A 55771-nucleotide genomic window follows, 5' to 3' on the forward strand; every position below is an offset into this window, starting at 1 on the left:
CGGTCCTTGAGCGCCCATCCCGGTCCTTGAGCGCCCATCCCGGTCCTTGAGCGCCCATCCCGGTCCTTGAGCGCCCATCCCGGTCCTTGAGCGCCCACCCCGGTCCCTGAGCGCCCACCCCGGTCCCTGAGCTTGTCGAAGGGTCGACTGTCTCAGGGGCCAATCCACCCGGTCACTGAGCCGAATCCCGGTCCCTGAGCCTGTCGAAGGGTCGAAGAACGACGGCCCGGAGCTACGCCCCCTTGACCTGCTCGTACGCCGCGAGCGCAGCCTGTCTCGTCTCGCCGAGGTCGACGATCGGCTCGGGGTAGTCGGGCGTCCCGAACTCGGGCACCCACCGCTTGATGTACGCGTCGTCGGCGTCGAAGCGTTCGCGCTGCCGTTCAGGGTTGAAGATCCGGAAGTAGGGCGAGGCGTCGAAGCCGCTGCCGGCAACCCACTGCCAGTTGAACGGGTTGGACGCCGGGTCGGCGTCGACGAGCGTGTCCCAGAACCAGTCCTCGCCGAGCTTCCAATGGATGAGCAGGTTCTTGGTGAGGAACGACGCCGTCACCATCCGGATCCGGTTATGCATGGTGCCCGTCGCCCAGAGCTCCCGCATGCCGGCGTCGACGAGCGGGATCCCGGTCCTCCCGGCGGTCCAGGCGTCGAAGGCGTCCTGGTCGACGTCCGGCCACGGGAACCGGTCGAAGGCCTGACGCCAGTTGCGCGTCGCGAGGTCGGGGAAGGCGAAGAGGCAGTGGTAGGCGAACTCGCGCCAGCCGAGCTCCTTGAGGAAGGTGGTGCCGTCGTCGCCGAGGTGCCGGCGGCCGTCGCGGGCGGCGTGCCAGATCTGCGGCGAGCTGATCTCGCCGAAGCGGAGGTGCGGGGAGAGTCCGGAGGTCGACGGCTGGGCCGGGAAGTCTCGGTCCTCCGCGTAGCCCGTGACGCCGTTGTCGAGGAACTCGGCGAGCCGCGCGTCGGCGCCGGCCTCGCCGGGCGTCCACTGCTCCCGGAGTCCGGCCGCCCAGTCCGGCTTCGTCGGGAGCAGGTTCCAGGAGCCGAGCTCGTCGCCCGAGGGCGGTTCGGCCAGGGCGGTCAGTTCGGTCGGCGCGGGGAGGGGGTGTCTCGGCGGGTTCGCCGCGTGCCGCTGGAGCGACGCCTTCCAGAACGGGGTGAACACCGAATACGGCTGTCCCTGTCCGGTGACGATCTCCCACGGCTCAGCGAGGAGGTTCGCGGCGAAGCTGCGCGTGTCGAGCCCGGCGTCCTTCAGCTCCGACTTGATCCCGGCGTCGATCTCGCGCTCGGCCGCGCCGTAGCGACGGTTCCACAGGACGGCGCCGGCACCCGTCGAGTGGGCGAGCTCGGGCACGATGGTCGCCGCACTCCCGGACCGCAGGAGCAGCGTGCCGCCGAGACCGCGGATGTCGTCGTCGAGCGCCTCGAGGCTGTGGTGCAACCACCAGCGGGACGCGCCGCCGAGCGGTCGCAGTTCTTCACTGTCGTCGAGGACGAACAGGCAGAGGACCGGGGCGCCGAGCTCGACCGCTGCGTGCAGCGCGGGGTTGTCCGCCAGGCGGAGGTCGTCACGGAACCATACGATCGTCGGGGCAGCAGCCATCCCGTCAGCCTACGCGGACGATCGAACCGGACCGGAGGGTTGACCGCACCCACCCGTTCCGGTCATCGAACTGTTCCGGTCTCTGTGCCATCCTCCGGTCACTGTGCCATCCTCCGGTCACTGAGCTTGTCGAAGTGCCCCGGTGTGACGCCGCCCTTCGACAGGCTCAGGGACCGTGGGCGGGTTCTCCCGGTCTGGACGGGTGCCCTCGTGCTCCGCTGTTTCCTCCTCCGGTCCCTGAGCCCCTCTTCCGGGCACTGAGCTTGTCGAAGTGCCCACGGGGAGGCGCCGCCCTTCGACAGGCTCAGGGACCGTGGGCGGGTTCTCCCGGTCTGGACGGGTGCCCTCGTGGTCCGGTGTCTCCTTCTCCGGGCACTGAGCTTGTCGAAGTGCCCCGGTGTGACGCAGCCCTTCGACAGGCTCAGGGACCGTGGGAGGGTTCTCCCCGTCTGGACGGGTGCCCTCGTGGTCCGGTGTTTCCTCCTCCGGTCCCTGAGCCCCTCTTCCGGGCACTGAGCTTGTCGAAGTGCCCACGGGGAGGCGCCGCCCTTCGACAGGCTCAGGGACCGTGGGCGGGTTCTCCCCGTCTGGACGGGTGCCCTCGTGGTCCGCTGTTTCCTCCTCCGGTCCCTGAGCCTGTCGAAGGGTCGCTCAGCTCAGCGCGGCCTCGCGGTCGAGCAACGACCGCTTGACGTCGAGTCCCCAAGCGAACCCGCCGAGCGTCCCGTCGGTCCGGAGGACGCGGTGACACGGGACGAACAGGGCGGGGGCGTTCGTCGCGCAGGCGCTCGCCGCAGCGCGGACCGCCGACGGCCGACCGCTCGCCGCGGCGAACTCCGTGTACGTCACCGGGTGTCCGGCAGCGATCGTCCGCAGCACCGTCCAGGCGTGCGTACGGAACGGGCCGCCGAACTGGGCGACGGGTACGAGGTCGATCGCCGCCAGGTCGCCGTCGTAGTACGCGCGGACGGCGTCCATCGCCGCGATCGTCCCCGCCACGGTCTCGCCGGGGCGGTCGGCGGGCCGGATCCGTTCGAGCATGACGCCGATGTCGTCGGACCACCCTGAGGAGAGCACCGCCCCGTCCTCCCGCGCGAGGATCGTGAAGGGGCCGTCCGGGGTGTCGACGGTCTGGCTGGTCGCGGTGAGCTGCGCGCCGGACGCCCGGCCGTCACCGCGGCGGGCGCTCGTGCTGGAGATGATGGTGGTCATGCTGCTGGACCTTTCTCGAGGGCTGACGGTGCGGCGGACGGCGCCGGAGTGGAGGTCGCCTTCCACAGGTGGAGGCAGAGGTAGGAGCGCCACGGGGCGAAAGCTTCCGCTTCCGCGGTGAGGCTGCGGGCGTCGGACGGCAAGCCGAGCCGGCCGGCACCGGTGCGGACGGCGACGTCGCCGGGCAGGAAGGCGTCGGGGTTGCCGAGCACCCGCATGCTGACGTAGTCGGCCGTCCACGGGCCGATCCCCTTCATGGCGAGCAGGCGGGTCCGGAGCTCGTCACGGTCGTCGCCGAAGCCGATCGTGAGTTCACCGGACACGAGTGCCCGCGCGACGCCGAGCAGGCTGTCGATCCGCGCCCGGGGCCCGACGAGGGCGGCCTCCCCGCCGTTCGCGATCTGCGTCGCCGTCGGGAAGAGCCGGTGCAGCCCGTGTCGTTCGGGGACCGTCGTGCTCACCTCGTCCGCGAGACGGCGGAGCTGGGTGCGCGCCGCGGCCACGGTGATCTGCTGGCCGACCATCGCCCGGACCAGCATCTCCTCCGGGTCGACCGCCCCGGGGAGTCGGATGCCGGGTGTGGCGGCGACCGAGGCAGCGAGACGCGGGTGCGTTGCGAGGACGGCGTCGGCGGAAGTCGGGTCGGCGTCGAGGTCGAAGAGCCGACGGACCCGCGAGACGAGCACCGGCAGGTCGGCGAGGTCCGTCACCTCGGCGGTGAGTCGGAGGTCGTCGCCGACCTGCCGGACCTCGAACCACGCCGTGCCGCCGGGGAGGGCGAGGAGCCGGGCGTAGTGGTCGGGGCCCGCGAGCTCGACGCCGTCCACCGCCCGTGGCGCGAGCCAGGCGAAGACGCCCGCTGCGTCGAACGGGCGGCGGAACGGCAGGGACAGGGTGATCGAGCCGGGGGCGTGTTCGCCGACCGTCCGGTGTTTCGCGCGCAGCTCGCCGGGGGTGAGCTCGAACACCTCCCGCATCGTGTCGTTGAACTGCCGGATGCTCGAGAACCCGGCGGCGAAGGCGATGTCACCGAAGGGGAGATCGGTGCCGGTCAGCAGCTGTCGAGCACCCTGGGCGCGGTGGGCCCGCGCGAGCGCGAGTGGACCCGCGCCCAGTTCGGAGCTGAGGATCCGCGTCAGATGCCGGCTCGAGTACCCGAGGCGCGAGGCGAGTCCCGGGACGCCCTCGCGTTCGACGACGCCATCTGCGATGAGGCGCATGCTGCGCGCGGCGACGTCGTTGCCGAGGTTCCAGGCGGGCGTCCCCGGGACCGCTTCAGGCAGGCACCGCTTGCATGCGCGGAAACCGGCCTCGTGCGCCGCAGCGCTCGTCGCGTAGAAGGTGACGTTCTCCGGCTTCGGGGTCCGAGCCGGGCAGGACGGGCGGCAGTAGATCCCCGTGGAGCTCACGGCCGTGATGAACTGCCCGTCGAAGCGCTGGTCGCGGGCTTGGATCGCGCGGTAGCGTTCGGCGAAGTCCATGCTCCGGGTGTCGTCCATGATCCGAGTCTGACATGCGCCACGGGGTCGGACGAGCGGAAATCGGACACGACAGTGGGGGCCGTGCGCGCCGGATCAGTCGGCGCGGCTCACGCTCCGCGGAGCTTGTCGCTGAGCGCCGCGAGGGTCGCCATCTCCTGTGGGCTGAGCGACGTGGTCACGCGTTCGGCGATCGTCGCACCGTGGGCGATGGCGACGGCGCGGTAGACGTCGTAGCCCGCGTCGGTCATGCGGACGAGGGTGCCGCGGCCGTCGTCCGGGTCGGGGCATTTGCCGACCAGCCCGCGCGCGACGAGCCGATCGACGAGGCGACTGATGCTCGGCTGCGAGAGCAGCACGCTCGAGTTGAGGTCGCGCAGACGGATGCGACGATCGGGCTCCCGCGACATCGTGTGCAGGACGTCGTACTCGTTGAGCGAGATGCCGTGGCTCGGGAAGTCGTGCGAGATGTGGCGCATCACGTCGACCTGCGCGCGGAACAGTGACTCCCACGCGGCGATCGCGAGTCGCCTCTCGTCCATACCTGCTCCCGCTGCCGTCCGACGATCCACCACCTGAATCTATCCTGGACGGCCGTCGAGCGGTGCGTCGAGGTGGGGTGGTTGCGCTCCGCATCGTCTCCGGACATGACGAGAGCCGGTCGCAGAGGCTACGACCGGCTCTCTTTCCCTTGCACCAAGAGTGTCCTGCAATCACATTCCGTCAGCTGCCACAGCAAAACAACTCACGTTCCAAAACCATATAACGGATCGGTAACGAGCGGTAGTTATCAGAACGTTATTTTTGCTGGGAGTTGTCCGAGTGCGCTACTCCGGCGGAGCGCGAGTGCACGGGTGTCGATGCCCCACTTCCCCACGTGTGTTTATTATGTTACGCTCTGAAATACCACCCGATCACACGTTATCGAGACGAGACCCCCATGTCCACACCGCACCGGCCCCGACGCCGGATCGTCACCGCCCACGCGGGCGCCATCGTCGCGCTCGCCGCGCTGCTGACCGGCACGGTCGCTTCGCCCGCGACAGCGTCCGGCATCCCTGCAACGGCACCGACGGACCCCGCGGCCGTCGAAGAGCCCACCGACAACGGCCCGGTCGACACCGACGAGCCATCCTCGGGCAGCGACCCCGACGACACCCCGCCGACGATCCCGCCGACCCCGCCGACCGAACCCGCCGCCACCCCCGACGCCGTGATCCCGAACGCCGACCTCGCGCTGCAGATCGTGCTCGCGGGCGTCGCCACCGGCACCGCCCCGTTCGACGCGGACGACGCCCCCGGCCACGACAGCAGCGCGACGAACGACGTCGTCCGCACGCACGACACGGTCACCTACCGCGTCGAGATCCAGCTCGACGGAGCCGCAGCCGGCGACCTCGTGACCGTTCGACAGACCCTCCCCGACGGCCTGCGCTGGCCGGTCGTCAGCGGGCTCCCCGCTTACTGCGGCGCCGGGTCGACCGTCAGCGACGACCGAAGCGCCCTCGAGTGCGTCATCCGCGGCGTCCTGCCGAACTCCGTCACCACCTACGACCTCGTCGCGACGGTAGAGAGCATGCCGAACGGTTCCGTGCTCACCTCCCCGGCGGGAGCACTCAGCGCGGCCGCGAACGACGTGGCCTCAGGCGCCCTCGCCGAGGACGCGACCGAGGTCCCCGCGACGACCGCGAGCAGCGGCCCGCGGGTGAACCTCGGGGTGCGCCCGCAACTGATCTCGACGACCGCCCAGCAGGACGGCCTCTCCGGGTTCCGCGTCCACTACGACGCGTATCTCGACCTGGCCGGCTACAACGCTGCAGGTGGGCTCGGCGCCCGCGGTCAGGCGAACGTGACCGAGGACGTCACGTTCGTGATCGACCTCGACGACGTGAGCCCGAACGCCCGTCTGTCGAACGAGACCGCCTGCACCGCAGGAGCCGCGGAGAGCCGGGTGTTCCCGAAGGTCCGCGGCGGTGGCGAGAACGCCGTCACGGACTCCGGTCGTTGGACCTGCCGGATCGACCCGGACGACGCACGACGCATCGTCGTGACCGTGTCGGGCGCCGACCTCAGCGCCGACCACATCCCGACGAAGACCGCCAACGGAGCCGCCATCCCGCTCCGTGGCTACCTCGCGCTCGGTCGCTTCGGTGTCTTCGTCCCGCGCGACGACGTGCCCGCCAACGGCTCGCTCAACACCCGCATCACGCTCCGCGACCTCGTCGCGACGGGCATCGACGCTGCCGGCGGGCCGATCGTGAACGCCGCTGAGCCGCTCGACGACAACAGCGCCACTGCGAACCTCGTCCGTCGGCCCGACGGCAGCCACGGCACCCGTTATATCGACGAGACCGCGAAGCTCATCCCGGTCCCTGGCCAGTTCCTCCCGGGCTCGGGTGACGGCGTCGTCGTCCCCGGCCAGCAGTACCGTGCGCTGACGATGTTCAACAACCGCGGCGGCACGGAGTTCACCGGCCAGGTGTTCTGCCAGGCCTTCGACACGAAGACACAGCATGCGGCCGTCGGTAGCGACGGGGTGCCCGCGCGCTCGCACGGCACCACGGACATCGTCATCGAGTACGGCACCCGGCCGACCGTCGACGTGGGGGCGGACGACGCGACCCGGTGGAAGCAGATGAACGACACGACCTGCAACGACGGCGACGACGTCTGGACGACCGACCCCTCGTCGATCGATGCTGAAGACATCACCAAGATCCGCTACCGGAGTGCGAACGGGGTCATCGCCATCGGCGCGTCCGTCATGGCCTCGCTCACCCTCGAGCTGAACGAGGGCGTTGCGGCCGGCACGCTCCTCGCCGAGAGCTACTCGCTCTACAGCCCGGAGCAGTATCCCGTTGATCGCGACACGAGCGCATGGTACGCGAAGGACGGCTGGTACCACAGCAAGTACGACCCTGCCGAACCGACGAACGAGGGCTACCCCCGTGGCGACCGCCTCATCGCGGCCAACGCCGTGATCGGCATCGGCAAGCGGGCGATCGAGCCGGCCGTGGACCCTGGTTCGCCGGCCCAACTGCTCGCGGGTGACCGCGTGCGGTTCGAGGTGACACCGCAGATCACGAGCGTGCCCGGCCAGGGGAACGCCGCTCGTGACGTCGTCGTCGTCGACCGACTGCCCGCCGGGCTCGTCTACGACCCGACGGAGGTGTCGCACGTGCCCGACTCGGTCGAGCTCGCCGAAGACGGCACCACCCTCCTCACCTGGAAGCTCGGACAGGTCGAGCGCGGTGCGGAGCCCGTCATCCGGTACTGGGCGACCTCGGATGCGACGCTCGTCGGCGACCTGGTCAACCAGGTGGTCGTCGCGAGCCCGGACGACCCGGGTTCGCTTGAGGAGGTCCCTGACGACGCCACGATGCAGGATGCGCACTACGGGCGCCAGACCGTGTCGCTTCGTGCGCCCGGTGGGCTCCGCGTGCAGAAGAGCGTCGAACAGCACGTCGTCGAGTCCGGCGACCGGATCGACTACCGCCTCGCCTACGCGAACATGAACGCCACCGGCGCTCAGGAGGACGTCGCACTGGTGGACGTCCTCCCGTTCGTCGGCGACACCCGCGGGTCGACCGCGGCCGGCGTCCTGGCCGACGAGATCGAGGCCGCCGACGGCGATCGGGTGCTCTACACCTCCGCCGATCCGGCCGCGGTGCAGGCCGCGTCCGCCATCGACGGGACGGACACCTCCCGGGGGCTCCCGGGCGGCTTCGAGTGGTGCACCGCCGACGACTTCGGCGCGGAAGCGTGTCCCGAATCGCTCGCCGACGTCACCGCGTTCCGCGTGGAGGTCGCCGAGCTCGACGCCCTCGAACGCCACGAGATCGCCGTCGAGCTCACGACGGACGGTGCAGTGTCCGGTGCGGAGTACCGGAACGACGCCACGGTGCGCTCGGCGTCGCAGACCCTCGGAGCCCGGTCGCCGCTCGTGGCGACGACCGTCGTCTCCTCGTCGATCGGCGAGCGCCTCTGGTGGGACCGTGACGGTGACGGACTCGACGACGACGGTACCGACGGACAGCCCGGCGACGGCGTGGCCGGTGTGCCGCTCCGGCTGGACGGCGTCGACAAGCACGGCGCCACCGTCTCCGCGGAGACCGAGACGGACGCCGACGGCCGATACCGCTTCAGCGGGCTCGTGTCGGGTGCGTACACCATCAGTGTCGACCTTCCTGAGGGCGCGGAGATCACCGGCTTCCGCGTCGGCGACGACGGCCTCGTCAACTCGGCGCTCGATCCACAGTCGTCCACCATGGAGGACATCGTCGTGGTCGACCCGTCGCCGACCGGCGCGGACGCGGTCGACCTCACCTGGAACGGCGGCATCGTCGAGGTGGAGCTGCCGGTGACCCCGCCGGTGACCGATCCCCAGGAGCCGACGGACCCGTCCGTTCCCTCGGAGCCGACGCCGACGCCGTCCGAGGCGCCGCAGGCGACACCGGAGCGTACGACCGGAGCGCAGGGTCCGCTGGCCACGACCGGCGTGCTCTGGCTCGACCAGGCGATGATCGCCGCGATGCTCCTGCTCGTGATCGGCGGGGCGGCACTCCTCGTCGTGCGTGCGCGTCGCGCCCGCAGTGACGCCGAGGAGTCGAACGGCTGAGTCGAGCAGCCACCGCACATCGAGCGCGCACGATCCCGAATCGGGACCGTGCGCGCTCGTGTCAGTCCTGGGAGCCGCTCGGGACGACGTCGATCACGCGGACGGTGATGGACGGAGCACCCTCGCCGGCGGACGAGGGGAGCCGCTCCGCGATGGCGCGGTGGACCGCCTGCGCGACGGCAGGGGAGGCCGCCTCCGCTGCCACGGAGATGTTGGCGTGGACGGTCAGGACGTCTCGGACGCGCTTGACGCTCACCCGTGCCTGCTGGTCGGGCGAGCCGAGCAGTGCGCCGACGCCCTCCTTCGCAGCCCGGAGCAGTGTGGGCTCGACGGCGGTCAACCCGTCGACGCCCGGTATCGCCAGGATCACGTCGTCCAGCGAGCTCGCGAGCGCTCCGAGGTCGTCGTCCGTCTCCGTCAGGTCATGCATCGTCCCCCACCTCTCCGATCTCGTCGGCCTCGAAGTGCAGGTCGTCGACGACGATGTCGAGTCCTGCCACGACGAGGTCCGTGTGTTGCCGGAGGCTGGCGGCGACCTCCTCGCGGAACAACGCAACCGTGTCGGCGACCGACTTGCCCCAACCGATGCTCACGGTGACGTGGAGCATGATCGGTTCGCCGACCACGGTGACGTCGCCCTCGAGCACGCAGCGACCCACGAGCACGCCGGGCGTGCGGTCGCCGGCACCGCGGACCAACCCGCGGACCGTGCCCTCCGTGATGACGAGCGCCGCGTCGTCGTCGGACGCGGCGAACGGGATGTCGCGTCCGGCCTTCGCCTCACGGCCGATGTTCTCCATGATCCCGCGGATCCAGTCCTGGTCGAGTGCGGTGACCGCCGCTTCGTCCGCCTCCCGCAATGGCGCGGCGAGCGAGCGGACCCGTCGCAGGGACCGGAGGATCCGCTGGCATTCGGGCGACTCGTCGATCGACGGGTCGGCCGGCAGCATGTCGCGTTCGAGGTAGTCCGTGAGGGCGTCGATGCCGTGCGCGCAACCGCCCGGTTCGCCCGGTCCGGAGCCCGGAATTTCGGTGTTCATCGCCACCCCTCCATGTCCTTGACCAGTGTCGCTCGAGCCCGTGCGAGACTCCCTCGGACGCTGGCGACGCTCTGCCCCAGCTGTTCGGCGATCTCCTCGTACGAGTATCCGCCGATCTCGCGGAGCACCCAAGCCTGGTGCTGTCCGTGCGGCAGTCTGTCGAGTGCTGCTGACAGTGCTCCCAGCTGCGACGACGCTTCGGCTCGCCGTTCGGGTCCGTCGCGCTCCGGGGCCTCGATGATGGCGTCGTCCGTCGACTCGGTGTCCTTGCGCTGCCGCATCAGGTCGATCGCCCGGCGGCTGACGATGCGCATCAACCAGCTCTTCACCATCGCGCCGTCCTCGAGCGTGTCGATCCGCTTCCAGGCGGAGATGAGCGCCTCCTGGACGACGTCGTCGCCGTCCGCCGAGGAGCGCGTGAGTCGCACGGCATACGCCTTCATCATCCGGCCGTAGCGCGTGATGAGCACCTGGAACGCGCGGGTGTCGCCGTCGACGCACCGTTCGACGAGGGTCCGGTCGGTCGCCTGCTCGAGGAGGCCGCCCGACCTGCGCACTGGATCGACACCCACCGCCTGCCACCTCTCTGTGCCGGCCGAGACAACTTCCGGCGGTTTCGTCACACCCGACCGTGACATCTGCGAGCCGGGCTCCGTCTCACTACTGTAGGCACAGAGCGGCGATCCATGTGAACGCCCCCAGCACCACGATCGCAACACCACCGAGGAGACCGCACGATGAAGACCCCCAAACTCCGGTTGCCCGGGTTCTCCTCCACCCCGGAGGAGCGCGAGGCCAGGCGCGCCAAGCACCAGGAGGCCAAGCAGGAGCGCGCCGCGAAGGCCGCAGCCTCCTCACCGCCGTCGGCCGCCGTGGTCGCGGCCCTCCAGCCTTCGGCTCCGAGCGTGCGTATCAACGCGTTCCGCATCGGCCTCGTCGGCGGTATCGGCGTGCTCGTCGCGCTCGTGATCGGCAGCATCGTCACGCAGCTGAGCACCACGCTCATCTACGTCGGCGTCGCACTGTTCATCGCGCTCGGCCTGGACCCGCTCGTCTCCTGGCTCGAGCAGAAGCTGCCGCGTGGCCTCGCCATCGCCGTCGTCTTCCTCGCCGTGATCGGCGCGTTCGTCGGCATCATCTTCGCCATCGTGCCCCTGCTCGTGACGCAGATCTCGAACTTCGTGAGCGACTACCCCCGGATCTCGCAGCAGTTCCTGAACAGCGACTTCGTCGCGTGGGTGCAGAACACGATCGGGAACACGCTCGACATCGACTCGGCGCTCAACGACGCGTTCTCCTTCCTCAAGGACCCCAACAACCTGCTGAACATCGGAGGCGGCATCGTCGCGGTCGGTGCGGGCGTCGCATCGGGCATCACCGGCTCGATCATCGTCCTCATCCTGACCCTGTACTTCCTCGCATCGCTGCGCTCGATGAAGGCCGTCACGTACCGCTTCCTCCCCGCCTACCGCCGTGAGGGCTTCGCGCAGGTGCTCGAGGAGATCACCCAGGCCGTCGGACGCTACGTCGTCGGGCAGGTCGGGCTCGCGCTCGTCAACGGTGTGCTGAGCTTCATCTTCCTCAGCATCATCGGAGCGCCCTTCCCGCCGCTGCTCGCCCTGCTGGCGTTCATCGGCTCGATGATCCCGCTCGTCGGCACGCTGAGCGCCTCGATCGTGAACAGCGCGCTCTGCCTCTTCGTCTCCCCGGTCACCGCGCTCATCGCGATCATCTACTACCTGATCTACATGCAGATCGAGGCGTACGTCCTGAGCCCGCGCATCATGAACAAGGCGGTCGCCGTCCCCGGCGCCCTCGTCGTCATCGCGGCCTTCGGTGGCGGTGCCCTCGGCGGCATCCTCGGCGCCCTCGTCGCGATCCCGGTCGCCGCGTCGATCATCATCATCGTGCAGAAGGTCGTCTTCCCGAGCCAGGACTCCAAGGTGGTGCCGGAGAACAAACTCGGTGACGCCGAGACGGCGGCCGTCGGCACGAGCGCGGCGGCGAAGTGATGGCGGCGACGTCGTTCCCGGTCCTCGCGGCCGGCGCCCTGCTGCTGTCGGGTACCGCGGGCGTCGTCGCGCAGTCCGCTCGGGCCGCGGTCGACCTCGACATCCCCACGATCAGCGTCACGCCGTACCAGGCGATCGGCATCCCGATCGCCCTCGTCGGCGCCTTCTTCCTGGCGGTGGGGACCCAGCTCCAGTCCCGGGGCGTCGGGAAGGTCGAGGCGGCCTCGTCGGCGTTCGGGTTGAAGCAGCTCCCGCAGCTGCTCGGTCGCCCGTCCTGGCTCATCGGCACCCTGCTGCTCGGCCTGGCCATCGTCTTCCAGCTCGTCGCGCTGGCCTTCGCACCGCTCATCGTCGTGCAGCCGCTCGGTGCGATCGCCCTCGTGATCACGGCGCTGTTGAACGCCAGGGTCACCCGGCTAAAGATCACCAAGGAGCAGACCCGCGCGATGGTGCTCTGCGTCGCCGGCATCGGCCTCTTCGTGATCGTCGCCGCGCTCTACGCGGTGGAGGAGCCGATCCGCCAGCCGCAGCTCATCATCATCCTCATCATGCTCGCGGTCGTGACGCTGGCGCTCGCCGGCGCGTACGCGCTGTGGCGCCGGAAGCTGCACACGGTGTTCTACGTGGTCGCGGCCGGCGTCCTGTACGGTTTCGTCGTGACCCTCGCGAAGGTCGTCATCAACCGGGTCATCACGCAGAACTTCGAGGGCCTCACCGTCGTCGGCATCATCGCGCTGCTCGTCGCGGCGGGACTCGGAGGGTTCTTCGTCCAGAAGGCCCACCAGAGCGGACAGCCCGACCTGGTGGTCGCGGGCCTCACCGTCGTCGACCCGCTCGTCGCCGTCGGCATCGGCATCGTCGTGCTCGGTGAGGCGGCCAGCGCTCCCTGGTTCGCGCTCGTGCTCTTCGTCGTCGCCGGCGCGATCGCCGTCTTCGGCGTGTGGAAGCTCGCGATGCGCCCGGTCCCGGCACCGGGCGAGAAGCCGAAGAAGCCGCGCGTCATCTGACGCAGGACGTCCGACGGGCCCGGCGAGTGGAACACTCGCTCACCGGGCCCGTCGTCTCGTCGGTGGGGCCGCCGAACCGGCTTAGAACAGGTCGGGCGACGGGGTGCTGGCGTAGCGGATGGAGACGTCCGCGTGGCGGTCGAAGCGGTAGCCGACACCGCGCACGGTGCGGACGATGTCCTCGTAGCGGCCGAGCTTGGCGCGCAGCCGACGCACGTGGACGTCGATGGTCCGCTCGTTCGGGACCTCTTCGTCGTCGCCGGCACGCCACAGCGATGAGATGAGCTCCGCGCGCTCGATCGTGCGTCCTTCGCGGAGGACGAGGTACTGGAGGAGCTCGAACTCCTTGTACGTGAGCGGCGCAGCTTCGTTGTCGAGGACGAGGCGCTTCCGGGAGATGTCGACGACGACACCGGCGTGCGCGCGGTCCTGCTCCTCCTCGTCGACCTCGTCGCGGTGGGCCGCGAGTGCCGAGGGGTCCTGGAGGGCGAGCCGGACGACGTCGAGGTCGCGTCCGCCGGCACCGCGGGGGGCGAGGGCGACGGCCGCGTGCGTCTCGGCCTCTGGAGCGAACTGGGCCGTCAGGGCCTTGATGGCCTCGACGATCTCACCGAGGCTCGTGCCGGCGGCCGCCGCCTTCGCCTCGTCGAGACCGACGTAGAGGACGAAGCCTCGGGCTTCAGGGCCGGCTGGAACGGCGCGGACGTGCGGGGTCGCGGCCCGAGGCGCGTCCTCGACGGCGGTGAGCTGGCGGGTGGGGCGGGTGGTCTGAACGGCTGCAAGAGACATGAGTGCGAGGTCCTCGGGAGTGATGATGCTACGACGGATCGTGCGCGGTGCGCTCGGGGTGATCCCGCCTGCCGGTGGGCAGTTGCGGTCCCGCGATCCGGGAAGTGGCGCGTCGGCCGGGTACGGACGGGGTACGTCCGGGAGTCGGCTCACCTGGTGGGGGAGCGGCGGACTCGGAGGTGCTGGGGGCAGTGGAGCGGATCCGTGTGGATCGCTACCGGTGCTGGAGGAGTCGGATCAGCGACACATTCGACAGCACATGACAGCGCGGCCGGGCATCATCATGCCGGCGTTCCCAGGGGCCTCGAAGGAGGTCGGGGTGGGCGCGTTGGTCGTCATAGTCCGCAATACAACAGGAATCCCCCGGATCCTGTCAAGTGCGAGCGGAAGATGACGTTCTGTTACTCGGGGATTGTCAGCTGGCGGCACAACTGAGATGAGGCGGATCGTCGTCCATCGCGGGGATGGACGACGATCCGCCTCATGTCGGCGGGAGCCGGGGTCAGACGACGCCGTAGAGGCGGTCGCCGGCGTCGCCGAGCCCGGGGACGATGTACCCGTTCTCGTCGAGCTTCTCGTCGAGGGCGCCCAGGACGATGGTGACGTCCTTGCCGGCCGTCTCGGCCTCGAGGCGTTCGAGACCCTCGGGGGCGGCGAGCAGGCAGATGGCGGTGACGTGCATCGCGCCACGCTTGAAGAGGAAGTCGATGGCCGCCGCGAGCGAGCCACCGGTCGCGAGCATCGGGTCGAGCACGAAGCACTGGCGGTCGGACAGGTCGTCGGGGAGACGCTCCGCGTACGTGGTGGGTTCGAGGGTCTCCTCGTTGCGCACCATGCCGAGGAAGCCGACCTCGGCGGTGGGGAGCAGCTTCACCATGCCCTCGAGCATGCCGAGGCCGGCCCGCAGGATCGGGACCACGAGCGGACGCGGCTCGCTGATCTTGACGCCGACCGTCTCGGTCACCGGCGTCTGGATGGTGATCTCCTCGACCGTGACACCGCGCGTCGCCTCGTAGGCGAGCAGCGTGACGAGCTCCTCGGTGAGGGCACGGAACACCGGTGACGGTGTCGTCTTGTCGCGGAGCACCGTGAGCTTGTGGGTGATGAGGGGGTGGTCGGCTACGTGCACTCGCATACGATCAATCTAGTCGCTCGCGCGGCGACCAGGATTTCGGGGAGATGACGGATGCACGCACCGGCCGAGTTCGCCGCGTGGATGGACCTCGCCATCGCCGAGGCCGAGGCGGCCCTGGCCAGCGACGACGTCCCGGTGGGCGCGGTGCTCGTCGCCCCGGACGGCACGGTCGTCTCCGTCGGGCGCAACGAGCGCGAGCTGCACACCGATCCGACCGCCCACGCCGAGGTGGTCGCCATCCGCACCGCCGCGGCCGCGCTGGCCGACTGGCACCTCACGGAGCTGACGCTCGTCGTCACGCTCGAACCCTGCGTGATGTGCGCCGGCGCGATCCTCGCCGCCCGGATCCCGCGGGTCGTCTTCGGGGCCTGGGACGAGAAGGCCGGTGCGGTCGGTTCCGTCTACGACGTCCTGCGCGACCGGCGACTGCAGCACCGTGTCGAGGTCTACGCGGGCGTGGAGGCCGAGCGCTGCTCGACGCTCCTCACCGACTTCTTCCGGGGCACGGGCGGCGTCGGAGCCCCCTGAGGGCGCACACGGCCCCGGATGCCCCGCGCTTCGACAGGATCGGTGACCGGATGCGGCTGCTCCCAGCACTTCCGGAGCCCGTTGTCGGCGGGTGATGGCAGGATCGCAGGATGCAACCCGGCGTGATCCTCGACATCATCCTCGTCGTCGTCCTGATCGGCTTCCTGATCCGCGGGTGGCGTGCGGGGCTCCTCGGGAGCCTCGGCGGGCTCGTCGGGCTGGCGGCCGGTGGGGTCGGCGCCTTCTTCGCGATCCCGCTCGTCGCCTCGTGGGTGCCGGACGCGGCGTGGCGTGGCTGGGCGGCGGTCGCGGCGGCGGTGGTCGTCCTCGCCGTCGGCTACACGATCGGCGCGTTCATCGGCGGGGCCATCGGCTCCGTCGTGCGCAAGACCCCGTTGCGCGGTCTGGAACGGCTGCTCGGCGCCGCCCTCAACCTCGTCGTCACCGCGCTCGTCCTCGTGACCGCGGCACTCGGTGTCGGATCCCTCGGCATCCCGCTGCTCGCCCAGGCGGTCGGGTCGTCCGCGGTGATCGGCACGATCGACCGCGTCACGCCCGTGCAGGTGAAGAGCACGCTCGCGCAGCTTCGCTCCACGGTGGTCGACGGTGGGGCCCAACGCGTCATCGAGGCCTTCGGTGGAACCGCGGAGGTCCCCGCCGCCCCGCAGCTCGACACCTCGACGCCGGCGCTACAGACGGCCTCCGCGTCCGTGGTGCGCATCAGCGGCACGGCCGAGTCCTGCTCGCGGAGCCTCACCGGAAGCGGCTTCGTCTTCGCGGACGACCTGGTCATGACGAACGCGCACGTCCTCGCCGGCGTGACGAACCCGGTCGTCGAGGTCCCGGGGGCCATGCCCAGGGAAGGACGGATCGTCTACTTCGACCCGGTCGACGACCTCGCCGTCATTCGCGTCGACGACCTCGGCGCCCGATCGCTGCCGCTCGCACCGAACCCGGCTCCCGGATCGAACGCCGTCGTCGCCGGGTATCCGTTCGGCGGCCCGTACACGGCCGGTGGCGCGCAGGTCATCGTGGTGGGGCCGAGCCTCGTCGCCGACATCAGCGGGAACAACCCGACGAGCCGTCAGGTCGTGACGCTGTCCGGGACGGTGCAGCCGGGCAACTCCGGTGGCCCGCTCCTCACCGAGTCCGGTGAGGTGGCCGGCGTGATCTTCGCCCGCGACGCGAACTCCGCGCCGGTCGGCTACGCGCTCGCGATGGACGAGGTCCTGCCCGTCGTCGCGCTCGCCGGATCACTGCAGTCCGCGGTCCCGTCGGGCGCCTGCCTCGCCGATTGACCCGGCCGCGTACCTGCCGCCGAGCATGCAGGTGCCTAGACTCGCAGGGTGAGTGAAACGATCAGCCTGCCCAGCATCGCCATCCTCGGAGCCGGTTCGATGGGAGGGGCCGTCCTCCGCGGTCTCGTCCAGCCGGGTGTCGAGGTCGACGGTGGCATCACGGTGACGAACCGGACCATCGCCAAGGCGGAGGCTCTCGCCGAGCTGCCCGGCGTCACCTCGATCGCCCTCGAGCAGGACGCCGACGGCAACCGTCGGGCGGCAGCCGCGGCGAAGATCGTCCTCATCGGCGTGAAGCCCTACCTGGTCGCCGACCTCCTCGCCGAGATCGCCGACGCGCTGCAGCCGGGCACGATCGTCGTGAGCCTCGCCGCCGGCATCCGCGGTGCGGCCTTCGAGGCCGCCCTGCCGGAGTCGGTATCGGTCCTCCGCTCCATGCCGAACACCCCGTCCTACGTCGGGCTCGGCGTCACCGGGCTCGCGCCGGGTACCCGGTCGAGCGAGGACGACCTCGCCGTCGTCACCGCGCTCTTCGAGACCGTCGGTCAGGTGGTCGTCATCCCCGAGTCGAAGATCGACGCCCTCAGCGCCATCTCCGGTTCCGGTCCGGCGTACGTCTACTACCTCATCGAGGAACTGACCCGTACGGCGATCGGCCTCGGGTTCACCCCCGAGCAGGCGTCCGTCATGGTCAACGGAACCTTCCGTGGCGCGACGGAACTCCTCGCGACGACGGGCGAGAGCGCCGAGCAGCTGCGCATCAACGTCACGAGCCCCAAGGGGACGACGGAGCGGGCGCTCGCCGTGCTCGCCGAGGCGGGCTTCAGCGAGACCTTCGACCGTGCTGCGGCAGCCGCCATCGCCCGCGCCGAGGAGCTGTCGGCGTCCTGACCCGCCGGCGACCGGATCAGTCGAAGGACCGCACGAAGCAGTCGAGGCCGGGTCTGTCGTCCCAGGAAGCGACCGCCACGAAGCCGGACCGCCGGTAGAGCGCGATCGCGGCGGAGCGCCAGTGCCACACGGAGAGACGCACGGCGTCGTCGCCCCGCAGCCGCGAGACGGTCGTGGCGGCCTCGAGCAGGGTTCCGGCCACGCCCCTGCGACGAGCGTCGGGGGCGACCCAGAGTCGCTTGAGCTCCGGCGACGGGCCGTCCGTCAGGACGACGCAGCCGAGCACCCGGTCGTCCTCGACGGCCAGGAGGATCTCCTCGGAGGCGAAGGCGGTGCTCGGGTCCGCGATCTCGACCCGGTAGCGGTCGGGAAGGGTGATCATCGGAGCGGGATCCTCCGGACGCGGTCCTCGGCCGAGGAGCTTCTCGTGCTCGGTCCGGCGGTGGTACTCCTCGAGGAGCTCGGCGAACCGCTCCCGGTGATGAGCCGGAGCATCCGCCCACCGCTCCACGACCATCATGCGTGGCTTGTCCCGTCGAGCCCGAGGACGAGCAGCAGCCGGTCCAGCGCGGCGAGCTGGGCCGCGGCGTCGTAGTGGTCGTCGTCGGCCGTGCTCAGGGTGCTGACGCCCTCGATGAATCCGACGACGACGGTGGCCGTCGCGGCGACCTCGGCCTCGGTGAGCTCGGGGCGGATCTCGGCCACGAGGCGGCGGGTGCGGGCGACGAACACGCCATGACCCGAACGGTGCCGTTCGGCCAGGACCTCGTCATCGAGCGCCGCCGCGAGGTAGCCGAGCCAGACCCGGGCCTCCTGGCGCGTCTCGTCCGTGAGGGACAGGGCCTGCCGGAGGACGGCGCGCAGAGCGTCACGCGGGGTCTCGGCTGTGGCTTCGAGCGCCTCGGTCCGCGCAGCCGTCCGCTCGTGGAGCAGATCGCGAGCGTGCAGCAGCAGCGCGCGCTTGTCGGGGAAGCGATGGAGGACGAGGCCCGTCGTGCACCCGGCCCGCTCCGCGACCGCGCGGAGGGTCAACCCGTGCGGACCGTGCTCGCCCAGGACCTCCCAGACCGCGTGCGAGATCCGCGCCTGGGCCGTTGGGTCCTTGGTTCTTACCATGTCGTGATCACCTCGGAACCGATGTTACCGTAATGCTTGTTACGGAATGACTGGAGGACACGCATGACGATCAGGATCAGCCGGGTGGCCTGGGACGATGAGGCGGGAACCGTGCTGCGGGCCGCCCAACGCCGCGAACTCGACGCGCGCTACGGGAGCGACGATCACGAACCCGGCACACCGCCGACCGCAGCCGACATCACGCTCTTCCTGCTGGCCAGCGACGTCGACGACACCCCGCTGGGCTGCGGCGGCCTGCGGATGCTCGGCGAGGACCAGGCGGAGATCAAACGCATGTTCGTCGTGCAGCAGGCCCGGGGGACCGGCGTCGCCACCGCGCTCCTGCGGGCACTGGAGGACGAAGCGCGGTCGCTGGGTCTCGGTGAGCTCCTCCTCGAGACCGGCACGGAGCAGCCGGACGCGATGCGCTTCTACGAGCGCGAGGGGTACCAACCGATCGAGGCGTTCGGGCCGTACGTCGACGAGCCGCAGTCGCGCTGCTACGCGCGTAGCCTCACCTGAGGAGGCTTCAGCCCTCGAGTGAGGCGAAGCGTTCGATGTCGGCCGACGTGCCGGAGACGATGATGAGGTCGTGGTTCGACACGACGGTGTCGGCGGTCGCGTACGTGAAGGGCTTCCCCGGTGACTTCACCCCGACGACCGTGATCCGGTACTTCGTCCGGACGCCCGACTCCGTCAGGTTCAGCCCGCGGATGGGCTTCGGCGGGTACATCTTGACGAGCGCGAAGTCGTCGTCGAACTGGATGAAGTCGAGCATGCGGCCCGACACGAGGTGCGCGACGCGTTCGCCGGCCTCGCGCTCGGGGTAGATGACGTGGCTCGCCCCCACCCGGGCGAGGATCTTGCCGTGAGACTGCGAGACGGCCTTGGCCCAGATCTGCGGGATCTTGAGGTCGACGAGGTTGGCGGTGATGAGCACGCTCGCCTCGATGGAGGATCCGACCGCGACGACCGCGACCGAGAAGTCCTGCGCACCGATCTGCCGGAGCGCCTCGATGTTCTTCGCGTCGGCCTGCACGGTGTGGGTGACCCGGTCGGACCACTTCTGCACGAGGTCGGAGTTGTCGTCGATCGCCAGCACCTCGCGGTCGAGTCGGTCGAGTTCGCCGGCGCAGGCCGCACCGAACCGACCGAGTCCGATGACGAGGACCGGGGCGTCGTGCTTGATGCGGTCAACCAACGATGGGCCTCTCTTCGGGTCGTTTGAACAGCTGGCCGCTCTGACTCGCGGCCACGGCTGCAGCGAGTGTCACTGTACCAACGCGGCCCAGGAACATGGTGACGGCGAGGACGTACACCCCGGCGTCGGGCAGGTCCGCGACGAGGCCGGTGCTCAGCCCCACGGTCGCGAAGGCGGAGATGACGTCGAACAGCACGTGGTCGAGCGGAGCCTTCGTCATCTGCAGGATGACGATCGTCGACAGGGCGACGATCGTCGCACCCCAGAGGACGACGCTCACCGCGACGCGGAGCACGTCCTGCGGGATCCGGCGGCGGAAGACCTCCACGCCCTCGCGTCCGCGGGCCTCGGCGAACGCCGCCAGGAACAGGACGGCGAGCGTCGTGACCTTGATCCCGCCGGCGGTCGAGGCGGAACCACCGCCGATGAACATGAGCATGTCGGCGACGAGCAGGGTCGAGCCGTTGAGGTCGCCGATGTCCACGGTGGAGAAGCCGCCCGACCGCGTCATGGCCGACAGGAAGAACCCCTGGAAGATCGTGTCCCAGAGGTTCCACTTGTTCCAGGTCTCGGGGTTGTTGAACTCGAGCAGGATGAAGGCGAGCGCCCCGGCGAAGAACAGGATGATCGTCGTGACGAGCGTGAGCTTGACGTGCAGCGACCAACGGCTCGGCCGACGGAAGTTGCGGCTCAGTGCGTAGATGACCGGGAAGCCGATGCTGCCGAGGAAGACCCCGAGCATGAGGATGCTGAGGAACCAGTAGTCGTTCTCGAAGGCCGCGAGCCCCTCGGCGTTCGGCGTGAAGCCGGTGTTGGTGAAGGCCATGGCCGCGTAGTAGACGCTGTTCCAGGCGGCGTCCCAGGGGTTGATGCCGTCGAGCAGCATGCGAGGGAAGAGCAGGACCGCCAGGGCCGCCTCGATCACGAGGGCGCTGACGGCGACGGTGACGAGCAGGTTGCCGATCTCCCCGAGGCGGACCGCCTGACCCTCGGCGACGGGGCCGTGGTGCGACCGCAGGGGGTTCGTGTCGCTCGCCGCCATGAGCTTCTGGCGGAGCCCGAGTCGTCGGGCGATCACGAACCCGAGGATCGAGGCCAGGGTCAGGACGCCGAGCGCGCCGATCTGGACGCCGATGAACACGAGTACGTGACCGAAGAGCGACCAGTGCGTGGCCATGTCGACGGTCGAGAGCCCGGTGACGCAGATGACGGAGACGGCGGTGAAGAGGGCGTCGGCGATCGGGGTCACCTGGCGGTCGGCGCTCGCGATGGGGAGCGAGAACAGCATCGTGAAGACGAAGATCAGGAAGCTGAACACGAGGATGGCGAACCGCGAGGTCGACTTCGCGGCGAAGTCGCTGACGGCCTCCCTGACCCTCGCGAGTCCGTGTCGGACGGTGATCGAGGGACGACGCCCCATGGCATTGCCGCTCATCTGACCCCTCAACACCTCAGGACTGCGCCGGAGGCAATGGTACTCCGTGCGCTCCATCACTATCGTTGGAGCATGGCCGACATTTTCGACGTGATCGCTGACACCACCAGGCGGGACATCCTCGCGCTGCTGCTCGAACGGCACGGTGGCACCGGGACGAGCGTCTCCGAGATCGTCGCGCAGCTCGGCCTCAGTCAGCCGACGGTGTCCAAGCACCTCAAGGTCCTGCGCGAAGCAGAGCTCGTGGAGGTGCGCGAGGAGGGCCAGCACCGCTACTACAGCCTGGACTCGGCGCCGCTCGAGGACGTGGAGGACTGGCTCATCCCGTTCCTCAGCGTCGACTACCAGGACGAGGGTGTCGATTTCGCGGCGCTGTCACTCCCGGACCAGGCCAAGGCGGTCGCCGGATCGGTCGGCAAGGTCGCTGCGGACGTGACCCACGCGGTGCAGTCGGTCACGAAGAAGCTCCGCCCGTAGCCCGGCCCCCATACCGTTCACACAGGGGATGTACAGGGCGGGCGTCAGCCCTCTAGAGTTGCCATGCGGCGTTCCGGTCCTCGGAGCGCCGTTCAAGCGGGTTTTCAGAGGCGCAGGAGGGGTTCGATGGCGCAGGACACTGCCGACGTCCGCTTCCTCACCGTGGCCGAAGTCGCCGAGATGATGCGGGTGTCCAAGATGACCGTGTATCGCCTGGTGCATTCGGGGGAGCTCCCGGCCATCCGGTTCGGGAAGTCGTTCCGAGTGCCGGAGACCGCCGTCGACGCCGTCCGGCAGCGCCCGGTCGCCGACGTCGGCTGAGGCGTTTCCCGCTCCTAGCAGCCTGCAGGCGTACGGCGTGTGAACGACGCGCGCTGCAATCGGCTAGACTGGCAACAAGACTTGTTCTCTTCGGTCGCGATCCCTGCGGCCAAGCCCCCCAATTCTGTGAGGTAAATCCGTGGGTTCTGTTATCAAGAAGCGCCGCAAGCGTATGGCGAAGAAGAAGCACCGCAAGCTGCTTCGCAAGACCCGTCACCAGCGCCGCAACAAGAAGTAGCCGGCTGCTCCGTTCGGAGCGCCTGACGACTCTTCGTCCACCGGAAGCGCCTGCCCATTGGGGTACGGCGCTTTCTGGCGTTGTCGAGGTGATCCGTCTCGTTGGTCGGTCAGAGTGGTCTCCGCGGGTCAAGCGGCGTCGAGGTTCCTCCACAGGCGAGGCCGGACGGGACTGATCCACAGCGCGTCGCGGCACGCGGTCCGTCGCCCCGAGATCGTCGGCGGTCCTTCGTAGGTTCGTCGCATGACCCGCGATCTCCCGCCAACCGTCCACCGCAACCGACGCGAGCTCGCGTACCGGGTGCCGTTCGTCGTCGAACGAGACGACGCACCTCGCTATCGACTCCGGAACGTCGGTGACGAAGCCGTCCACTGGGTCGTGCTGCGCCTGACCGGGCCCGGACTCCTCGCTCCACTGGAACCGTGTCGCCTGACGCCGGGGAGCGCCCTGGAGTTCGAGGTGTTGGGCACCGAGCTGGCCCGCGCGACCAGTGTGCAGGTGTCCTGGTTCCGTCCCGGTGGTCACCAGTACCTCTGGCGGGTCACCTTCTGATGGGCGCCGGCGGGTGGAGGGGAGTGGTCTCCGGCGGGCGGGTCAGCGTTCCTGGTCGCGGCGAGCGGCCAGCAGATCGCGTGCCGTCAGCTTGTGCGCCCGCCCCGGGTACATGTCGGCGTTGAGGCCCGTGATGAACGGGGCCGGGTCGAGGTCGAGCGCGGTACTCAGCCGGACGAGCGTCTCCACGCTCGGGTGCACCTGCCCTCGCTCGATCTTGCCGATGTTCGTCCAGTGCATCCCGGCCAGCACGCCCAGGTCCTCGAGGGTCAGCTGTCGCTCGTTGCGGGCGGCACGCAGCCGCTCGCCGAGGATCGTCGCGGCTTCCGAATGTGTAGGCATCACACAATGACAACGGACCTCGACCGGCGCATGCCAGAGTGTCTGAGCCCGGTGAAATTGACACGCATGGTTCTCAGCCCTGGGTTCAACGGCATCATCATTCAGGCATCGTGCCAGATGTCTCGGTGAAACGCCACACGTGTCGGTTCCTTGGATGTGCTCCGACCTCGGGCACCCCGTACAGTTGAGGAGGTGTCCACTCTGCACGTCACGCTCATCGGCAAGCCCGGCTGTCACCTCTGCGACGACGCCCGCGCCGTGATCGACGAGGTGGTCGCAGGCCTCCCGTCCGACGGCCCGACGATCGAACGCGAGGAGCTCTCGATCCTCGACGATCCCGCGCTCCACGACCGCCACTGGGAGGAGATCCCCGTCGTCCTCATCGACGGCAGGGTCCACAACTACTGGCGCATCGACCCCGACCGCCTGCGGTCCGCGTTGCTCGCCGACTGATCCGCACGTCCATCCATCCACATCGACCCTTGGGGGCCCAGTGACCATCCGCCACATCGTCAGTTGGAAGCTGGCGGCAACGGACGACGCAGAGCGCGACGCGGCGTTCGCCACCATGCAGTCCGAACTCGAGGCACTCGCCGGGTTCATGCCGGACGATATCGAGCACCTCCAGGTCGGACGCAACATCGCCTACCCCGAGAGCAACTGGGACGTCGTGCTGGTCGGCGACTACCCGAGCCTCGAAGCCCTGGAGCGGTACCAGGTCCACCCGGAGCACGTCCGCGTGGTGCAGATCGTCCGTCAGCTCGTCGTCGAGCGCTCCGCGGTCGATTTCCAGCTCGACTGAGCCCGGCGCCCCCAGGACTCAGGGCGTGACGCCCACGGCGACGGTGCCGTCGAGCTCGTCGTCGCGGACGATCGACGCCGTGAGGCCCGCCGCCCGCATGAGCGCGGCGGTCTCGGGGGCCTGACGTTCGCTCGTCTCGATCAGGAGGGAACCGGTCGGCGCGAGCCAGTCCGGGGCCTGCGCGATGATCCGACGCTGCACGTCGAGCCCGTCGGCACCGCCGTCGAGCGCGATCACGGCCTCGTGCTCCCGAGCCTCCGGGGGCATCGTCGCCATCGACGCCGTCGGGACGTAGGGGGCGTTCGCGAGCAGGAGGTCGACGCGACCCGCGAGCGACCGGGGCAGCCCGTCGAACAGGTCTCCGGGCAGGGCATGCCCACCGAGTGGCTCGAGATTGCGCCGTGCGCACTCCACCGCGGCGAGGTCGATGTCCGACGCCCAGACGTCGATGGGGCCGGGTGCCTCGGTGAGGAGGGCACTACCGACAGCCGCGGCACCGCAGCAGAGCTCGACGACCACCGAACCGTTCCGGAGGCGCGGGAGGGCGGCGTCGACCAGGAGCTCGGTCCGTCGCCGCGGCACGAAGACCCCGTCCTCGACGACGACCCGGCGTCCTCGGAACGCGACCCAGCCGAGGACGTGTTCGAGCGGCCGGCCGGCGACCCGTGCCGCGACCATCCGTTCGAGTCGATCCGGATCATCCGACTCGGCGAGGAGCAGCGCCGCCTCGTCCTCGGCGAAGACGCACCCCGCCGCACGAAGGCGCAGGACCACGGATCCGGCGGTCGCGTTCATCTGGCTCACCCCTCGCTCACGTGCGAGGACGCCGCACGGTCGGTGCGAGTCACGCTACCGTCGCGTCCTGGCACGCACCAGAGCGGTGGTCAGAGCTGTTCTGCGGCAGCGAGCACGCCGGGCAGCCAGGCGAGCGCGACGTCCTTCTTGCGCTCGAACCCGCCGTCGTCGTGCAGACCGAACTCACCGAACCGGGTCGCGCCGTGCTCGGTGAGGATGGCGTCGAGCAGCGAGCTGCCCTGGTTGTACGTGTCCTCGTAGCTGCTGTCGCCCAGCCCGAAGATGGCGTACCGGAGCCCGTCGAGCTCGACGTCGGACTCCTCGAGCGCCTCGTAGAAGATCTGGCCGGTCTCACCGAGGAGGCCGTCGCCGTACGTCGACGTGATGAAGATGTGGATCTCGTCGGTCGACAGCTCCGCGGGGTCGACGTCGCCGAGGTCGGCGACGCGCCACTGGTGCTGCGAGCCGATGGCCTTGCCGATGTCGCCGGCGAGGCGTTCGGCGTTGCCGGATTCAGTCCCGTACAGGATGACGATCTGCATGGCGTCCTTCTTGCGGGGTTACGGGGCGAGGCGGGTCGGGCCGCGGAACAGGTAGGTGACCTCGCGGATGGAGGTCTCGTGCAGCATGAGCATGAGCACGCGGGCGAGGCCCATGCCGAAGCCGCCGTGCGCCGGGACGCCGTAGCGGAAGAAGTCGAGGTAGAACTCGAGTTCCTCGGGCTCCAGGCCCTTCTCCTTGGCCTGCTCGACGAGGACGTCGACGCGGTGTTCGCGCTGTGCGCCCGTGGAGATCTCGACGCCGTTGTAGATGAGGTCGTAGCTGTTGGTGAGCGAGCCGTCCTCGGCGTTGCGCATGTGGTAGAACGGCCGGATGCTCGACGCGTAGTCGGTCAGGAAGACGAAGTCGTGACCGAAGGTCTCCTTGACGTAGGCCGCGATCTGACGCTCGCCCTCGGGGTCCATGTCGTCGTCGGCGCGCGGGATCTCGTAGCCGCGCTCGGCGACGATGCGCTTGGCCTCGGCCAGCGGGATGCGCGGGAACGGACGGGAGGGGACCTCGAGCTCGATGCCGAAGAGCTCGGAGATCTGCTCCCCGTGCTTGTCCTTGACCGCCGTGAAGCCGGCGACGAGGAGCTCCTCGTGCAGCTGCATGACGTCCTCGTGGGACTCGATCCAGCTGATCTCGGCGTCGACGCTCGTGAACTCGGTCGCGTGCCGGCTGGTGAACGACGGGTCGGCGCGGAATGCGGGTCCGACCTCGAACACCTTGCCGAAGCCGGCGGACTGCGCCATCTGCTTGAAGAACTGCGGGGACTGCGCGAGGTACGCCTTGCCCTCGAAGTAGTCGACCTCGAAGAGCTCGGCGCGCGACTCGCTCGCGCTCGCCATGAGCTTCGGGGTGTGGATCTCGATGAAGTCGTTGTCGATCCAGTACTGACGCAGGGCGTGCTCGAACGTGGTCTGGATGCGGAAGATCAGGGCCTGCTTCGGCTGCCGCAGGTCGAGGAAGCGCCAGTCGAGCCGCTTGTCGAGCGAGGAGTCCGCAGCGATCGGCGTCTCGGGGTTGGCCGCGGTGACGACCTCGAGCGTCGCGACCTTGACCTCGATGCCGCCGAGCTTGACGCGCTCGTCGTGCTTGAGCTCGCCGGTGACGGTGATGAATGAGCCGTGCGCGAGGGCGGAGATGGCCTCGGTGGTGGCGAGGCGCTCGGCGGAGCCCTCGACCTCCGGGTCGACCTCGCGGACAGCCGGGTTCACCAGCTGGACGGCGCCGCTCTCGTCGCGGAGGACGACGAACTGCACCTTCTTCTGGTCGCGGACGGTCTCGACCCATCCGGAGACGGTGACGGGACCGTCGGACAGGGCGGCCAGGTTCTTCACAACGACGCGTTCACTCACCCCGACAGCTTAGCCGTCGCTCGTGGCTCGGACCTGGACGGAGGTCACGGTGAATCCGCAGCTTGGGGAAACGTACACTTGGAGGGTGGTAGCCGACCAGATCCATCTCGTGCGTCACGGCGAGGTGCACAATCCTTCTCGTGTGCTCTACGGTCGACTCCCCGCATTCCGACTGTCGGAGCTCGGCGAGCGCATGGCGCAGGCGGCCGCAGACGACCTCGTGAGCCGTGATCGCACGGTGGGCGCGCTCTACGCGTCCCCGCTGCAGCGCACCCAGGAGTCCGCAGCGCCGGTCGCCGCCGCGTTCGGGCTCGACGTCGTCTCCGAGCCGCGCGTGATCGAACCGTTCAACGAGTTCGAGGGCAAGCGCATGAGCCGCGCCCTGAAGAACCCGCTCAACTGGTCCAAGCTCCGCAACCCGTCCCGTCCGAGCTGGGGCGAGCCGTACGCGTCGATCGTCAACCGCATGACCGCGGCCGTCGAGGACGCCTGGCGGGCGACGCCGTCGGGCGACGTCGTCATCGTCAGTCACCAGCTGCCGATCTGGATGCTGCACAGCTCCGTCGTCGGGGCGCCGTATCGTCACGACCCGCGGAAGCGACGGTGCGCCCTGTCGAGCATCACCACCTTCGAGCGGACCGAGCAGGGCTTCGTCGAGGTCGGCTACGTCGATCCGGCCGCCCGTCTGTCGTCCGGCGCGACCGATGTCGGGGCCGTCTGATGGCCCGCCGATCGAGGACGTCCGCCGTCGCCGCCGTGCTGGCCGTCGGGGCACTCCTGCTCACGGCGTGCGGGAGCGACCCGCTCGCCGAGCAGTACCGCGAGGGCAGCAGCAAGGGGTACGTCGCGGGCGACGGCAGCGTGACCGAGGTCGCGCTCGACGGCCGCGGTGAGTCGATCAGCTTCTCGGGCGTCGGCGAGGACGGCGAGCAGATCTCCTCCGCCGACCACGCGGGCCAGGTCCTCGTCGTGAACTTCTGGTACGCCGCCTGCGCCCCCTGCCGCGCGGAGGCGAAGGACCTGCAGGCGCTCAACGAGGCCTACACCGACAAGGGCGCCACCTTCATCGGCGTCAACGTCCGCGACACCGCCGACACCGCGAAGGCGTTCAACGGAACCTTCGGCATCACCTACCCCTCCATCCTCGACGTCGACAGCGGGGAGGCGAAGCTCGCCTTCACGGGCAGTGTCCCGCCGAACGCGGTGCCGACCACCATCGTCCTCGACGCCGAAGGTCGGGTCGCCGCACGCATCCTCGGGCAGCTGCAGGACCGCACCATCCTCGACACCCTCATCCGCGACACGATCGCCGAGAGCGCCCCAGAGTGAGCCCCGGCGAGCTCGTCTACGGCGGCCAGCTCCTCGTGGCGATCCCGATCGCCATCGCGGCCGGTCTGCTGTCCTTCCTCTCGCCGTGCGTCCTGCCACTCGTCCCCGGCTACCTCGGATACGTCGGCGGCATGACGACGGTCGAGGAGGGGCGCTCCGGTGCGGGTCGCCGGCGCGTGCTGCTCGGCGTCAGCCTCTTCATCCTCGGCTTCACCGTCGTGTTCGTGGCGATCGCGGCGTTCGTCGGAACGATCGGCGCCTGGTTCGTCGAGTGGGAGGGCGTCATCACCCGCGTCCTCGGCGCCGTCGTCATCCTCATGGGGCTCATCTTCATCGGACAGTTCTCGCGGCTGCAGCGCACGGTGCGTACCAGCTGGGCGCCCGCCACCGGCCTCGCCGGCGCGCCACTGCTCGGCTTCGTCTTCGCCATCGGCTGGACGCCCTGCCTCGGCCCGACCCTCACCGCGATCAGCGCGCTCTCCCTCTCGGGCGGCTCCGCCTGGCGCGGGGCCCTCCTCGGGCTGTTCTACTGCCTCGGTCTCGGCATCCCCTTCCTGCTCGTCGCGCTCGGACTCGGTTGGGTCACGGGGTCGTTGGCGTTCCTCAAACGGCACATCCGCACGATCAACATCATCGGCGGCGTGCTTCTCATCGTGATCGGTGTGTTGATGGTGTCTGGTCTCTGGTCCGCTTGGATGTACTCGTTGCAGGGGGTGATGAGCGGCCTTGTCACGCCCCTCTGATCACATCGATTCCGCCGCACCGGCTCCGGCCGACGGCATCAACCAGCCGAAGCTCGGGTTCGTGGGTTGGCTCCGCTTCTTCTGGCGTCAGCTCACGAGCATGCGCACGGCGCTCTTCCTGCTGCTGCTCCTCGCCATCGCCGCGGTGCCCGGTTCGCTCGTCCCGCAACGGTCGAGCGACCCGAACGGAGTCACCCAGTACTTCACCGACAACCCGGACCTCGCGCCCATCCTCGACAAAGTGCAGGCGTTCGACGTCTACAGCTCGGCCTGGTTCTCCGCGATCTACCTGCTGCTGTTCATCTCGCTCATCGGCTGCGTGATCCCGCGGACGAAGCACCACTGGCTCGCCCTGCGCTCCCGCCCGCCGCGGACGCCCGCGCGCCTGTCGCGGCTCTCCGCGTTCGAGCGTCGCAGCGACGACAGCGGCGCGACCGCCACCGAGCTCATCGACGACGCGACGAAGCAGTTGAAGCGCCAGGGCTACCGAGTCGAACGCTACGACGCCGAGGGGTCCGCATCGGTGTCCGCCGAGCGCGGCTTCCTACGCGAGACCGGCAACCTCGTCTTCCACTCGGCACTCGTCGGCATCCTCGTGACGGTCGGTTTCGGCGGCGGTTTCGGCTTCTCCGGTCAGCGCGTGCTCGTCGAGGGTCAGACCTTCGTCAACACCCTGCTCGACTACGACTCGTTCAACCCCGGCCGCTTCTTCAACGAGTCGGAGCTGGCCCCCTACAAGTTGACGCTCGACGAGTTCGGCGTCACCTACGAGACCGAGAACCTCGACGCGTACGGGCAGGCGATCGACTACCGCGCGAAGGTCACGACGACCTCGCCCGACGGGAAGCCGCAGGACGCGACGATCAAGGTCAACGATCCGCTCCGGTTCGAGGGCACCGACGTCTACCTGCTCGGCAACGGTTACGCGCCGACGATCACCGTCCGCGATCCCGAGGGCAAGGTCGTGTTCAGCGACTCCATCCCGTTCCTGCCGCAGGACGCCCAGCTCACGTCGCTCGGCATCGTCAAGGTCCCGGACGGCCTGGCGGAGCAGCTCGGCATGATCGGGTTCTTTTACCCGACGCAGGCCGCGTCCAAGCCGCCGTTCTTCTCGTCCTACCCCGACCTCGCCTACCCGGTGCTGACGCTCAACGTCTACTCCGGCGACCTCGGGATCAACGCCGGTGCTCCGAAGTCGGTCTACGCGCTCGACGTCGACGACATGAAGCAGCTCACGGGCGGCGACACCGGCGTCGAGTCGATCGAACTCACGCCCGGCCAGATCACCGACCTGCCGAACGGACTCGGCACGGTGTCCTTCGACAACGTCGCCGCCAACCCGTCGACCGAGAACTACGCCGGCTCCGTCAAGCGGTTCGCCTCGTTCGACGTCCACCACGACCCGACCCAGCTGTGGGTGCTCGCGTTCGCCATCCTCGCCCTGTCCGGTCTCATCACCTCACTCTTCGTCGCCAGACGTCGCGTCTGGGTGAAGGCCGTGACCGGGAGCGACGGCACCGTCTCCCTCGAATACGCCGGGCTCGCCCGCGGCGAGGACCCCGGCCTCGAAGCGGCCGTCGCGGCGATCGCCGAAGCGCACAGTCCAACGCCTGTCCCGTCCGAACCCGAAGGTAGAATCACCCCGTGACCCTCGTCGAAATCTCGAACCTCTGCCTCTGGTCGGCCGTCGCCGTCTACGCGCTGGCGTTCATCGCCTTCACGTTCGACCTCGCGCGCCGCAGCGCCGAGGTCACCGCGGCGATCGACGCGGCCGAGCGGGCCGAGCTGGAACGGTCGGCAGCCGCCGAGGAACGCGTCGGTGCACTCGCCTCCGCCGCGGCGCGGACCGCCGCACCGATCGTCACGAGCGACGGTGTCCCGCGCAAGACCCGCCGCCCCTCGGACGAGCCCGAGCAGCAGGCGTCGCGCAAGTCGCCGAGCCTCCGGGTCGGAGTCTCGCTCACCGTCATCGCCTTCCTCCTCCACCTCGTCGCGGACGTGACGCGCGGTATCGCCGCCGGTCGTGTCCCGTGGGCGAACATGTACGAGTTCGCGATGACGGGCACGCTGCTCATCGTCGCGGTGTTCCTCGTGGTCATCGCGCGCGTGGACCTCCGGTTCCTCGGCAGCTTCGTGATCGGCCTCGTGACCGTGCTCCTCGGCCTCGCGACCGCGAACTTCTACGTCGAGGTCGTCCCGCTGCCGCCGGCGCTGCAGTCGGCGTGGCTCGTCATCCACGTGTTCGTCGCGAGCCTCGGCACGGCGTTCTTCGCCATCGGCTTCGCGTTGAGCGTCGTGCAGCTCCTGCAGGGGCGTCGCGAGCGACGGCTCGGGCTCGTGCAGCCCACCCAGAGCTCCGGGCGTCTCCGCTTCCTGCTCACCCTCCCGAACGCGGAGCGCCTCGAGAACCTCGCCTACCGCGTCAACATCATCGGCTTCATCTTCTGGACGTTCACGCTCATGGCCGGTGCCATCTGGGCTGAGCGCGCCTGGGGTCGGTACTGGGGCTGGGACACCAAAGAGGTGTGGACCTTCATCATCTGGGTGATCTTCGCCGGGTACATCCATGCCAGGGCGACGCGCGGCTGGCGCGGATCACGCGCGGCCACGCTCGCCATCATCGGCTTCAGCGCCGTGATGTTCAACTTCGTCGTGGTGAACGTCTTCTTCAAGGGTCTGCACGCCTACAGCGGCCTGTAAGCCCCTGCGCCGGCCCTCAGCCGAGCAACGCGTGCGTGCGGCGGAGCCGGTCGAGCCACCAGGCGGTCCGCTCCGGTGACGCCGTGAAGTGCTCGAGGAGATCGACGTCCACCTCGACGCGCCGAACGGCGATGCCGCCGTCCACGGGATCGAGCGGTGCGGTCGTCACGTCGCCGCCGAGGAGCGCGGTGGTGGCGAGCCCGCAGTCATAGTCGAGTTCCGGCAGGGCCGCCGCGAGGTGGGCACCCATGGAGATGCCGACGGAGGTGTCCAGCGCGCTCGAGACGACGATCGGCAGGCCGGCCTCGCCCGCGATGCGGAGCGCGGCGTGCACGCCGCCGAGCGGCTGCGCCTTCACGACGAGCAGGTCGGCGGCGCCGGCGCGAGCCACGGCGAGGGGGTCCTCGGCTTTGCGGACGCTCTCGTCCGCCGCGATGGCGACGTCCAGGGAGGAGACCCGTTCACGGATCTCGGCGAGTTCCGCGACGGTCGCGCAGGGTTGCTCGACGTACTCGAGGTCGAAGGGTTCGAGAGCGCGGATGGCGTGTTCGGCCTCGTCGACGTTCCAGTTGGTGTTGGCGTCCACGCGGAGTCGACCCTCGGGTCCGATGGCCCGCCGGACGGCGGCGACGCGCGCGACGTCGTCGGCGAGCACCTGCCCGCGCTCGGCCACCTTCACCTTCGCGGTCCGGCAGCCCGGGAAGCGGGAGAGGATCGACGGCACGTCCGCCGCGTCCACGGCCGGGACCGTCGCGTTCACGAGGATGCGATCCCGGTGGAGGGGTGGGAGGTCCGACCAGCCGAAGTCGATGGCGGCCCGCAGCCACGCGGCCGACTCCTGGTCGTCGTACTCGACGAAGGGGGAGAACTCCGTCCACCCGGCGGGCCCGCGGAAGAGGACGGCCTCGCGGGTGTCGATGCCCCGGAACCGGACGCGGAGGGGGATGGAGACCACGCGGGCGGTGGCGAGGACGTCGTCGAGGTTCGCTTGCATGACCCCATCCTGCACCCGGACGTCGGAAGCCGTCGCGAGACGCCCGTGACACAATCGATCCCGTGCCGCTGTTCTCCCGACGCAAGCCGACGCCAGGCGATCGGCGAAGCGTGCCCGCGGACGAACCCGCCGCCTTCTCGGTGCCCGAGCCGATCTTCGAGCCGAGCCCCGAGGCCGAGGTGCTCCCGGTGGTCGAGGAAGCGCCCGGCGGATCCTCCGACGAGCCGCGCGATCCGAACGCCCCGCCGATCCCCGGAGCGCCGCCGGCAGCCGTGTCCTCGAGCGCGCCAGCGCCTGCCGCCCCGGAGCGCACGCCCGAGGAACTGGAGGCGGAGACCGCAAGGTTCCGTCGTCCGGGGTCCCGAGGACGACGGACGCCACGGCAGCCCGCATCACGGAAGCCGTCGTCGCGCCGTCAACGGAAGGCGGCGGCACGCGCGGCCGCCTCGCAACCCGAGTCCGCGGCGATCTCGGCCGACGGCGGCGAGCGGAGTCCGGCGGCCCACCCGCCTGCCGGCGGTGCGTCCCCGACCGGGCGGGACGAGCTCGGCGCGCGGAGTCGGGGTGTCGTCGCCTCCTTCTCGCCGCTCGCCCTGCTCGGCGCGGTGGTGGCCGTCACCCTCTTCACCGTCCTGCTGGCCGTGAGCTACCGGCCCGGCGAGGGTGCCTGGGCCATCCTCGTGGCGTTCGTCCTCGTCGTCGTCGTGCAGATCGTGCTGCTCATCGGGAGTGTCATCGTCATCCGCCGGAAGGTGCGGCGCCGCTGGGGTGTGCTGGCGCTGGTGCTCATCCTCGTCGTCAACCCCGTCACGGCGATGGCGGTCGGCGGTCTCTCCACGGATCGGGCCGGGAATGGTGCCTCCGCCGGTGGCAGCGGCGACGAGGAGCACGACCCGATCTGGGACACCTACCCGGGATCCGCCTACGTCGACGCGAAGGAGACCCTCGACGGGCCGAGCTACGAGGACTTCGTCGGGACGTCCGACGAGATGCTCGCGGAGATCCGGACGGCCCTGACCGCCGAGTTCGGCTTCGACTGGGTGGAGCGACAGCCCGCCGAGACGGAGGTCGATCAGAACGGGTACGGCGGGGACTCCGTGCTCTTCGAGTACACGGCACCGGTGTGGCAGACGACGACGACCGTGCGCACCTTCGAGGAGAAGTCGCGGGTCGTCGAGCTGATCCGGCAGGTGCTGCTCCGGTACGGCATCGCGAACCTCGACATGCAGAACGCACCGTCCTCCTGGCGTGAGCCGGGCGAGCTCACCGAGCGGTACGGCGGTGAGACCCTCGACACTCAGGCACTGTGGGACCTGCACACCTACAACGCCATCACGGGGGCCGGCGACTTCCGGACGAGCATCGTCGACCTCACGCTCGACTCGGCCGGCACGGTCGCGAAGGACCGCGAGTTCGACGTCGACTACTACGACATGGCGGCGGAGGGCATCGAGCTGCACCTCGACTCGTATGCGCTCCTGAAGGAGGCGGACCGCGCCGACTACCTGGAGGCGCTCAAGCCCTATGCGGACCTCGACAAGCCGAAGTAGTGCCTAGGCTGGACGCATGAGCGATCGAGTGTCCGAACTGTTCGACCCGGAGATCTGGGACGTCGTACCGGGGTTCGAGGACCTCACCGATCTGACGTACCACGTCGCGCGCGAGGGCGGCTTCGTGCGCATCGCGTTCGACCGCCCCGAGGTGCGCAACGCCTTCCGCCCGCACACCGTCGACGAGCTGTACCGCGCGCTCGACCACGCTCGCCAGAGCCCGACGGTCGGAGTGGTGCTGCTCACCGGCAACGGTCCGAGCGCGAAGGACGGCGGCTGGGCGTTCTGCTCGGGCGGCGACCAGCGCATCCGTGGTCGCGACGGCTACCGGTACGCGAGCGACGACGCCGCGGACGACGAGACGGCGAGCGGCATCGACGCCGCGCGCAACGGTCGCCTGCACATCCTCGAGGTCCAGCGCCTCATCCGCTTCATGCCGAAGGTCGTCATCAACCTCGTTCCCGGATGGTCCGCGGGCGGTGGGCACTCCCTCGGCGTCGTGTGCGACCTGTCGATCGCGAGTCGAGAACACGCGCGGTTCAAGCAGACCGACGCCGACGTCGGTTCCTTCGACGCGGGGTACGGGAGCGCGTACTTCGCCAAGCAGGTGGGTCAGAAGTTCGCCCGCGAGGTGTTCTTCCTTGCCCAGGAGTACGACGCGGAGCGCGCGCTGCAGGCGGGCGCGATCAACGCGGTCGTCCCGCACGCCGAGCTCGAGCAGACGGGCGTCGCCTGGGCCCGCACCATCCTCGGCAAGTCACCGACCGCCATCCGCATGCTGAAGTTCGCCTTCAACGCCGTCGACGACGGTCTCGTCGGCCAGCAGGTCTTCGCGGGCGAGGCCACCCGCCTCGCTTACGGCACCGACGAGGCGGTGGAGGGGCGCGACGCCTTCCTGGAGAAGCGCAAGCCGGACTGGGCTCCGTTCCCCTGGCAGTTCTGAGCTGCCTGACCGCGAGGAGTCGGCGGAGCGCCGACGCACCCGGCGTACGCTGAATCCATGACCCGTCAGCTGCTCCCCGTCGACGCGTCCGCCTCGGCGATGCTCGCAGCCCTGGAGACGGCGCTCGACGGCTCCGGACCCGCGGTCCTCCCGATGCAACCCGGATCGTCCGCGGCACCGGCCGTGGTCGACGACCGGGTGGCCCTCGTGATCGAGACGTCCGGTTCGACGGGCGTGCCGAAGCGGGTCGCCCTCTCGGCTGAGGCCCTCCTGGCCAGCGCGGCGGGTTCCGCGGTGGCTCTGGGTGGCCCTGAGGCCCATCGCCGTTCGTCCCAGTGGATCCTGGCACTCCCGACGCACTACATCGCCGGCGTCAACGTGCTACTCCGGTCGATCGTCGCCGGGACCAGGCCGCTCGAGGCACCGACCGGGTCGTTCGACGCCCGGGCGTTCTGCGGACTCGTCGAGCGGCTCGACGCCGATGCCGGATTCGCCGCCCTCGTACCGGCACAACTGCGCATGCTCGTCGACGCCGCCGAGACGAGCACCTCCGTGCGTGACGCGCTCGCCGGACTCGCCGGGCTGCTCGTCGGGGGACAGGCCACCCCCGCTCCGCTGCTCGAACGGTCCGCGGCGCTCGGCATCCGCGTCGTGCGGAGTTACGGCTCGAGCGAGACCTCCGGCGGCTGTCTGTACGACGGCGTGCCGTTCGCCGGTGTCGAACCCCGGCTGGTGAACGGGGAGCTCCTCATCGCCGGACCGGTCCTTGCCGAGGGCTACCTCGGCGAACCGGACCGCACGGCGACCGCCTTCCCGGACGACGGCGGCCGCCGGTGGTACCGCACCGGCGACACCGCCGAGCTCGTCGACGGCGTCGTCCGGGTGACCGGTCGGGCCGACAACGTGATCATCAGCGGCGGGGTGAACATCTCCCTCGACCGGGTGCAAGCGGTCGTCCGGTCGGTGCCGGGGCTGGCCGAGGCCGTCGTCGTCGCCGTCCCCGACGAGCGGTTCGGCCAGGCGTCCGTGATCGTGACGGGGGTCGGGACCCCCTTGGACCAGCGCCCGGACGACGCGCTGCTGCAGACCGCCCGAGACGCCGTCGCGGAGGCGCTCGGCCGCCCGGCGCGCCCCGCCCGACTGGTCCGTCTGGCCGAGCTGCCGCTGCTCGCGAGCGGCAAACCCGACCTCGTCGCACTCCGCTCACGATTGGGTTGAGCCCGTCCTCCGCGTGCCCGCGAGGGCCGGTTTGCAGGCGGTTGTCGCATAGGGCATGCTCTCCCATGCGTGTCGACGAGCGACCGCAGCCGGGGGACGACGACAGGTGACAACGGGGACCGACACGGGCGCTGCGCCCACGAGGCCGACCACGGCGTTCCGCGCCGACATCCAGGGGATGCGGGCGCTCGCCGTGACCGCGGTGATCCTCGCCCATGCGACCGGCTGGCCGGCCGGCGGCTTCGTGGGCGTGGACGTGTTCTTCGTGATCTCCGGCTTCCTCATCACCGGGTTGCTCCTGCGCGAGCACGAGCGTTCCGGACGCATCTCCCTGCCGGCCTTCTTCGGGCGGCGGATCAAGCGGATCCTGCCCGCGTCGCTCGTCGTCCTGGCCGCGACCGTCGCGCTGGCGTCGTGGCTGTTCAACGCCCCGCGGGCGCTCGCGACCTGGTGGGACGCGGTGTCGGCCGCACTGCTCGTCTCGAACTGGCGTTTCGAGGCGTCGGGCACCGACTACTTCCACGCGACGGACGCCGCGTCACCGCTGCAGCACTTCTGGTCCCTCTCGATCGAGGAGCAGTTCTACCTCGTGTGGCCGGTGCTGCTCGTCGTCCTGCTCGCCGTCGCGGCCCGCGGAGCCAGACCCGTGCTGCGCTCGCGCCTCGTCGTCGGTGGCGTCCTCGTCGTCCTCATCGCGGCCTCGTTCGCCGTCGCCGTGTGGCAGTCGGGGGCGGCCCCGCAGGCCGCCTACTTCGCGACCGGCGCGCGCGTGTGGGAGCTGGGGGCCGGCGCACTCCTGGCCGTGTCCGCGCCGCTCCTCGGCCGACTGCCGATGGCGCTCCGGGTGGTCGCCGGGTGGGCGGGGCTCGTCGGCATCGTCGCGTCCGCGCTGCTCATCACCGGGTCGATCGGGTTCCCCGGCCCCTGGGCGGTCGCCCCCGTCGCCGCCGCGATGCTGCTCATCGCCGCCGGGACCGGAGCCGGCCCGGCGTACTCGCGCTGGATCTTCCCGCTCGCGAACCCGCTGGGCCGTGGCGTCGGAGCGATCTCCTATTCGCTCTACCTCTGGCACCTCCCGATCCTCGTGTTCGTACCGATGCTCGTCCCCGACACCGCCCTCAGCACGGTCCCGGGGATGCTCGGGCTCATCCTCGGGGTCTCGGTGCTCTCCTTCCTGCTCATCGAGCAGCCGTTGCACCGCACGCCACTCATGGGTTCCTTCCACGGCGACCGCGACGCCAGGGACGCCGCCTGGGCCGCCTGGCGCGAGCGGTTCGCCTCCCAGTTCCTCTACTCGGCGGTCGGACTCGTGATCGTCGCCGGGCTCGCGGTGATCGCCATCGGCCCAGCGCTCCGCATGCCGGTGACCACCGGGGGGCCGGCGGCCGTCGCGGCACCGGCCGGAGACCCGCTCCAGGGCATCGCCGCCGAGCTGCAACTCGCGAGCCAGGCCTCGGCGTGGCCCGACAACCTCTCGCCGAGCCTCGACGACGCGATCCGCGCGACCTCGAGCACCAACCCCGCCCGGGCCTGTTTCGACCTGGGTTCGACGCCCCACGACGGTTCGTGCACCTGGGGCGATGCGTCCGCGCCGAAGCACGTCTACCTCGTCGGCGACTCGACCGCGCTCGCCTACGCGCCGGCGTTCCGCGCGATCGCGGATCAGAGCGGTGGGGCGGTGCGGATCACCACCATCGGCCTCTACGGGTGCCGCTTCACGCAGGACCTCATCCAGAACAGCGGCGCCGGGGTCATGGACGACTGCCCGACGCGCAAGCACGACATCGCCGAACGCATCGCAGCGGACCAGCCCGACCTCGTGATCGTCTCGAACGCGTTCGCCGCGGGTCGCACCACGGACGGCCGTTCGCTCGACACGACGTCGATGGTCGCGTCGGCGCTCGCCGAGACGGCGGGGTACCAGGTCCCGGGCCGCGTCGTGTTCCTCGCACCACCGCCGCTCGGCGCCGATCTCGGTTCCTGCTACTCGCGGGTGTCCAGTCCGCAGGACTGCGCCGTCGGCGTCGACGCCGCCTGGAACGACTTCGCCGCGGCGACCGAGTCGGCGGCGGGAGCGGCCGGAGAGCGCTTCGTGTCGTCGCTCCCGTTCAGCTGTGCGGATGGCGTCTGCCCGGCGTTCGCCGGGACGACGCCGACGAAGTACGACAGCGTGCACCTCACCCCGGCGTTCGCCGAGCACATCGCTCCGGCGGTCCTCCAGACGCTCCAGGCCGCCGGCGCACTGTGACGCCGTCCGCCCCGAGGCTCCGCGGGTAGACTCGCCGTCGTGGCACATGGAGCACGGCCGGCAGCGCCGAAACAGCAGAAGACGTCCGCACCGCGCAGCACGGCGGGTCGTGGCGCGAACGGTGGACGATCCGGCAACCCCGCGCGCGGTGGCGGTCGCAAGGTCCCGCTCGCGAAGCCGGCGACCTTCGGCGACTGGGTCGGTGCGGCCCGAATCCGTACGCTGCCGATGGCCGTCGCCCCCGTACTCATCGGCACCGGTGCCGCGACGATCATCGCGGGCCCCGGGGTCTACCACCCGGTCCGTGCGCTGCTCTGCCTCGTCGTCGCGCTCGCGCTGCAGATCGGCGTCAACTACGCCAACGACTACTCCGACGGGATCCGCGGAACGGACGACCTACGGGTCGGCCCGAGCCGACTGACCGGTTCCGGCGCGGCGAAGCCCAAGACGGTCCTGACCGTCGCGCTCGTGTTCTTCGGTATCGCGGCGGTGGCCGGCATCGTCCTCACGATCCTCACCCAGTTCTGGTGGCTGCTCCTCGTCGGGGCGGTCGCGATCGTCGCCGCCTGGTTCTACACGGGCGGGAAACGTCCCTACGGGTACTTCGCGCTCGGCGAGGTCTTCGTTTTCGTGTTCTTCGGCCTCGTCGCCACGCTCGGCACGACCTTCGTCCAGGTCGGGACCGTGAACCAGGAAGCATGGTTCGGTGCGATCGGCGCGGGCCTCATCGCCTGCGCGGCGCTCGTCGTCAACAACCTCCGCGACCTCGAACAGGACAAGGCGGTCGGGAAGCGCACCCTGTCGACGTTCATCGGCCGGATCGCGTCGAAGGTGCTCTACTGCGTCCTGCTGCTCGTGCCGTTCGGCATCGCCGCGTTCCTCGCGCTGTTCTACCCGATCGCCTGGTTCACCATGTTCGCGCTGCTCGCCGCCATCCCGGCGTGCGTGATCGTGCTGTTCTCCACGACGGCCAGGGAGCAGATCCTGGTGCTCAAGCTGACGGGGCTCGTGCAGCTAGCGTTCGGGGTGATCCTCGGTCTGGCGTTCTTCTACACGCCCGGCATCGCCGGCTGACGACGCTTCCGGTGCCGCCGCGCTCGCATCGAGCGCCGCGTCCTCGGAGTCCTCATCGTCGTGCGGCGTCGGCTTGTCGCCGTGCCGACGGGCGTAGAGCTCCTGTGCGACGGTCTCCCGCGGGGTGCGCAGGAAGATGTAGGACACGCAGAGTCCGATGATCGCGGCGATGATCGCGGCGACCCAGGGCTGCAGACCCGTGAGGAAGACGAGGAGCAGGAGCGGCACCACGAACGCCAACAGGCGGAGGATGGTGTACCGGACGGCGGCGGGAACGCGTTTCACCAGACAAGTCTAGGCGTCCCGCCTGAAGGCAACCCCAGGTAATCACGTCACCTGGCGTTTACGATGGAGACATGGTTCGTCTCTGGATCGGCCTCGCCGTCGCGGCAGTCGTCTTCATCGTGTATTCGGTGGTTGACTGCGCCACGATGCCGCGCGACCGCGTCCGAGGGATCAGCAAGACCTCGTGGATCATCGCCATCCTCCTCCTGCCGGTCATCGGCGGAGTCCTCTGGTGGATCATCGGCCGGGTCCGCGCTCCGAAGGCCGTGCCCCGCGGCTCAGCGCCGGACGACGACCCCGACTTCCTCAAGAAGCTCGACGCCGACCGTGCGCAGACGAAGCGCATCCGCGACCTCGAGGACGAGCTCAACCGCTTCGACGACGAGTCGGGCGACAGCCCGGATGCGACGACGCACGACGACCCCACCCCGGGATCCGACACGCCCGACGACGGTTCCGGCCGCAGACCGCCTGGCGCGCCGAGCGCCTCGTGAACCCGTCCGCCGCTCCCGAGCCCGTCGGCTCGGCTCCCTCGTCGAGCCCGGCCAGCGCGTCCGCGTGGGCACTCCTCGACGCGCTCGTCGCCGTGGGTGTCTCCGACGTCGTCGTCTGCCCAGGTTCCCGGTCGCAGGCGCTCGCGCTCGCCGCTGCCGAGCTGGCGGCCTCCGGACGGATCACCCTGCATGTGCGCATCGACGAGCGGGTCGCCGGCTTCCTCGCCTTGGGCCTCGGCGTCGAGACCGACCGTCCGGCCGTCGTGATCACGACCTCGGGGACGGCGACCGCGAACCTGCATCCGGCGGTCCTCGAAGCGCATCACTCGCGCGTGCCGCTCATCGTCCTCACCGCCGACCGGCCGGCCGAGGCGCACGGCATCCGGGCGAACCAGACGACGAAGCAGGACGACCTCTACGGGTTCGCCGCGCGCCTCGCCGTGGTCGTCGAGGCCCCGACCGGTGCCGACGGTGAGCAGGACGCCGCCCGCGATCTCGCCCAGCGGGCGTACCGCGCCGCGACGGACGTCCTCGATCCGGGCCCGGTGCACCTGAACCTCGCCTTCCGGGAGCCGCTCTCGGGTGGCTTCGACCCGGTCGTCGCCGGGGTGACCCCCGACGTCCCGGTCGAGACGGACGCAACCGCGGAAGCACCGCTCTACCCGGGGCGGCCGCATCTCGTCCTCGAGCGCGGACCCAGGACCCTCGTCGTCGCCGGGCACCATGCCGGCCCGGCCGCCGAGCAGCTTGCGGCGGACGGCGGATGGCCGCTGATCGCGGAGGTGTCGAGCGGATCCCGGTTCGGGCGGAACGTCATCGCCGCCTACCGGGAGCTGCTCCGCGAGGACGACTACCGCGAGGCCGTCGAGCGCGTCGTCGTCTTCGGCCACCCGACCCTCAGTCGCGAGGTCCCGCTCCTGCTCCAGCAGCCGCAGGTCGAGACGATCGTCGTCGCCCCGGCCGGAGCCGAGGTCTACAACCCCGGACGACGGGCCGACCGGATCGTGTCCTCCGTCTCCGTCGAGGCGGGGCCCGCGGATCGCGCTTGGCTCGGAGCCTGGGTCGTCGGATCCCGAGAACGGGTGGTGGACCCCTCGCCTGCAGCCCCCGATCTCGACGGGCTGCACTCGACGACTCCCGCCGAGCGGCTGGCCTCCGTCCGGGCCGAGCTCGACGCCGTCCGCCTCCCGGTCACCCGCGAGGTCCTCGTCGACGCGGTCTGGCGTGCCACCTGGCCGCACGACCGCCTCGTCGTCGGCGCGTCGAGACTCATCCGCGTGGCCGACGGTCTCGTCCCCGGCCGCAATATCAGCGTGCACGCCAACCGCGGACTCGCGGGCATCGACGGCACCATCGCCACCGCCACGGGGATCGCGCTGGCGAGCCAGGCCGACGGAGGCCCAGGTGTGACGCGGGTGCTCCTCGGCGACCTCGCCTTCCTCCACGACGTCGGCGCGATGCTCCTGGACGACGGCGTCGCGCCGCGTCTCCAGGTGATCGTCGGCAACGACGGGGGCGGCACCATCTTCGACGCGCTCGAGGTCGCCCAGAGCGCCCCTGGAGCGCTCTTCGACCGCGTCCAGTACACGCCACAGCACGTCCGGCTGGAGTCGCTCGCGACCGCCTACGGGTGGGAGTACCGCTCGGCCCGCACGCGCACGGAACTCGACCAGGCGTTCACCGCGCCGGTGACCGGTCCCGTCCTCATCGAGGTCCCGCTGCCGCGAGCCTGATCCGTGGGTCCTCCCGGGGGTCGACTTCCGAAGCGACCTGCAGCCAGAATGGGCGGATGACGGCATCGAAGCACGCATCGACCTGGACGGCACCACCCCGAGACACGCTGCGCGTGGGGGAGGGGTTCAGCCTCGCCGACGTCGATCCCTCATCGACGCCGGGCTTCGACGGTGACAAGCAGCAGGGCCGGGTCGAGCTCGACGCAGGGGTGCCCGCGCTGTCCGAGCTGCAGGAGCGACTCTTCGCGGCGAGCACGCAGGGAGCCCCCGAAGCGGTGCTCCTCGTCCTGCAGGCGATGGACACGGCGGGCAAGGGTGGCATCGTCAAGCACGTCGTCGGCTCGGTCGACCCGCAGGGCGTGCACCACCACGCCTTCAAGAAGCCCACGGAGGAGGAGCGGTCCCACGACTTCCTCTGGCGGGTTGAGCCGCACCTGCCGAAGCCCGGTCAGATCGGCGTCTTCGACCGTTCGCACTACGAGGACGTCCTCATCGGTCGGGTGCGTCAGCTCGCCGAGCCGGACGAGATCGAGCGTCGGTACGGGGCGATCAACGACTTCGAGGCGGGCACCGTCGCGAGCGGGACCCGCATCGTCAAGGTGATGCTGCAGATCAGCGCCGACGAGCAGAAGGAACGGCTCGCCGACCGGCTCGCGCGTCCGGACAAGCACTGGAAGTACAACCCGGGCGATGTGGACGAACGCGAGTTGTGGCCGGCCTATCAGGACGCCTATCAGGCGGCGTTCGAGCGGACGAGCACCGAGGTCGCCCCCTGGTTCGTCGTGCCGGCGGACCGCAAGTGGTACGCGCGCATCGCGGTCCAACGGCTGCTGCTCGACGCCCTCGAGGACATCGATCCGCAGTGGCCGGCGGCCGACTACGACATCGCCGTCGAGCAGGCACGACTCGCGGCGAGCTGAAGCGGTGGGCCTCGGCTCAGCCGAAGGCTTCCACGATCGGACGGAACTTCATCTTCGTCTCGATGAGCTCCGTCGCGGCGTCCGAGTCGGCGACGATGCCGCAGCCGGCGTAGGCCGTGATGTCACCGTCCGGCGCGATCTGCGCACACCGGAGGGCCACCGCCCACTCGCCGTCACCCGAGGCGTCCACCCACCCGACCGGACCGGCGTAGCGACCGCGGTCGAACGGTTCCAGCTCGCGGATGAGGGCGACGGCGTCGTGCGTCGGGGTTCCGGCGACGGCGGCGGTCGGGTGCAGACCGTCCATGAGGTCGAGCGAGGACGAGCCGTCCGAGAGTCGTCCGTCGATGTCGGTCGCGAGGTGCCAGAGGTTCGGCAACTTGAGGGTGAAGGGGACCTCGCTGCGGCGCAACTGGGGGCTGTGTGCCTGCAGCGCGGTCAGCACCGACTGCACGGCGAACTGGTGCTCACCCTGGTCCTTCGCGCTCGTCATGAGTGCGACGGCCTGGTCGTGGTCGCTCTCGGCGTCGGGACCGCGCGAGATCGTGCCGGCGAGGACGCGCGCCGAGACGGCACCCCGATCCACTCGGACGAGCGTCTCCGGGCTCGAGCCGATGAAGCCGTCGACCGCGTAGGTCCAGCAGTCGGGGTAGCCGAGGGCGAGGTCGTGGAGCACTCGGCGGCGGTCCGCTTCCGCGGGGAGGTGCCCGGCCAGGTCGCGTGCGAGCACGACCTTGCTCAGGCCGCCGGCCTGGATGCGGGCGATGGCGCGCTCGGCCGAGTCGAGGTAGCCGTCGCGGCTCTGCACACCGGGGGTCAGCTGGATACGGTACTCGGGCCCGTAGGCCGTGGTCACGGGATCGACGTCCTCCGCGCCGTCGCCGAGGGAGACCCGCGTGATGAAGCTCGCGTCGGGGTACCGGCCGATGATCGTGCGCGGCACGATGAGGACGCTCGTCGCGGAGGACTCGTCGTCGAAGGCGAACGTGCCGAACGCGACCAGGCCGGTCCCGGGCCGTCGTACCTCGTCCGTCACCACTGCTGCGGCGCAGACGTCCCGCCAGGCCGCCGCGGCACGCGTGAACCGGTCGGGGCCCGAGAACTCCAGGCGGAGCGCCTCACCAAGTCCGACCAGCCCGTGTCCCTTCCGCACCCAGAGGAGCGGCGAGGTCTGGTCGGCGAACGGGAGGAGCTGGCGCGGGTCGTCGATGGCGACGGTCTGGGCGACCAGTGACGAGGTCAGGGGAATGGTCACCGTTCAACCCTACGCCCGCGCAGGAGGGGTCCCTCCCCGCCGCAGCCCGACGGGTGGAGGGTCGGTCACCGCCTCGTCGGCGGGCCGTTCACCGGCCGGACGTGCCGATCGTCTGCAACCCGGTGACCCCGAGCAGTGCGAGTTTCGCCGCGTCCTCGGTGCCCGGTGCCGCCGTGTACACGACGATGCGCAGGTCGCCGCCCGGCGTGGACAGGACGTCGCAGTCGACGGTGATCGGTCCGACCGGCGTCCGCGTGACCGTCTTCCGGCTCGCCCGGTGCTCCGCGACCCTGGCCTCCGCCCAGCGCCGTTCGAACTCGGGTGACACCGATCGCAGCCGGGCGACGAGTCGTGCGAGCTCGTCGTCCCGCGGGTAGCGCCCGACCGCCGCCCGGAGGTCTGCGGCGAGGTCGCTCGCGAACTCCTCCTCGTGCTGCTCGTCGAAGTCCGTGCCGTCGTGCCCCGCGGTGAAGTGCCGCCACACCAGGTTGCGATCGTCACCGACGAGGGTGGAGGGATCGCCGTTCACCGCGGCCCACAGCGGGTTCCAGAGCAGGATGTCGTGAGCGGCGGAGAAGACCGCCAGCGGCACGTCGCCGAGCCGGTCGACGATGCGCTGCACTCCCGGACCGATGTGCCGCGGGACGACCCCGGGCGGTGGTGGCGCGGCTCCGGCGACCCGGTAGAGGTGGTCGCGCTCCTGATCCGTCAGTCGCAGTGCGACTGCGAGGGCCCGCAGCAGTTGCGGCGAGGGATTCCGGGCGCGGCCCTGCTCGAGCCTGACGATGTAGTCCACGCTGATGCCGGCGAGGGCCGAGAGCTCCTCGCGGCGCAGGCCGGCCGTCCGTCTTCCTGGGCCGGCGGGGAGACCGACCTCGGCAGGGGAGACCCGTTCGCGCCAGGCCCGGAGCACACCGGCGAATTCGTCCATCCGGCCATTGTGCCCCCGGTGTCGGTCCGCATCCTGGTACTGCCGGTCCCCCTGTCGACCGGGGCCCGGCGGACCGACCATGCCGGGCGGAGCATGGACCCATGACCACCACACTCATCACCGGGGCCAACAAGAGCCTCGGACTCGAAACCGCACGCCGACTGATCGACGCCGGCCACACCGTCTACGCCGGCATGCGCGACCTGGGCCGCGGCGATGCCGTCGCCGCGCTCGGCGCCCACCCCGTCCAGCTCGACGTCACCGACCAGGCGAGCGTCGACGCGGCGCTCGCAGCGCTCCCGGAGCTCGACGTGCTCGTCAACAACGCCGGCGTGCTCGGCACGTCCTTCGGCGTGGACGACCTCACCCCGGAGTCGATGCAGGACGTCCTCGACACGAACGTCGTCGGTGTCGTCCGCGTCACCCAGGCCGCGTTGCCCCTCCTGCGCCGATCGTCCCGACCCGTCATCGTGAACGTCGCCTCGGGAGTGGGATGGCCCCGCTTCCTCACCTCCGAGGAGGCCGACGAGTTCGCGGTACCGACGATCCCGTACGCCGCGTCGAAGGCGGCCGTCATCACACTCACCGTGCAGTACGCGAAGAACCTGCCCGGGTTCCGGGTGAACGTGAGCGACCCGGGCTACACCGCGACCGACTTCAACGGACACGGTGGCCATCAGACGGTGACCGAGGGGACGGACGCGACCGTCGCGCTCGCCCTGCTCGGTCCGGACGGTCCCACCGGGGAGTTCCACAACCGGCACGGACGCATCGACTACTGAGCGCGAGCCTGGGAGCCGTGCTCGGACGGCCGGCTCCCAGCGGCGCGGACGTAGGATGGACGGGTGAACCGCGCCGACCTCTCCAAGCAGCCCGAGCAGGTCTCGGCCATGTTCGACGACGTCTCGACGAAGTACGACCGCATGAACGCGGTCCTCTCCGTCGGGAACGACGCCCTGTGGCGCATCGCGACCACTCGTGCGGTCGGTCCGGCCGCCGGTGAGCGCATCCTCGACCTCGCGGCCGGCACGGGAACGTCCTCCGCGGCGCTGGCACGCAACGGTGCACAGGTCGTGGCTGCCGACTTCTCGCCCGGCATGATCGCCGTGGGTCGCGACAAGTACGCCGACCGCTCCGACATCCAGTTCGTCGAGGCCGACGCGACCGACCTCCCCTTCGCCGACGAGGAGTTCGACGCGACGACGATCTCCTTCGGCCTCCGCAACGTCGTCCGCCCGAAGGACGCCCTCGCCGAGATGCTCCGGGTCACGAAGCCCGGCGGCCGGATCGTCATCTGCGAATTCTCCACGCCGACCCTCGCCCCGATGCGCGCCGCCTACAACCTCTACCTCGAGCGCGTGATGCCGCTCGTCGCCGGCGTCGCATCGTCGAACGCCGAGGCGTACACCTACCTCAACGACTCGATCCGCGCCTGGCCGAGCCAGCCGGAGCTGGCCGCCTGGCTGCGTGAAGCGGGCTACGAGCACGTCGCCTATCGCAACCTCACCGGCGGGATCGTCGCCCTGCACCGCGGACTCAAGCCGGCCTGAGTCTCGTCACCGTCGGGGTTCGTCTCGGCATTCTCGAGGGGTGGAACCTGTTGATCCCGTCACTTCCCGCGAGTCGGCGCGACTGATTCCGTAGCCCGGTCCCGAACGGGAGCATTGACACACGGGTGCGCCCGGCCCTACCGTTCCGTCATGACAGCACAGGACACGGCCCGCGGGTCCCAGCCGGCATCACCCACCGGCGGCAAGGGTCTCGCCACCGGCACCCTCGGCCTCTTCGGCTCCGTGATCATCGGCTTGGCGTCGACCGCGCCGGTGTACTCGCTCGTCGCGACGCTCGGGTTCGTCGTGCTCGCCGTCGGTGCCCAGGCGCCGATCGCCTTCATCGTCGCCTTCATCCCGATGCTGTTCATCGCGTTCGCCTACCGCGAGCTGAACCGCGACGTACCGGACTGCGGCACGACCTTCACCTGGGCGACGAAGGCCTTCGGCCCGGTCACCGGCTGGATCGGCGGGTGGGGCGTCGCGCTCGCCGGCATCGTGGTGCTCGCGAACCTCGCACAGATCGCGGGGCAGTACCTGTGGTTGCTCATCGGTGACGGCTCCCTCGCCTCGAACGTCCCGCTCGTCACCGCGACCGGTGTCGTGTTCATCGCCCTCATGACGTGGGTGTCGTACCGCGGCATCGAGCTGGGGGAGCGGATCCAGAACATCCTCCTCGCGGTCCAGTACCTCGCACTCGTGCTGTTCGCCGTGTTCGCCTTCATCGGAGCGTCGAACGGCACCGCGCCCGACGCGACGCCGATCTCGCTCGACTGGTTCAACCCGTTCGCGTTCACCGATTACCACGGCTTCATCGAGGCGGTGCTGCTCGCACTCTTCATCTACTGGGGTTGGGACACCTGCCTCGCCCTGAACGAGGAGACGAAGGACCCGCAGAAGATCCCGGGCCGCGCGGCGGTCATCTCCACGGTAATCCTGCTGGTCACCTACGTCACCGTCACGGTCGCCGCCATGGTCTACGCCGGACTCGGGACCACGGGCACCGGCCTCGCCAACGAGGACAACGCGAACGACATCTTCCTGGCGCTGAAGGACCTCGTGCTCGGACCGTGGGCGTGGATCCTGGTCGTCGCCGTGCTCATCTCGGCGGTGTCGTCGACGCAGACGACGATCCTCCCGACGGCGCGCGGCACGCTCGCGATGGCTGCCTACAAGGCGCTGCCGAAACGGTTCGCGACCGTCCACCCGACCTTCAAGACGCCGTCCTTCTCGACGCTCGTCATGGGCATCGTCGCGATCGTCTACTACGTCGGCATGACGCTCGTGAGCGAGAACATCCTGGCGGACTCGATCCTCTCCCTCGGACTCGCGATCGCCTTCTACTACGGCATCACCGGGTACGCGTGCGTCTGGTACTTCCGGAAGGTGCTCTTCCGCTCCGCGCAGGACTTCTTCTTCAAGGGCCTCTTCCCGCTCCTCGGGGCGCTCATGCTCACCTTCGCCTTCGTGCAGAGCTGCATCGACATGTTCGACGTCGACTACGGCTACACGGTCCTCTTCGGCGTCGGCGGCACGTTCGTCATCGGCGTCGGTTCGCTGGCCTTCGGTTTCGTGCTCATGCTGCTCTGGTACAGCCGGAAGTCCTCGCGGCCCTTCTTCCGCGGGGAGAGCCTCAACCGCGACACCGAGGTCCTCGTGCCCGACGAGCCGATCGAGTACGGCCGCTCCGTCGACGGCGGTCTCGCCTGACCTCCGGTCCCTGAGCCTCACTCCGGTCCCTGAGCCTCCCTCCGGTCCCTGAGCCTCCCTCCGGTCCCTGAGCTTGTCGAAGGGCGCATCTCCCGGGGTCGTCCAGGCGGGCCGGGCATACTGGTGGGATGTTGGACACCCTGCCAGGCGGCCCGTGGATCTGGGGCGTCGCGATCGTCGGTCTCGTGCTCGTCGTCATCCTCCTGAACGCCAGGCGGGCGAAGTCGGCGTTCGCGAAGCCGTACGAGCGCTACGACACCACCGAGATCCCGCCGGACACCCCGGGTACCCGCGAGTTCATCGTGCGAGACGACGCGACCGGTGCACGGCTCCAGTTCGTGGCGTCCGGGCCGTCGGCCAGGATCGCCCTCGTCGTCGTGCCGCCGAAACACCTCGGGACCGGCGTCGAAGCCGGCCTCTTCCGCGCCGCGCTGCCGACCGCCCAGGGCGTCGACGCCTGGACCTGGCCGCCGCTCAACACCGACGGATACTCGATGCTGCTCGACCTCGCGCACGAGTTCCCGCATCTGGCGTTCTACGACGCTGAGGGCGTGCGACTCCGCTGAATCGGGTCGTGTGGTCCGACCACAGCTGCCAATCACCTGATCGCGCCCGTGGATTCCGGTCCTCCGGCACAGGTGACGGGCTGCCCCGGCTAGGCTAGAGCTGTGAATCCCAGCGCGACCCGCCGTGTCAGCAACCTGGCCAGCCAGGCCGGGCTTGCCGAACGCATGTTCGCGACCGGTGCAGACCGCAAGCTCGCCAAGACCATCGACGACGGCGTGGCCCGCCTCGAGATCGGTCTGGAAGAGCAGCTCGGGTTCACCGACGACCTCGTCGACGTCACCGCGCGCTATCTGCTCGAGGCCGGCGGCAAGCGGGTCCGCCCGCTGCTCACCATGCTCATCGCCCAGCTCGGCGACGGCATCACCGACAACGTCCTGCGGGCGGCCGAGGCGATCGAGATCACCCACCTCGGCTCGCTGTACCACGACGACGTCATGGACGACGCCGACAAGCGTCGCGGCGTGCCCAGCGCCCACCAGGTGTTCGGCAACAACACCGCCATCCTCACCGGCGACCTCCTGTTCGCCCGTGCCAGCCAGATCATGGCCGACCTCGGCGAGCGGGCGATCCGGATCCAGGCCGCCACGTTCGAGCGCCTCGTGCTGGGGCAGCTGCACGAGACCACCGGTCCTCGCGAGGGCCAGGACGAGGTCGAGCACTACATCCAGGTCCTCGCCGACAAGACCGGGTCGCTCATCGCCGCTGCGGCCCGGAGCGGCGTCATCTTCTCCAACGCCCCCGAGGCGTACGAGAGCGCGGTCGTCGAGTTCGGCGAGAAGGTCGGCATCGCCTTCCAGCTCATCGACGACGTCATCGACCTGTCGCCGCAGCCCGAGGAGACCGGCAAGGTCCCCGGCACCGACCTGCGGGCCGGCGTCGTCACCCTCCCCATGCTCTACCTGCGCCGCGAGGCCGTCGCTGACCCCGAGGCGGCAGCGCTCGTCGCCCGGCTCGACGCCGAGGTCACGGAGACGGACCACGACCCCGCCCGGTTCGCTGCGCTCGTCGCCACCCTGCGCGACCACGCCGTGACCGCACGGACCTTCGCCGAGGCCCGGCAGTGGGCCGACGAAGCGATCGCGGCACTCGCACCGCTGCCCGACGGCTCGGTCAAGAAGGCGCTCGTGCACTTCGCGAAGGCGATCGTCGACCGAAGGAGTTGATGACGGCGCCGCTCCACCGGGGCGGCACGGCATCCCAGACGCGCATGCATGACGGCCGGAGCGCTTCACCGGCCGCACCCGGAACCCCGCACGGGGACACGAAAGGAACCACCGTGACCAAGCTCAGGCTGGCCATCGTCGGCGCAGGACCCGCAGGCATCTACGCGGCGGACATCCTCCTGAAGGCGGAACGGAAGTTCGACGTCTCCATCGACCTCTTCGAGCAGCTTCCGGCCCCGTACGGTCTGGTCCGTTACGGCGTCGCGCCCGACCACCCGCGTATCAAGGGGATCATCAACGCGCTCCGCGACGTCCTCGACCGAGGCGACATCCGGATTTTCGGCAACGTCCGCTTCGGCGTCGACATCACGCTCGACGACCTCAAGCACCACTACAACGCCGTGATCTTCTCCACGGGTGCCGTCGACGACGCCCCGCTCGACATCCCGGGCATCGACCTCGACGGGTCGTACGGTGCCGCCGAGTTCGTGAGCTGGTTCGACGGACACCCCGACGTCCCACGCACCTGGCCGCTCGAGGCGGAGTCGATCGCCGTGATCGGCAACGGCAACGTGGCGCTCGACGTCGCTCGGATGCTCGCGAAGCACCCGGAGGACCTGCTCCCGACCGAGATCCCTGCCAACGTCCACGAGGGGCTGCAGCAGTCGCCCGTGACCGACGTGCACGTCTTCGGGCGTCGTGGACCCGCGCAGGTGAAGTTCACGCCGCTGGAGCTCCGCGAACTCGGGGAACTCAACGACGTCGACATGATCCTGGCCGACGAGGACTTCGACTACGACGAGGCGTCGAAGGCGGCGGTGGCGAGCAACAAGCAGGTCATGGTCATCGACCGCGTCCTGCAACAGTGGCGCAAGCGCGAGACCGGTCAGGCCTCGCGCCGCCTGCACCTGCACTTCTACGCGAAGCCGCTCGAAGTCGTCGACGACGGTTCCGGCAAGGTCGCCGCCTTCCGGTACGAGCGGACGAGACCAGACGGACAGGGCGGGGTCGAGGGCACGGGTAAGATCCGCGAGGTCCCGATCCAGGCGCTCTATCGCGCGGTGGGGTACTTCGGAAGCCCGCTGCCCGGCGTGCCCTTCGACTCGCGGCACGGCGTCATCCCCAACCACGAGGGCAAGGTCCTCCACCCCGAGAGCAACGAGCGCGTCCCGGGCGTCTACGCGACCGGGTGGATCAAGCGTGGTCCGGTCGGCCTGATCGGCCACACGAAGTCGGACGCGATGGAGACCATCAGCCACGTCATCAACGACCAGGCGGACTGGTGGGCGCCGGCCGAACCCGAGGAGGAGGCCGTCGTCGCGCTGCTCGAGTCGCGTGGCGTCGCCTACACGGACCTCGAGGGCTGGCACCTCCTCGACCAGCACGAGATCGCGCTCGGTGAACCACAGGGTCGTGCCCGCATCAAGGTCGTGCCGCGTGAGGAGATGGTGGCGATCTCGCGGGCGCAGTCGTCGGGCACCGGGACACCGTCCGCCTGAGCCGCGCCCGCGATCCCGCCGATCGCCCCGCGTCAAGCCGCTCGTCGGAACCCGGTTCCGAGGGGCGCCGGTCACTATGCTGGACGGATGACCGACCCCAACGCGCCCCAGAACGTCCCGTCGGAGCAGCCGACGTCCGTACCGCCGTCCGAGCCGCCGGCATTCGTCGCCGACGGCCAGCAGCAGCAACAGCAGCAGCCGCGCTACGGCGAGATGCACCCGGACCCCGTGCAGCAGCAGTGGGACCAGACGGGTCAGCAGACCCCGGCTCCGCAGCAGGGTGGCCAGTGGGGCCAGCCGCAGACCGGTGAGCAGGCGGGCCAGTGGGGTCAGCCGCAGCAGGGCCAGTACGGCCAGCCGCAGCAGCCGGGCCAGCCGCAGCACACCGGCCAGTACGGTCAGGACACGGGGCAGTACGGCCAGCCGCAGCAGACCGGTCAGTACGGAGCCCCCCAGGGCCAGTACGGACAGCCGCAGCAGGGGCAGTACGGTCAGCCGCAGCAGTACGCGCAGCCTCAGCAGAAGGCGCCGAACCCCCGTGCACGCGAGACGCGTCTCGCGCTCGTGTCGGTCGGGATCGCAGCGGGTATCGCCGCGGCCGTCGCACTGGTGAGCCTCATCGGGTCCTTCTTCAGCATCTCGGAGTACTACCCCGTCGGCGACGTCCTGTTGAGCTTTGGCGCGAATCTCGTGAACATCGCCCTCTGGGGTGCGGGAGCGGCTCTCATCCTCATCATGGTCCGTCCGCTCACGCGGGTCCGCACCGCCCGCGACCTGATCCAGTCGGTGGGCATCGCCGCGGCCGTCGGCACGGGCGTCATGCTGCTCATCGTGCTCATCGTCACCATCGTGCGCGGCGTCGTCGAGCAGTACGGCACGCCGGCGTTCTTCGTCAATCAGGGCTTCCTCTCGCCGATCCTCTACGGGGTCACCCTCGCGGGCTTCCTCACGATCGGCGCCGTGCTCGTGACGCGGTTCGTCGCTCCCGAGGGACTCGCCGACGCCCCGCACGAGCAGCACAGTGGTCAGCAGCACGGTCAGCAGTTCCTGCAGGGTCAGCACGAGCAGCAGGGGCCGCAGCAGCACGGTCAGCCGCAGCAGCCCTACGGACAGCAGCCGCAGGCACCGCAGCAGCACAACCCGTACCAGCAGTAGTCGGAGGCCGGATGGTCGGCGCATGAGCCCGACCATCCGGCCCTCGATCACCCGTCACGGTAACGTGGCCGTATGGCCGGATCTCGCGGGTGGACCGCCGACATCCTCGGCGAGGGTTTCCAGCAGCGCACGCTGGCCCTCGAACCGGATGACGAGGGCGACGTCGTCGCGACCCTTGTCCGCTACCGCATGCCGCCCCTCGAGCAGCTCGGTGAGTTCCTGCTGCCCGACGTCGCGGACGGCATCGACGTCCTGTACGTCCACGGCTGGTCCGACTACTTCTTCCAACGTCATCTGGCTCGATTCTGGGCCAGGCTCGGTGCGCGGTTCTACGCGCTCGACCTGCGCAAGTACGGCCGGAGTCTCCGTCCGCACCAGACGCCGGGATACGTCGACGACCTCCGCACCTACGACGAGGACATCGAGGCCGCGCTCGCGGTGATGGGGCACGGCCCCGAGGACCACGCTGCCGGGCGTCGGACCCGCCGCCGACTCGTCCTCCTCGGTCACTCGACCGGCGGGCTCACCCTGAGTCTCTGGACGGCCCGGAACCAGGATCGCGTCGCCGGTCTCGTGCTGAACAGTCCGTGGCTCGAATTCCAGGCGAGGCAGCTCGGGCGGCTCGCGATCGCCCCGCTCGTCCAAGCCGGATCGCGGATCGACCCGCGTGCGCAGCTCCCCGTCGTCGACCTCGGGTTCTACACCCGCTCCGTGTCGAGCACGATGGACGGGGCATGGGACTACGACTTCGCCTGGCGTCCGCTCCACGGCTTCCCATTGCATCCGGGGTGGTTGAACGCGATCCTGCGAGGGCATCGGCTCGTCGACGCGGGCCTGCAGCTGCGTGTGCCGGCACTCACGCTGTTGTCGGCGCGGAGCGTCCTGCTGCCGCGGTGGAACGAGGCGATGATGCGGAGTGACACGGCGCTCGACGTCGACGCGGTCGCGGAACGCGCACTCGACCTCGGCGAGACCGTCACGATCGTGCGCCTCGACGGCGCGCTGCACGACGTCTTCCTGTCCGAGGAGCCCGTCCGACAGCGCGCGTTCGAGCAGATCGTCGCGTGGGGACGTGGCTACCTCACGAAGCCGCCGACCGCCGACCGCTAGCGTTCAGCGGGCGGGAGGTGACGTCGCGAGCCCATCGGACGTCGCGGATCCGGTCGCCCGGCGGCGAGCCAGTCGGCGTAGCTGTGATTCGCGCCGATCGTGCACCAGCACGGGACACCGACCTCCTGGCCGGCGCGCGAGGTCCGGAAGAGTTCGAGATGCGACCCGTCCGCGGGTCTGTGGTGATCCACTGCTCCACTCCAACCATCGAGCCCGCTCGTGCGGGTACGGTTCGTCCGGCACTGTGCCGAACGGGAGCACGCTGGATCGGGTGCTCCGGTGAAGAGAGTGGTGCGGAGGTCGATCATGACGCGATCGAGGTGATCGACCGCGTCCGACCAGCTAGCGGTAGTTGACGAACTGAAGGTCGATGTCGAGGTCGGCGCCCTTGAGCAGCGCCATGGTGGCCTGGAGATCGTCACGGCTCTTCGACGAGACACGGAGCTCGTCGCCCTGGATCTGCGACTTGACCGACTTCGGGCCCTCGTCGCGGATGAGCTTGTTGGCCTTCTTCGCGATCTCCTGGCTGATGCCCTCCTTGAGGGTCGCCTCGATCCGGTACTCCTTGCCGCTCGCGAACGGGTCGCCGACCTCGAGGCTCTTGAGCGAGATGCCGCGCTTGATGAGCTTCGACTCGAAGACGTCGAGGATCGCCTTCACGCGCTCCTCGGTGTTCGCCTTCATGAGGATCTTCTCGCCGCTCCAGGCGATCGAGGCACCGACGTTCTTGAAGTCGTACCGCTGCTCGACCTCCTTGTGCGCCTGGTTGAGGGCGTTGTCCGCCTCCATCTTGTCGACCTTGCTCACGACGTCAAACGATGAATCTGCCATGTGGACCATGGTAGCGCCGGTGTCGCTCAGGCAGGTGTGGTTGGGTGGGTGCGATGCGCAGCCCGGTGAAGCAGGACCAGCGGACCATCGTCGGACGACGAGGGGCGCTCGCCGGAGCGACCCTGGTGATCGGTGTGCTCGTGTTGAGCGGTTGCGCTCCCGAGCCGGACCCCGTCCCGTATGCGGTTCCCGTCGAGCTCCCGCCGAAGAGCGACGCCCCCGACGGCGGCGTCGCGAACGTCGACCTCGCCGATCCCCAGTGGATCACCGAAGTCGCCGAGGCGAGTGGCATCCCCGAGCGCGCCCTGCGTTCCTATGCCGGTGCCGCCATCCGCAAGGCCGAGCTGACGCCGGAGTGCGGCATCGGCTGGACGACGATCGCGGCCGTCGGGTTCGCCGAGAGCGACCACGGTCGCCACGACGGCTCGAAGCTCGGCGAGGACGGCGTCGTGACGCCGCCGATCTTCGGTGTGCCGCTGAAGGGTGGCGAGACCGAGGAGATCACCGACACCGACCAGGGGGTCATCGACGGTGATCCCGTCCACGACCGTGCCGTCGGGCCGTTCCAGTTCATTCCGCAGTCGTGGGAGAACTGGGGGACCGACGCGAGTGGTGACGGCGTGCTCGACCCGCAGAACCTCGACGACGCGGCCATGGCGGCCGCGAACTACCTCTGCCGGGCGAGTGACTACGACATGCGGACGGAGGATGGTTGGCTGACCGGGATCCGGGCGTACAACTCGTCACCCGAGTACCTTCGGCGGGTCGCCGCCGCGGCGAACGAGTACGCCGAAGCCGCGCCGTCCGACAAGCGCTGAGCGGCCCGGTGACGGATGCCGATGCTGATTTCGCGTCCGGCGGTCTGACGGCTATATTGGTCAAGCGCTTTCGGTTGGCTGTTCGAAAGTCGGTCGGGCGCGCTTGGCGAGTTACCCTAGCGGCCAAAGGGATCTGACTGTAAATCAGACGGCTCAGCCT

57 protein-coding genes and 1 tRNA gene (1 of these 58 running past the window's edge) are annotated in these 55771 nt (G+C 69.9%); 36 read left to right on the forward strand and 22 right to left on the reverse strand.

Features of this window, described 5'->3' with window-relative positions; all coding sequences use genetic code 11:
• Positions 1-232 precede the first annotated feature (232 nt).
• The 4 genes from ITJ66_RS14590 to ITJ66_RS14605 all read right to left on the reverse strand — a co-directional run bounded on the left by ITJ66_RS14590 (position 233) and on the right by ITJ66_RS14605 (position 4835).
• The gene (locus ITJ66_RS14590; protein ID WP_194645091.1) at positions 233-1603 is read right to left on the reverse strand and encodes a deoxyribodipyrimidine photo-lyase; all 1371 of its coding nucleotides are present in this window, start codon (positions 1601-1603) and stop codon (positions 233-235) included.
• A gap of 651 nt (positions 1604-2254) precedes the next feature.
• Positions 2255-2815, reverse strand: coding sequence for a methylated-DNA--[protein]-cysteine S-methyltransferase (locus ITJ66_RS14595; RefSeq protein ID WP_079706621.1), 561 nt, complete (start codon positions 2813-2815; stop codon positions 2255-2257).
• Positions 2812-4314: a DNA-3-methyladenine glycosylase 2 gene (locus tag ITJ66_RS14600; protein WP_228501936.1), complete on the reverse strand. Its 1503-nt coding sequence runs from the start codon at positions 4312-4314 to the stop codon at positions 2812-2814. Before ITJ66_RS14600 ends, ITJ66_RS14595 begins: the two co-directional genes overlap by 4 nt.
• An 89-nt stretch (positions 4315-4403) precedes the next feature.
• Positions 4404-4835, reverse strand: coding sequence for a MarR family winged helix-turn-helix transcriptional regulator (locus ITJ66_RS14605; protein WP_085513978.1), 432 nt, complete (start codon positions 4833-4835; stop codon positions 4404-4406).
• Between the two features lie 398 nt (positions 4836-5233).
• Here ITJ66_RS14605 and ITJ66_RS14610 point away from each other — a divergent pair, with 398 nt between their 5' ends.
• A complete protein-coding gene (locus tag ITJ66_RS14610; RefSeq protein WP_194645092.1) occupies positions 5234-8911 on the forward strand; it encodes an SdrD B-like domain-containing protein in 3678 nt (1225 codons plus the stop codon).
• A gap of 61 nt (positions 8912-8972) precedes the next feature.
• Here the strand turns inward: ITJ66_RS14610 and ITJ66_RS14615 are convergent, their stop codons facing one another.
• Genes ITJ66_RS14615 through ITJ66_RS14625 form a run of 3 tightly spaced genes read right to left on the reverse strand, consistent with a single transcriptional unit; the run spans position 8973 to position 10523 of the window.
• A complete protein-coding gene (locus ITJ66_RS14615; protein WP_137243981.1) occupies positions 8973-9341 on the reverse strand; it encodes a hypothetical protein in 369 nt (122 codons plus the stop codon).
• A complete protein-coding gene (locus ITJ66_RS14620) occupies positions 9334-9951 on the reverse strand; it encodes an Asp23/Gls24 family envelope stress response protein (RefSeq protein ID WP_191941824.1) in 618 nt (205 codons plus the stop codon). The genes ITJ66_RS14615 and ITJ66_RS14620 overlap by 8 nt, the downstream gene beginning before the upstream one ends.
• Entirely contained in the window at positions 9948-10523 is a 576-nt protein-coding gene (locus ITJ66_RS14625; RefSeq protein ID WP_229940005.1) for an RNA polymerase sigma factor, read from the reverse strand. The genes ITJ66_RS14620 and ITJ66_RS14625 overlap by 4 nt, the downstream gene beginning before the upstream one ends.
• Positions 10524-10688: 165 nt before the next feature.
• Here ITJ66_RS14625 and ITJ66_RS14630 point away from each other — a divergent pair, with 165 nt between their 5' ends.
• Positions 10689-11963 (forward strand): AI-2E family transporter, encoded by a 1275-nt coding sequence (locus ITJ66_RS14630; RefSeq protein WP_079706627.1) that lies wholly within the window; start codon positions 10689-10691, stop codon positions 11961-11963.
• Positions 11963-12970, forward strand: a complete 1008-nt coding sequence (locus ITJ66_RS14635; protein WP_194645093.1) for a DMT family transporter — start codon at positions 11963-11965, stop codon at positions 12968-12970. Before ITJ66_RS14630 ends, ITJ66_RS14635 begins: the two co-directional genes overlap by 1 nt.
• Before the next feature lie 81 nt (positions 12971-13051).
• On the opposite strand, the gene ITJ66_RS14640 is transcribed toward ITJ66_RS14635, so the two are convergent.
• The gene (locus ITJ66_RS14640; RefSeq protein WP_079706629.1) at positions 13052-13759 is read right to left on the reverse strand and encodes a winged helix-turn-helix domain-containing protein; all 708 of its coding nucleotides are present in this window, start codon (positions 13757-13759) and stop codon (positions 13052-13054) included.
• Between the two features lie 502 nt (positions 13760-14261).
• Positions 14262-14894 carry a uracil phosphoribosyltransferase gene (upp, locus tag ITJ66_RS14645; protein ID WP_079706630.1) on the reverse strand — a complete coding sequence of 211 codons (633 nt, stop codon included), beginning with the start codon at positions 14892-14894 and terminating at the stop codon, positions 14262-14264.
• 51 nt (positions 14895-14945) lie between these two features.
• Here upp and tadA point away from each other — a divergent pair, with 51 nt between their 5' ends.
• The 3 genes from tadA (at position 14946) to proC (ending at position 17611) form a co-directional block, all read left to right on the forward strand.
• Positions 14946-15422 carry a tRNA adenosine(34) deaminase TadA gene (gene tadA, locus ITJ66_RS14650; protein ID WP_228501937.1) on the forward strand — a complete coding sequence of 159 codons (477 nt, stop codon included), beginning with the start codon at positions 14946-14948 and terminating at the stop codon, positions 15420-15422.
• 110 nt (positions 15423-15532) lie between these two features.
• Positions 15533-16720, forward strand: a complete 1188-nt coding sequence (locus tag ITJ66_RS14655; RefSeq protein ID WP_191941821.1) for a MarP family serine protease — start codon at positions 15533-15535, stop codon at positions 16718-16720.
• 48 nt (positions 16721-16768) lie between these two features.
• Complete coding sequence (proC, locus tag ITJ66_RS14660; RefSeq protein ID WP_194645094.1) at positions 16769-17611, forward strand: pyrroline-5-carboxylate reductase; 843 nt, start codon at positions 16769-16771, stop codon at positions 17609-17611.
• Between the two features lie 16 nt (positions 17612-17627).
• Here the strand turns inward: proC and ITJ66_RS14665 are convergent, their stop codons facing one another.
• Together ITJ66_RS14665 and ITJ66_RS14670 are read right to left on the reverse strand one after the other, a co-directional pair.
• Positions 17628-18131 (reverse strand): GNAT family N-acetyltransferase, encoded by a 504-nt coding sequence (locus ITJ66_RS14665; RefSeq protein ID WP_191941819.1) that lies wholly within the window; start codon positions 18129-18131, stop codon positions 17628-17630.
• Positions 18128-18727 carry a TetR/AcrR family transcriptional regulator gene (locus ITJ66_RS14670; RefSeq protein WP_191941818.1) on the reverse strand — a complete coding sequence of 200 codons (600 nt, stop codon included), beginning with the start codon at positions 18725-18727 and terminating at the stop codon, positions 18128-18130. The genes ITJ66_RS14665 and ITJ66_RS14670 overlap by 4 nt, the downstream gene beginning before the upstream one ends.
• Before the next feature lie 63 nt (positions 18728-18790).
• Here ITJ66_RS14670 and ITJ66_RS14675 point away from each other — a divergent pair, with 63 nt between their 5' ends.
• Positions 18791-19249 carry a GNAT family N-acetyltransferase gene (locus tag ITJ66_RS14675; RefSeq protein WP_194645095.1) on the forward strand — a complete coding sequence of 153 codons (459 nt, stop codon included), beginning with the start codon at positions 18791-18793 and terminating at the stop codon, positions 19247-19249.
• 7 nt (positions 19250-19256) lie between these two features.
• Here the strand turns inward: ITJ66_RS14675 and ITJ66_RS14680 are convergent, their stop codons facing one another.
• Both ITJ66_RS14680 and ITJ66_RS14685 read right to left on the reverse strand, forming a co-directional pair.
• Positions 19257-19928 carry a TrkA family potassium uptake protein gene (locus tag ITJ66_RS14680; RefSeq protein WP_056013885.1) on the reverse strand — a complete coding sequence of 224 codons (672 nt, stop codon included), beginning with the start codon at positions 19926-19928 and terminating at the stop codon, positions 19257-19259.
• On the reverse strand, positions 19921-21363 hold the full coding sequence (locus ITJ66_RS14685; protein WP_079706637.1) for a TrkH family potassium uptake protein: 1443 nt from the start codon (positions 21361-21363) through the stop codon (positions 19921-19923). Before ITJ66_RS14685 ends, ITJ66_RS14680 begins: the two co-directional genes overlap by 8 nt.
• Before the next feature lie 72 nt (positions 21364-21435).
• Here ITJ66_RS14685 and ITJ66_RS14690 point away from each other — a divergent pair, with 72 nt between their 5' ends.
• From ITJ66_RS14690 to ITJ66_RS14705, 4 genes are all read left to right on the forward strand, one after another.
• Positions 21436-21840, forward strand: coding sequence for a helix-turn-helix transcriptional regulator (locus tag ITJ66_RS14690; RefSeq protein ID WP_194645096.1), 405 nt, complete (start codon positions 21436-21438; stop codon positions 21838-21840).
• A 126-nt stretch (positions 21841-21966) separates the two neighbouring features.
• The gene (locus ITJ66_RS14695; protein WP_194645097.1) at positions 21967-22161 is read left to right on the forward strand and encodes a helix-turn-helix domain-containing protein; all 195 of its coding nucleotides are present in this window, start codon (positions 21967-21969) and stop codon (positions 22159-22161) included.
• Between the two features lie 139 nt (positions 22162-22300).
• Positions 22301-22399 (forward strand): 30S ribosomal protein bS22, encoded by a 99-nt coding sequence (locus tag ITJ66_RS14700; protein WP_003792170.1) that lies wholly within the window; start codon positions 22301-22303, stop codon positions 22397-22399.
• Positions 22400-22642: 243 nt separating this feature from the next.
• Positions 22643-22951, forward strand: a complete 309-nt coding sequence (locus ITJ66_RS14705; RefSeq protein WP_194645098.1) for a hypothetical protein — start codon at positions 22643-22645, stop codon at positions 22949-22951.
• Between the two features lie 42 nt (positions 22952-22993).
• Here ITJ66_RS14705 and ITJ66_RS14710 read toward each other — a convergent pair whose 3' ends face one another.
• Positions 22994-23293 (reverse strand): helix-turn-helix domain-containing protein, encoded by a 300-nt coding sequence (locus tag ITJ66_RS14710; RefSeq protein WP_064294610.1) that lies wholly within the window; start codon positions 23291-23293, stop codon positions 22994-22996.
• Between the two features lie 192 nt (positions 23294-23485).
• Between ITJ66_RS14710 and ITJ66_RS14715 the strand changes: the two genes are divergently transcribed.
• Positions 23486-23746, forward strand: a complete 261-nt coding sequence (locus ITJ66_RS14715; protein WP_064294609.1) for a glutaredoxin family protein — start codon at positions 23486-23488, stop codon at positions 23744-23746.
• 40 nt (positions 23747-23786) lie between these two features.
• Positions 23787-24095 carry a Dabb family protein gene (locus ITJ66_RS14720; RefSeq protein ID WP_079706641.1) on the forward strand — a complete coding sequence of 103 codons (309 nt, stop codon included), beginning with the start codon at positions 23787-23789 and terminating at the stop codon, positions 24093-24095.
• An 18-nt stretch (positions 24096-24113) separates the two neighbouring features.
• Here the strand turns inward: ITJ66_RS14720 and ITJ66_RS14725 are convergent, their stop codons facing one another.
• From ITJ66_RS14725 to aspS, 3 genes are all read right to left on the reverse strand, one after another.
• On the reverse strand, positions 24114-24890 hold the full coding sequence (locus ITJ66_RS14725) for a putative protein N(5)-glutamine methyltransferase (protein ID WP_194645099.1): 777 nt from the start codon (positions 24888-24890) through the stop codon (positions 24114-24116).
• Between the two features lie 89 nt (positions 24891-24979).
• Positions 24980-25432, reverse strand: coding sequence for a flavodoxin domain-containing protein (locus ITJ66_RS14730; RefSeq protein WP_124767400.1), 453 nt, complete (start codon positions 25430-25432; stop codon positions 24980-24982).
• Between the two features lie 18 nt (positions 25433-25450).
• Positions 25451-26791: an aspartate--tRNA(Asn) ligase gene (gene aspS, locus ITJ66_RS14735; protein WP_085514014.1), complete on the reverse strand. Its 1341-nt coding sequence runs from the start codon at positions 26789-26791 to the stop codon at positions 25451-25453.
• A gap of 85 nt (positions 26792-26876) precedes the next feature.
• On the opposite strand from aspS, the gene ITJ66_RS14740 reads away from it, so the two are divergent.
• From ITJ66_RS14740 to ccsB, 5 genes are read left to right on the forward strand one after another with little or no spacing between them, the layout of a single operon-like run.
• Positions 26877-27512: a histidine phosphatase family protein gene (locus tag ITJ66_RS14740; protein ID WP_194645100.1), complete on the forward strand. Its 636-nt coding sequence runs from the start codon at positions 26877-26879 to the stop codon at positions 27510-27512.
• Complete coding sequence (locus ITJ66_RS14745) at positions 27512-28120, forward strand: TlpA disulfide reductase family protein (RefSeq protein ID WP_194645101.1); 609 nt, start codon at positions 27512-27514, stop codon at positions 28118-28120. Before ITJ66_RS14740 ends, ITJ66_RS14745 begins: the two co-directional genes overlap by 1 nt.
• Complete coding sequence (locus ITJ66_RS14750; protein WP_079706647.1) at positions 28117-28863, forward strand: cytochrome c biogenesis CcdA family protein; 747 nt, start codon at positions 28117-28119, stop codon at positions 28861-28863. Before ITJ66_RS14745 ends, ITJ66_RS14750 begins: the two co-directional genes overlap by 4 nt.
• A complete protein-coding gene (locus tag ITJ66_RS14755; protein ID WP_194645102.1) occupies positions 28847-30511 on the forward strand; it encodes a cytochrome c biogenesis protein ResB in 1665 nt (554 codons plus the stop codon). The genes ITJ66_RS14750 and ITJ66_RS14755 overlap by 17 nt, the downstream gene beginning before the upstream one ends.
• On the forward strand, positions 30508-31563 hold the full coding sequence (ccsB, locus tag ITJ66_RS14760) for a c-type cytochrome biogenesis protein CcsB (RefSeq protein WP_079706648.1): 1056 nt from the start codon (positions 30508-30510) through the stop codon (positions 31561-31563). Before ITJ66_RS14755 ends, ccsB begins: the two co-directional genes overlap by 4 nt.
• A gap of 16 nt (positions 31564-31579) precedes the next feature.
• On the opposite strand, the gene ITJ66_RS14765 is transcribed toward ccsB, so the two are convergent.
• Positions 31580-32557 carry an o-succinylbenzoate synthase gene (locus tag ITJ66_RS14765; RefSeq protein WP_124767396.1) on the reverse strand — a complete coding sequence of 326 codons (978 nt, stop codon included), beginning with the start codon at positions 32555-32557 and terminating at the stop codon, positions 31580-31582.
• Between the two features lie 62 nt (positions 32558-32619).
• On the opposite strand from ITJ66_RS14765, the gene ITJ66_RS14770 reads away from it, so the two are divergent.
• The 5 genes from ITJ66_RS14770 to ITJ66_RS14790 all read left to right on the forward strand — a co-directional run bounded on the left by ITJ66_RS14770 (position 32620) and on the right by ITJ66_RS14790 (position 39590).
• Positions 32620-34107, forward strand: coding sequence for a hypothetical protein (locus ITJ66_RS14770; protein WP_194645103.1), 1488 nt, complete (start codon positions 32620-32622; stop codon positions 34105-34107).
• 16 nt (positions 34108-34123) lie between these two features.
• Positions 34124-35050 carry a 1,4-dihydroxy-2-naphthoyl-CoA synthase gene (locus ITJ66_RS14775; RefSeq protein ID WP_064294597.1) on the forward strand — a complete coding sequence of 309 codons (927 nt, stop codon included), beginning with the start codon at positions 34124-34126 and terminating at the stop codon, positions 35048-35050.
• A gap of 57 nt (positions 35051-35107) precedes the next feature.
• Entirely contained in the window at positions 35108-36268 is a 1161-nt protein-coding gene (locus tag ITJ66_RS14780; protein ID WP_194645104.1) for an AMP-binding protein, read from the forward strand.
• Between the two features lie 106 nt (positions 36269-36374).
• Positions 36375-38516, forward strand: a complete 2142-nt coding sequence (locus ITJ66_RS14785; RefSeq protein WP_370582670.1) for an acyltransferase family protein — start codon at positions 36375-36377, stop codon at positions 38514-38516.
• A 39-nt stretch (positions 38517-38555) separates the two neighbouring features.
• Complete coding sequence (locus ITJ66_RS14790; RefSeq protein WP_079706653.1) at positions 38556-39590, forward strand: 1,4-dihydroxy-2-naphthoate polyprenyltransferase; 1035 nt, start codon at positions 38556-38558, stop codon at positions 39588-39590.
• Here ITJ66_RS14790 and ITJ66_RS14795 read toward each other — a convergent pair.
• Positions 39531-39875 (reverse strand): DUF4229 domain-containing protein, encoded by a 345-nt coding sequence (locus ITJ66_RS14795; RefSeq protein ID WP_079706654.1) that lies wholly within the window; start codon positions 39873-39875, stop codon positions 39531-39533. The genes ITJ66_RS14790 and ITJ66_RS14795 overlap by 60 nt on opposite strands.
• Positions 39876-39946: 71 nt before the next feature.
• Between ITJ66_RS14795 and ITJ66_RS14800 the strand changes: the two genes are divergently transcribed.
• The 3 genes from ITJ66_RS14800 to ITJ66_RS14810 are packed head-to-tail and all read left to right on the forward strand — an operon-like array spanning position 39947 to position 43022.
• Complete coding sequence (locus tag ITJ66_RS14800) at positions 39947-40369, forward strand: PLD nuclease N-terminal domain-containing protein (RefSeq protein WP_085514031.1); 423 nt, start codon at positions 39947-39949, stop codon at positions 40367-40369.
• Positions 40366-42102 (forward strand): 2-succinyl-5-enolpyruvyl-6-hydroxy-3-cyclohexene-1-carboxylic-acid synthase, encoded by a 1737-nt coding sequence (menD, locus tag ITJ66_RS14805; protein ID WP_194645106.1) that lies wholly within the window; start codon positions 40366-40368, stop codon positions 42100-42102. The genes ITJ66_RS14800 and menD overlap by 4 nt, the downstream gene beginning before the upstream one ends.
• Positions 42103-42158: 56 nt before the next feature.
• Complete coding sequence (locus ITJ66_RS14810; protein ID WP_194645107.1) at positions 42159-43022, forward strand: polyphosphate kinase 2 family protein; 864 nt, start codon at positions 42159-42161, stop codon at positions 43020-43022.
• A 16-nt stretch (positions 43023-43038) separates the two neighbouring features.
• Here ITJ66_RS14810 and ITJ66_RS14815 read toward each other — a convergent pair whose 3' ends face one another.
• Positions 43039-44277: an isochorismate synthase MenF gene (locus ITJ66_RS14815; protein WP_370582671.1), complete on the reverse strand. Its 1239-nt coding sequence runs from the start codon at positions 44275-44277 to the stop codon at positions 43039-43041.
• A gap of 88 nt (positions 44278-44365) precedes the next feature.
• Complete coding sequence (locus tag ITJ66_RS14820) at positions 44366-45208, reverse strand: helix-turn-helix domain-containing protein (RefSeq protein ID WP_194645108.1); 843 nt, start codon at positions 45206-45208, stop codon at positions 44366-44368.
• A 101-nt stretch (positions 45209-45309) separates the two neighbouring features.
• Here ITJ66_RS14820 and ITJ66_RS14825 point away from each other — a divergent pair, with 101 nt between their 5' ends.
• The 8 genes from ITJ66_RS14825 to ITJ66_RS14860 all read left to right on the forward strand — a co-directional run bounded on the left by ITJ66_RS14825 (position 45310) and on the right by ITJ66_RS14860 (position 53962).
• Positions 45310-45990, forward strand: a complete 681-nt coding sequence (locus ITJ66_RS14825) for an SDR family NAD(P)-dependent oxidoreductase (protein ID WP_079706659.1) — start codon at positions 45310-45312, stop codon at positions 45988-45990.
• Between the two features lie 63 nt (positions 45991-46053).
• Entirely contained in the window at positions 46054-46758 is a 705-nt protein-coding gene (locus ITJ66_RS14830; protein WP_124767387.1) for a demethylmenaquinone methyltransferase, read from the forward strand.
• A 150-nt stretch (positions 46759-46908) separates the two neighbouring features.
• Positions 46909-48468: an APC family permease gene (locus ITJ66_RS14835; protein ID WP_085514037.1), complete on the forward strand. Its 1560-nt coding sequence runs from the start codon at positions 46909-46911 to the stop codon at positions 48466-48468.
• Positions 48469-48596: 128 nt separating this feature from the next.
• Positions 48597-49034: a hypothetical protein gene (locus tag ITJ66_RS14840; RefSeq protein ID WP_079706662.1), complete on the forward strand. Its 438-nt coding sequence runs from the start codon at positions 48597-48599 to the stop codon at positions 49032-49034.
• A gap of 102 nt (positions 49035-49136) precedes the next feature.
• Positions 49137-50198, forward strand: a complete 1062-nt coding sequence (locus ITJ66_RS14845) for a polyprenyl synthetase family protein (RefSeq protein WP_240773800.1) — start codon at positions 49137-49139, stop codon at positions 50196-50198.
• Between the two features lie 113 nt (positions 50199-50311).
• Positions 50312-51697, forward strand: a complete 1386-nt coding sequence (locus tag ITJ66_RS14850) for an FAD-dependent oxidoreductase (RefSeq protein ID WP_194645109.1) — start codon at positions 50312-50314, stop codon at positions 51695-51697.
• 87 nt (positions 51698-51784) lie between these two features.
• Entirely contained in the window at positions 51785-52852 is a 1068-nt protein-coding gene (locus tag ITJ66_RS19840; RefSeq protein ID WP_192019032.1) for a hypothetical protein, read from the forward strand.
• 72 nt (positions 52853-52924) lie between these two features.
• The gene (locus ITJ66_RS14860; RefSeq protein WP_192019033.1) at positions 52925-53962 is read left to right on the forward strand and encodes an alpha/beta hydrolase; all 1038 of its coding nucleotides are present in this window, start codon (positions 52925-52927) and stop codon (positions 53960-53962) included.
• Between the two features lie 342 nt (positions 53963-54304).
• On the opposite strand, the gene ITJ66_RS14865 is transcribed toward ITJ66_RS14860, so the two are convergent.
• Entirely contained in the window at positions 54305-54793 is a 489-nt protein-coding gene (locus ITJ66_RS14865; protein ID WP_056014685.1) for a YajQ family cyclic di-GMP-binding protein, read from the reverse strand.
• A 53-nt stretch (positions 54794-54846) separates the two neighbouring features.
• Here ITJ66_RS14865 and ITJ66_RS14870 point away from each other — a divergent pair, with 53 nt between their 5' ends.
• On the forward strand, positions 54847-55611 hold the full coding sequence (locus ITJ66_RS14870; RefSeq protein WP_192019034.1) for a lytic transglycosylase domain-containing protein: 765 nt from the start codon (positions 54847-54849) through the stop codon (positions 55609-55611).
• 105 nt (positions 55612-55716) lie between these two features.
• Positions 55717-55771, forward strand: a tRNA-Tyr gene (locus tag ITJ66_RS14875) (it continues 27 nt past the right edge of the window).

Origin of the sequence: Plantibacter sp. VKM Ac-2885, from assembly GCF_015351205.1 — a bacterium.
Lineage (GTDB): Bacteria > Actinomycetota > Actinomycetes > Actinomycetales > Microbacteriaceae > Plantibacter > Plantibacter auratus.

Bases quoted from the DNA above. Each gene is read 5' to 3' on its own strand.
- ITJ66_RS14670 (WP_191941818.1), bottom strand. From the start codon at position 18,727: ATGGTAAGAACCAAGGACCCAACGGCCCAGGCGCGGATCTCGCACGCG.
- ITJ66_RS14610 (WP_194645092.1), top strand. From the start codon at position 5,234: ATGTCCACACCGCACCGGCCCCGACGCCGGATCGTCACCGCCCACGCG.
- ITJ66_RS14620 (WP_191941824.1), bottom strand. From the start codon at position 9,951: ATGAACACCGAAATTCCGGGCTCCGGACCGGGCGAACCGGGCGGTTGC.
- ITJ66_RS14590 (WP_194645091.1), bottom strand. From the start codon at position 1,603: ATGGCTGCTGCCCCGACGATCGTATGGTTCCGTGACGACCTCCGCCTG.
- ITJ66_RS14730 (WP_124767400.1), bottom strand. From the start codon at position 25,432: ATGCAGATCGTCATCCTGTACGGGACTGAATCCGGCAACGCCGAACGC.
- ITJ66_RS14725 (WP_194645099.1), bottom strand. From the start codon at position 24,890: ATGAACGCGACCGCCGGATCCGTGGTCCTGCGCCTTCGTGCGGCGGGG.
- ITJ66_RS14710 (WP_064294610.1), bottom strand. From the start codon at position 23,293: ATGCCTACACATTCGGAAGCCGCGACGATCCTCGGCGAGCGGCTGCGT.
- ITJ66_RS14765 (WP_124767396.1), bottom strand. From the start codon at position 32,557: ATGCAAGCGAACCTCGACGACGTCCTCGCCACCGCCCGCGTGGTCTCC.
- ITJ66_RS14745 (WP_194645101.1), top strand. From the start codon at position 27,512: ATGGCCCGCCGATCGAGGACGTCCGCCGTCGCCGCCGTGCTGGCCGTC.
- ITJ66_RS14705 (WP_194645098.1), top strand. From the start codon at position 22,643: ATGACCCGCGATCTCCCGCCAACCGTCCACCGCAACCGACGCGAGCTC.
- ITJ66_RS14820 (WP_194645108.1), bottom strand. From the start codon at position 45,208: ATGGACGAATTCGCCGGTGTGCTCCGGGCCTGGCGCGAACGGGTCTCC.
- ITJ66_RS14595 (WP_079706621.1), bottom strand. From the start codon at position 2,815: ATGACCACCATCATCTCCAGCACGAGCGCCCGCCGCGGTGACGGCCGG.
- ITJ66_RS14640 (WP_079706629.1), bottom strand. From the start codon at position 13,759: ATGTCTCTTGCAGCCGTTCAGACCACCCGCCCCACCCGCCAGCTCACC.
- ITJ66_RS14615 (WP_137243981.1), bottom strand. From the start codon at position 9,341: ATGCATGACCTGACGGAGACGGACGACGACCTCGGAGCGCTCGCGAGC.
- ITJ66_RS14690 (WP_194645096.1), top strand. From the start codon at position 21,436: ATGGCCGACATTTTCGACGTGATCGCTGACACCACCAGGCGGGACATC.
- ITJ66_RS14665 (WP_191941819.1), bottom strand. From the start codon at position 18,131: ATGATGGTCGTGGAGCGGTGGGCGGATGCTCCGGCTCATCACCGGGAG.
- ITJ66_RS14810 (WP_194645107.1), top strand. From the start codon at position 42,159: ATGACGGCATCGAAGCACGCATCGACCTGGACGGCACCACCCCGAGAC.
- ITJ66_RS14775 (WP_064294597.1), top strand. From the start codon at position 34,124: ATGAGCGATCGAGTGTCCGAACTGTTCGACCCGGAGATCTGGGACGTC.
- ITJ66_RS14655 (WP_191941821.1), top strand. From the start codon at position 15,533: ATGCAACCCGGCGTGATCCTCGACATCATCCTCGTCGTCGTCCTGATC.
- ITJ66_RS14840 (WP_079706662.1), top strand. From the start codon at position 48,597: ATGTTGGACACCCTGCCAGGCGGCCCGTGGATCTGGGGCGTCGCGATC.
- ITJ66_RS14835 (WP_085514037.1), top strand. From the start codon at position 46,909: ATGACAGCACAGGACACGGCCCGCGGGTCCCAGCCGGCATCACCCACC.
- ITJ66_RS19840 (WP_192019032.1), top strand. From the start codon at position 51,785: ATGACCGACCCCAACGCGCCCCAGAACGTCCCGTCGGAGCAGCCGACG.
- ITJ66_RS14630 (WP_079706627.1), top strand. From the start codon at position 10,689: ATGAAGACCCCCAAACTCCGGTTGCCCGGGTTCTCCTCCACCCCGGAG.
- ITJ66_RS14600 (WP_228501936.1), bottom strand. From the start codon at position 4,314: ATGGACGACACCCGGAGCATGGACTTCGCCGAACGCTACCGCGCGATC.
- upp (WP_079706630.1), bottom strand. From the start codon at position 14,894: ATGCGAGTGCACGTAGCCGACCACCCCCTCATCACCCACAAGCTCACG.
- ITJ66_RS14870 (WP_192019034.1), top strand. From the start codon at position 54,847: ATGCGCAGCCCGGTGAAGCAGGACCAGCGGACCATCGTCGGACGACGA.
- ITJ66_RS14675 (WP_194645095.1), top strand. From the start codon at position 18,791: ATGACGATCAGGATCAGCCGGGTGGCCTGGGACGATGAGGCGGGAACC.
- ITJ66_RS14685 (WP_079706637.1), bottom strand. From the start codon at position 21,363: ATGAGCGGCAATGCCATGGGGCGTCGTCCCTCGATCACCGTCCGACAC.
- ITJ66_RS14605 (WP_085513978.1), bottom strand. From the start codon at position 4,835: ATGGACGAGAGGCGACTCGCGATCGCCGCGTGGGAGTCACTGTTCCGC.
- tadA (WP_228501937.1), top strand. From the start codon at position 14,946: ATGCACGCACCGGCCGAGTTCGCCGCGTGGATGGACCTCGCCATCGCC.
- ITJ66_RS14865 (WP_056014685.1), bottom strand. From the start codon at position 54,793: ATGGCAGATTCATCGTTTGACGTCGTGAGCAAGGTCGACAAGATGGAG.
- ITJ66_RS14635 (WP_194645093.1), top strand. From the start codon at position 11,963: ATGGCGGCGACGTCGTTCCCGGTCCTCGCGGCCGGCGCCCTGCTGCTG.
- ITJ66_RS14860 (WP_192019033.1), top strand. From the start codon at position 52,925: ATGGCCGGATCTCGCGGGTGGACCGCCGACATCCTCGGCGAGGGTTTC.
- ITJ66_RS14695 (WP_194645097.1), top strand. From the start codon at position 21,967: ATGGCGCAGGACACTGCCGACGTCCGCTTCCTCACCGTGGCCGAAGTC.
- ITJ66_RS14780 (WP_194645104.1), top strand. From the start codon at position 35,108: ATGACCCGTCAGCTGCTCCCCGTCGACGCGTCCGCCTCGGCGATGCTC.
- ITJ66_RS14800 (WP_085514031.1), top strand. From the start codon at position 39,947: ATGGTTCGTCTCTGGATCGGCCTCGCCGTCGCGGCAGTCGTCTTCATC.
- ITJ66_RS14825 (WP_079706659.1), top strand. From the start codon at position 45,310: ATGACCACCACACTCATCACCGGGGCCAACAAGAGCCTCGGACTCGAA.